This is a genomic window from Corynebacterium sp. HMSC036D03 (assembly GCF_001836185.1).
GTDB classification, from domain to species: domain Bacteria; phylum Actinomycetota; class Actinomycetes; order Mycobacteriales; family Mycobacteriaceae; genus Corynebacterium; species Corynebacterium simulans.
Window position 1 is genome coordinate 1 of record NZ_KV827729.1, and the last position, 56,074, is coordinate 56,074.

General features: G+C 58.9%; 55 protein-coding genes, 1 tRNA gene, 1 pseudogene and 1 riboswitch (1 of these 58 cut by a window edge). Of the genes and pseudogenes, 34 read left to right on the forward strand and 23 right to left on the reverse strand.

All coding sequences use genetic code 11. From position 1 onward, the window contains the following. Positions 1-612: 612 nt before the first annotated feature. From HMPREF2692_RS12560 to HMPREF2692_RS03300, 18 genes are all read left to right on the forward strand, one after another. Positions 613-1,632: a tetratricopeptide repeat protein gene (locus HMPREF2692_RS12560; protein ID WP_061926108.1), complete on the forward strand. Its 1,020-nt coding sequence runs from the start codon at positions 613-615 to the stop codon at positions 1,630-1,632. Positions 1,633-1,634: 2 nt separating this feature from the next. Further along, complete coding sequence (locus tag HMPREF2692_RS03225; protein ID WP_061926111.1) at positions 1,635-2,618, forward strand: HAD-IIA family hydrolase; 984 nt, start codon at positions 1,635-1,637, stop codon at positions 2,616-2,618. Next, positions 2,609-2,770, forward strand: coding sequence for a hypothetical protein (locus HMPREF2692_RS13095; protein WP_162839580.1), 162 nt, complete (start codon positions 2,609-2,611; stop codon positions 2,768-2,770). The genes HMPREF2692_RS03225 and HMPREF2692_RS13095 overlap by 10 nt, the downstream gene beginning before the upstream one ends. Continuing rightward, on the forward strand, positions 2,770-3,579 hold the full coding sequence (locus tag HMPREF2692_RS03230) for a TlyA family RNA methyltransferase (protein ID WP_061926114.1): 810 nt from the start codon (positions 2,770-2,772) through the stop codon (positions 3,577-3,579). The genes HMPREF2692_RS13095 and HMPREF2692_RS03230 overlap by 1 nt, the downstream gene beginning before the upstream one ends. Next, a complete protein-coding gene (locus HMPREF2692_RS03235) occupies positions 3,576-4,457 on the forward strand; it encodes an NAD kinase (RefSeq protein WP_061926116.1) in 882 nt (293 codons plus the stop codon). The genes HMPREF2692_RS03230 and HMPREF2692_RS03235 overlap by 4 nt, the downstream gene beginning before the upstream one ends. A 33-nt stretch (positions 4,458-4,490) precedes the next feature. Then, positions 4,491-6,167 (forward strand): DNA repair protein RecN, encoded by a 1,677-nt coding sequence (recN, locus tag HMPREF2692_RS03240; RefSeq protein WP_062040681.1) that lies wholly within the window; start codon positions 4,491-4,493, stop codon positions 6,165-6,167. Positions 6,168-6,193: 26 nt separating this feature from the next. After that, complete coding sequence (steA, locus tag HMPREF2692_RS03245) at positions 6,194-7,378, forward strand: putative cytokinetic ring protein SteA (RefSeq protein WP_062034945.1); 1,185 nt, start codon at positions 6,194-6,196, stop codon at positions 7,376-7,378. Then, a complete protein-coding gene (locus tag HMPREF2692_RS03250) occupies positions 7,378-8,298 on the forward strand; it encodes a copper transporter (RefSeq protein ID WP_070455591.1) in 921 nt (306 codons plus the stop codon). Before steA ends, HMPREF2692_RS03250 begins: the two co-directional genes overlap by 1 nt. After that, complete coding sequence (locus HMPREF2692_RS03255) at positions 8,299-8,937, forward strand: NUDIX domain-containing protein (RefSeq protein WP_070432945.1); 639 nt, start codon at positions 8,299-8,301, stop codon at positions 8,935-8,937. Next, a complete protein-coding gene (xerD, locus tag HMPREF2692_RS03260; protein ID WP_070432944.1) occupies positions 8,934-9,830 on the forward strand; it encodes a site-specific tyrosine recombinase XerD in 897 nt (298 codons plus the stop codon). The genes HMPREF2692_RS03255 and xerD overlap by 4 nt, the downstream gene beginning before the upstream one ends. Before the next feature lie 41 nt (positions 9,831-9,871). Then, a complete protein-coding gene (locus tag HMPREF2692_RS03265; RefSeq protein ID WP_070497061.1) occupies positions 9,872-10,951 on the forward strand; it encodes a hypothetical protein in 1,080 nt (359 codons plus the stop codon). 113 nt (positions 10,952-11,064) lie between these two features. Continuing rightward, positions 11,065-11,943: a ParA family protein gene (locus tag HMPREF2692_RS03270; RefSeq protein WP_201040812.1), complete on the forward strand. Its 879-nt coding sequence runs from the start codon at positions 11,065-11,067 to the stop codon at positions 11,941-11,943. Between the two features lie 11 nt (positions 11,944-11,954). Beyond that, positions 11,955-12,752, forward strand: a complete 798-nt coding sequence (locus tag HMPREF2692_RS03275; protein WP_062034955.1) for a segregation and condensation protein A — start codon at positions 11,955-11,957, stop codon at positions 12,750-12,752. A 79-nt stretch (positions 12,753-12,831) separates the two neighbouring features. After that, positions 12,832-13,377 (forward strand): SMC-Scp complex subunit ScpB, encoded by a 546-nt coding sequence (gene scpB, locus HMPREF2692_RS03280; protein WP_061926143.1) that lies wholly within the window; start codon positions 12,832-12,834, stop codon positions 13,375-13,377. Between the two features lie 76 nt (positions 13,378-13,453). Continuing rightward, positions 13,454-14,386: a pseudouridine synthase gene (locus tag HMPREF2692_RS03285; RefSeq protein ID WP_062040699.1), complete on the forward strand. Its 933-nt coding sequence runs from the start codon at positions 13,454-13,456 to the stop codon at positions 14,384-14,386. An 11-nt stretch (positions 14,387-14,397) separates the two neighbouring features. Further along, complete coding sequence (cmk, locus tag HMPREF2692_RS03290; RefSeq protein ID WP_070455594.1) at positions 14,398-15,093, forward strand: (d)CMP kinase; 696 nt, start codon at positions 14,398-14,400, stop codon at positions 15,091-15,093. Beyond that, positions 15,086-16,729 carry a ribosome biogenesis GTPase Der gene (gene der, locus HMPREF2692_RS03295; protein WP_070822732.1) on the forward strand — a complete coding sequence of 548 codons (1,644 nt, stop codon included), beginning with the start codon at positions 15,086-15,088 and terminating at the stop codon, positions 16,727-16,729. The genes cmk and der overlap by 8 nt, the downstream gene beginning before the upstream one ends. Positions 16,730-16,862: 133 nt before the next feature. Then, on the forward strand, positions 16,863-18,248 hold the full coding sequence (locus HMPREF2692_RS03300; RefSeq protein ID WP_070455586.1) for an anaerobic C4-dicarboxylate transporter: 1,386 nt from the start codon (positions 16,863-16,865) through the stop codon (positions 18,246-18,248). A gap of 18 nt (positions 18,249-18,266) precedes the next feature. Here HMPREF2692_RS03300 and HMPREF2692_RS03305 read toward each other — a convergent pair whose 3' ends face one another. After that, positions 18,267-19,070, reverse strand: a complete 804-nt coding sequence (locus HMPREF2692_RS03305; RefSeq protein ID WP_070822734.1) for a class I SAM-dependent methyltransferase — start codon at positions 19,068-19,070, stop codon at positions 18,267-18,269. 68 nt (positions 19,071-19,138) lie between these two features. Here HMPREF2692_RS03305 and HMPREF2692_RS03310 point away from each other — a divergent pair, with 68 nt between their 5' ends. From HMPREF2692_RS03310 to HMPREF2692_RS03320, 3 genes are all read left to right on the forward strand, one after another. Beyond that, positions 19,139-20,614, forward strand: coding sequence for an ABC transporter transmembrane domain-containing protein (locus HMPREF2692_RS03310; RefSeq protein ID WP_070587950.1), 1,476 nt, complete (start codon positions 19,139-19,141; stop codon positions 20,612-20,614). Continuing rightward, complete coding sequence (locus HMPREF2692_RS03315; RefSeq protein ID WP_070587952.1) at positions 20,614-22,365, forward strand: ABC transporter ATP-binding protein; 1,752 nt, start codon at positions 20,614-20,616, stop codon at positions 22,363-22,365. The genes HMPREF2692_RS03310 and HMPREF2692_RS03315 overlap by 1 nt, the downstream gene beginning before the upstream one ends. Positions 22,366-22,468: 103 nt before the next feature. Next, the gene (locus tag HMPREF2692_RS03320) at positions 22,469-23,404 is read left to right on the forward strand and encodes a CE1 family esterase (RefSeq protein WP_246816163.1); all 936 of its coding nucleotides are present in this window, start codon (positions 22,469-22,471) and stop codon (positions 23,402-23,404) included. A 5-nt stretch (positions 23,405-23,409) separates the two neighbouring features. Here HMPREF2692_RS03320 and HMPREF2692_RS03325 read toward each other — a convergent pair whose 3' ends face one another. Further along, positions 23,410-24,675 carry a site-specific DNA-methyltransferase gene (locus HMPREF2692_RS03325; protein ID WP_070588181.1) on the reverse strand — a complete coding sequence of 422 codons (1,266 nt, stop codon included), beginning with the start codon at positions 24,673-24,675 and terminating at the stop codon, positions 23,410-23,412. A 463-nt stretch (positions 24,676-25,138) separates the two neighbouring features. Between HMPREF2692_RS03325 and HMPREF2692_RS03330 the strand changes: the two genes are divergently transcribed. Together HMPREF2692_RS03330 and HMPREF2692_RS03335 are read left to right on the forward strand one after the other, a co-directional pair. Then, complete coding sequence (locus tag HMPREF2692_RS03330; RefSeq protein WP_061926171.1) at positions 25,139-25,318, forward strand: antitoxin; 180 nt, start codon at positions 25,139-25,141, stop codon at positions 25,316-25,318. A 223-nt stretch (positions 25,319-25,541) separates the two neighbouring features. Further along, positions 25,542-26,933 (forward strand): TetR-like C-terminal domain-containing protein, encoded by a 1,392-nt coding sequence (locus HMPREF2692_RS03335; RefSeq protein ID WP_141761300.1) that lies wholly within the window; start codon positions 25,542-25,544, stop codon positions 26,931-26,933. A 69-nt stretch (positions 26,934-27,002) separates the two neighbouring features. Here HMPREF2692_RS03335 and HMPREF2692_RS03340 read toward each other — a convergent pair. The 3 genes from HMPREF2692_RS03340 to HMPREF2692_RS03350 all read right to left on the reverse strand — a co-directional run bounded on the left by HMPREF2692_RS03340 (position 27,003) and on the right by HMPREF2692_RS03350 (position 28,713). Next, positions 27,003-27,079: transfer RNA gene (locus HMPREF2692_RS03340), tRNA-Pro, on the reverse strand. An 84-nt stretch (positions 27,080-27,163) separates the two neighbouring features. Beyond that, positions 27,164-27,562, reverse strand: a complete 399-nt coding sequence (locus tag HMPREF2692_RS03345) for a YchJ family protein (protein WP_062034979.1) — start codon at positions 27,560-27,562, stop codon at positions 27,164-27,166. After that, positions 27,559-28,713 carry a bifunctional alpha/beta hydrolase/OsmC family protein gene (locus HMPREF2692_RS03350; RefSeq protein WP_070822738.1) on the reverse strand — a complete coding sequence of 385 codons (1,155 nt, stop codon included), beginning with the start codon at positions 28,711-28,713 and terminating at the stop codon, positions 27,559-27,561. The genes HMPREF2692_RS03345 and HMPREF2692_RS03350 overlap by 4 nt, the downstream gene beginning before the upstream one ends. 106 nt (positions 28,714-28,819) lie before the next feature. Between HMPREF2692_RS03350 and secA2 the strand changes: the two genes are divergently transcribed. From secA2 to HMPREF2692_RS03375, 5 genes are all read left to right on the forward strand, one after another. Then, positions 28,820-31,111, forward strand: a complete 2,292-nt coding sequence (gene secA2 / locus HMPREF2692_RS03355; protein WP_070822740.1) for an accessory Sec system translocase SecA2 — start codon at positions 28,820-28,822, stop codon at positions 31,109-31,111. Between the two features lie 98 nt (positions 31,112-31,209). Beyond that, the gene (gene odhI, locus HMPREF2692_RS03360) at positions 31,210-31,641 is read left to right on the forward strand and encodes an oxoglutarate dehydrogenase inhibitor Odhl (RefSeq protein ID WP_062034986.1); all 432 of its coding nucleotides are present in this window, start codon (positions 31,210-31,212) and stop codon (positions 31,639-31,641) included. A gap of 39 nt (positions 31,642-31,680) precedes the next feature. Then, entirely contained in the window at positions 31,681-32,427 is a 747-nt protein-coding gene (locus HMPREF2692_RS03365) for a transcriptional regulator FtsR (protein WP_070455644.1), read from the forward strand. A 91-nt stretch (positions 32,428-32,518) separates the two neighbouring features. Further along, entirely contained in the window at positions 32,519-33,157 is a 639-nt protein-coding gene (locus HMPREF2692_RS03370; RefSeq protein WP_070822742.1) for a bifunctional nuclease family protein, read from the forward strand. Between the two features lie 117 nt (positions 33,158-33,274). Next, positions 33,275-33,853, forward strand: a complete 579-nt coding sequence (locus HMPREF2692_RS03375; protein ID WP_141748361.1) for a MerR family transcriptional regulator — start codon at positions 33,275-33,277, stop codon at positions 33,851-33,853. A 349-nt stretch (positions 33,854-34,202) separates the two neighbouring features. Here HMPREF2692_RS03375 and HMPREF2692_RS03380 read toward each other — a convergent pair whose 3' ends face one another. From HMPREF2692_RS03380 to gndA, 4 genes are all read right to left on the reverse strand, one after another. Next, positions 34,203-35,060: a VWA domain-containing protein gene (locus HMPREF2692_RS03380; RefSeq protein ID WP_070822744.1), complete on the reverse strand. Its 858-nt coding sequence runs from the start codon at positions 35,058-35,060 to the stop codon at positions 34,203-34,205. A gap of 71 nt (positions 35,061-35,131) precedes the next feature. Beyond that, complete coding sequence (locus HMPREF2692_RS03385; protein ID WP_070455640.1) at positions 35,132-35,995, reverse strand: 3-methyladenine DNA glycosylase; 864 nt, start codon at positions 35,993-35,995, stop codon at positions 35,132-35,134. After that, a complete protein-coding gene (locus HMPREF2692_RS03390) occupies positions 35,995-37,395 on the reverse strand; it encodes a DEAD/DEAH box helicase (protein WP_070587963.1) in 1,401 nt (466 codons plus the stop codon). The genes HMPREF2692_RS03385 and HMPREF2692_RS03390 overlap by 1 nt, the downstream gene beginning before the upstream one ends. 116 nt (positions 37,396-37,511) lie before the next feature. Beyond that, positions 37,512-38,960, reverse strand: coding sequence for an NADP-dependent phosphogluconate dehydrogenase (gene gndA, locus HMPREF2692_RS03395; RefSeq protein WP_070455638.1), 1,449 nt, complete (start codon positions 38,958-38,960; stop codon positions 37,512-37,514). A gap of 43 nt (positions 38,961-39,003) precedes the next feature. On the opposite strand from gndA, the gene HMPREF2692_RS03400 reads away from it, so the two are divergent. Further along, complete coding sequence (locus tag HMPREF2692_RS03400) at positions 39,004-39,465, forward strand: PaaI family thioesterase (RefSeq protein ID WP_070822746.1); 462 nt, start codon at positions 39,004-39,006, stop codon at positions 39,463-39,465. A gap of 6 nt (positions 39,466-39,471) precedes the next feature. Here the strand turns inward: HMPREF2692_RS03400 and corA are convergent, their stop codons facing one another. After that, a complete protein-coding gene (gene corA, locus HMPREF2692_RS03405; RefSeq protein WP_062040751.1) occupies positions 39,472-40,545 on the reverse strand; it encodes a magnesium/cobalt transporter CorA in 1,074 nt (357 codons plus the stop codon). A gap of 108 nt (positions 40,546-40,653) precedes the next feature. On the opposite strand from corA, the gene HMPREF2692_RS03410 reads away from it, so the two are divergent. After that, entirely contained in the window at positions 40,654-41,253 is a 600-nt protein-coding gene (locus HMPREF2692_RS03410; RefSeq protein ID WP_061922544.1) for a class I SAM-dependent DNA methyltransferase, read from the forward strand. A 27-nt stretch (positions 41,254-41,280) separates the two neighbouring features. Here the strand turns inward: HMPREF2692_RS03410 and thiD are convergent, their stop codons facing one another. The 3 genes from thiD to HMPREF2692_RS03425 form a co-directional block, all read right to left on the reverse strand. Then, positions 41,281-42,123 (reverse strand): bifunctional hydroxymethylpyrimidine kinase/phosphomethylpyrimidine kinase, encoded by an 843-nt coding sequence (gene thiD, locus HMPREF2692_RS03415; protein WP_061922540.1) that lies wholly within the window; start codon positions 42,121-42,123, stop codon positions 41,281-41,283. After that, positions 42,111-42,208: riboswitch (TPP riboswitch) on the reverse strand. (Overlaps the previous gene by 13 nt.) 178 nt (positions 42,209-42,386) lie before the next feature. Continuing rightward, the gene (locus HMPREF2692_RS03420; protein WP_061922537.1) at positions 42,387-42,929 is read right to left on the reverse strand and encodes a CAP domain-containing protein; all 543 of its coding nucleotides are present in this window, start codon (positions 42,927-42,929) and stop codon (positions 42,387-42,389) included. 181 nt (positions 42,930-43,110) lie between these two features. Further along, positions 43,111-44,451: an NAD(P)/FAD-dependent oxidoreductase gene (locus HMPREF2692_RS03425; RefSeq protein ID WP_061922534.1), complete on the reverse strand. Its 1,341-nt coding sequence runs from the start codon at positions 44,449-44,451 to the stop codon at positions 43,111-43,113. 198 nt (positions 44,452-44,649) lie between these two features. On the opposite strand from HMPREF2692_RS03425, the gene HMPREF2692_RS03430 reads away from it, so the two are divergent. Beyond that, positions 44,650-45,963 carry a class I SAM-dependent methyltransferase gene (locus HMPREF2692_RS03430; protein WP_070822748.1) on the forward strand — a complete coding sequence of 438 codons (1,314 nt, stop codon included), beginning with the start codon at positions 44,650-44,652 and terminating at the stop codon, positions 45,961-45,963. Here HMPREF2692_RS03430 and HMPREF2692_RS13220 read toward each other — a convergent pair. Further along, positions 45,960-46,490: a heterodisulfide reductase-related iron-sulfur binding cluster gene (locus HMPREF2692_RS13220; RefSeq protein WP_061922528.1), complete on the reverse strand. Its 531-nt coding sequence runs from the start codon at positions 46,488-46,490 to the stop codon at positions 45,960-45,962. The genes HMPREF2692_RS03430 and HMPREF2692_RS13220 overlap by 4 nt on opposite strands. A 54-nt stretch (positions 46,491-46,544) precedes the next feature. Between HMPREF2692_RS13220 and HMPREF2692_RS13295 the strand changes: the two are divergent. Continuing rightward, a pseudogene (locus tag HMPREF2692_RS13295) lies at positions 46,545-46,769 on the forward strand (hypothetical protein); the annotation flags it as partial. Positions 46,770-46,926: 157 nt separating this feature from the next. Here HMPREF2692_RS13295 and HMPREF2692_RS13100 read toward each other — a convergent pair. The 3 genes from HMPREF2692_RS13100 to HMPREF2692_RS12570 are packed head-to-tail and all read right to left on the reverse strand — an operon-like array spanning position 46,927 to position 48,152. Beyond that, the gene (locus HMPREF2692_RS13100) at positions 46,927-47,094 is read right to left on the reverse strand and encodes a hypothetical protein (protein ID WP_168162310.1); all 168 of its coding nucleotides are present in this window, start codon (positions 47,092-47,094) and stop codon (positions 46,927-46,929) included. 11 nt (positions 47,095-47,105) lie between these two features. After that, entirely contained in the window at positions 47,106-47,804 is a 699-nt protein-coding gene (locus HMPREF2692_RS03440) for a YceI family protein (protein WP_070432935.1), read from the reverse strand. Positions 47,805-47,810: 6 nt separating this feature from the next. Next, entirely contained in the window at positions 47,811-48,152 is a 342-nt protein-coding gene (locus tag HMPREF2692_RS12570) for a hypothetical protein (protein WP_235591038.1), read from the reverse strand. A 127-nt stretch (positions 48,153-48,279) separates the two neighbouring features. On the opposite strand from HMPREF2692_RS12570, the gene HMPREF2692_RS03445 reads away from it, so the two are divergent. Beyond that, on the forward strand, positions 48,280-48,660 hold the full coding sequence (locus HMPREF2692_RS03445; protein WP_070432934.1) for an RNA polymerase-binding protein RbpA: 381 nt from the start codon (positions 48,280-48,282) through the stop codon (positions 48,658-48,660). A gap of 142 nt (positions 48,661-48,802) precedes the next feature. Here HMPREF2692_RS03445 and HMPREF2692_RS03450 read toward each other — a convergent pair whose 3' ends face one another. From HMPREF2692_RS03450 to HMPREF2692_RS03460, 3 genes are read right to left on the reverse strand one after another with little or no spacing between them, the layout of a single operon-like run. Then, positions 48,803-49,693 (reverse strand): polyprenol monophosphomannose synthase, encoded by an 891-nt coding sequence (locus tag HMPREF2692_RS03450; protein WP_070822750.1) that lies wholly within the window; start codon positions 49,691-49,693, stop codon positions 48,803-48,805. A 4-nt stretch (positions 49,694-49,697) separates the two neighbouring features. Next, on the reverse strand, positions 49,698-51,245 hold the full coding sequence (gene lnt, locus HMPREF2692_RS03455) for an apolipoprotein N-acyltransferase (RefSeq protein ID WP_070822752.1): 1,548 nt from the start codon (positions 51,243-51,245) through the stop codon (positions 49,698-49,700). Then, positions 51,245-51,853 carry an FxsA family protein gene (locus HMPREF2692_RS03460; protein WP_061922513.1) on the reverse strand — a complete coding sequence of 203 codons (609 nt, stop codon included), beginning with the start codon at positions 51,851-51,853 and terminating at the stop codon, positions 51,245-51,247. Before HMPREF2692_RS03460 ends, lnt begins: the two co-directional genes overlap by 1 nt. A gap of 100 nt (positions 51,854-51,953) precedes the next feature. Here HMPREF2692_RS03460 and HMPREF2692_RS03465 point away from each other — a divergent pair, with 100 nt between their 5' ends. Continuing rightward, positions 51,954-52,835, forward strand: a complete 882-nt coding sequence (locus HMPREF2692_RS03465) for a hypothetical protein (RefSeq protein WP_061922509.1) — start codon at positions 51,954-51,956, stop codon at positions 52,833-52,835. A 70-nt stretch (positions 52,836-52,905) separates the two neighbouring features. Here HMPREF2692_RS03465 and HMPREF2692_RS03470 read toward each other — a convergent pair whose 3' ends face one another. The 3 genes in view from HMPREF2692_RS03470 to HMPREF2692_RS03480 are tightly spaced (at most 23 nt apart) and all read right to left on the reverse strand, a layout consistent with a single transcriptional unit that may run on beyond the window. After that, on the reverse strand, positions 52,906-53,658 hold the full coding sequence (locus HMPREF2692_RS03470; protein WP_061922505.1) for an SDR family oxidoreductase: 753 nt from the start codon (positions 53,656-53,658) through the stop codon (positions 52,906-52,908). After that, positions 53,659-54,843 (reverse strand): M24 family metallopeptidase, encoded by a 1,185-nt coding sequence (locus HMPREF2692_RS03475; protein ID WP_070518058.1) that lies wholly within the window; start codon positions 54,841-54,843, stop codon positions 53,659-53,661. It abuts the gene before it with no gap. A gap of 23 nt (positions 54,844-54,866) precedes the next feature. Further along, on the reverse strand, positions 54,867-56,074 hold the 3' end of the coding sequence (locus HMPREF2692_RS03480; protein WP_070518059.1) for a DEAD/DEAH box helicase. It continues 1,606 nt past the right edge of the window; 1,208 of the gene's 2,814 nt are visible here — the last part of the coding sequence; its start codon lies off the right edge, out of view — the gene reads right to left on this strand; its stop codon occupies positions 54,867-54,869.

A 56,074-nucleotide genomic window follows, 5' to 3' on the forward strand; every position in this document is an offset into this window, starting at 1 on the left:
AAACAATAAACACACAACTCAATACACAAAAAAGAAGGGAAGGGAAGCAACCAAACATGCTGGTTGCTTCCCTTCCTTCTTTTTCGTTTTCCACCATTGAACCACCACCACCCGGCCACGACTATCGGCACGACATTCCCACGCCTATCGTTGGCCAGCCTGCATTCGAACCATCCAACAGGTCTATAACAACATGTTTCGGCGGCTTCGATGGGTCGAATGCAGCTTTGTTCACCATATGAACTATCCCAGGTAACTGCGGTGTTCATTGTCGCGTGGTTTAAGTACTATACGGATCAGCCTTCTAAATTGTCACTGTGCCTAAAAACAGAGTGAATTAGAGATTGGTTCCGCGCGGATGAAGAGTTGGGACCTGCATTCAAACCATCGAGAAGCGTTGCGGCCGCTAGATTTCATGGCGTCGATGGTTCGAATGCAGGTTCTGTCCGCTTCTGAGTTTAAATGCGGCTTTCGATGGTTGATTAGGATAGGGCCCCGCTTGGTTCTAGCGCTTGTGGTGCGTAGCGTAGAGGTTTCTGTCTTGTCCTTTATGGCCTGTAAACTAGGCCGGTAGTAACGGACGAGTTTTAATCAAGAAGAGAGTAAGGCTAGATGTCTGAGCGCAGTTTCAACGATCGTAAGGGCGGCTCCGGCCGTGGGAACTACGGTGACCGCAAGAACGGTGGCCGTGACAACCGCCGTGGTGGTGGCCGTGGCTACGGTCGTGGTGAGGACCGCGATAGCCGTGATAACCGTCGCGGCGGCCGCGACGGTTGGGATGGGGAGCGCCGTAATGGCTCTCGTGACCGCAACGATCGCGGTGGCCGTGGAAATCGCGACGAGCGTCGAGGCAACGACCGTCGCAATGACGCACGCGGTAATGATCGCCGCGGTCGCGGTAATGGCGGTAAGCGCTTCGATAGGGCACATCCGCAGCGTTCCGGTTACCGCGAAGAGCGCATTAACCGTCGTATGACTGACCCAGACCTGCCTTCCGATATCAACATCGAGGACTTGGATCCGTCGGTGCTGCAGGACCTGCGCTCTTTGTCCAAGGAGAACATGGAGGCCGTCGCTAAGCACCTGATTATGGCCGGCACCTGGATGGATGATGATCCAAAGCTGGCACTGCGTCATGCGCGAGCCGCCAAGGACCGTGCCGGTCGTGTAGCCGTCGCCCGCGAGGCCAATGGTGTCGCGGCGTACCACGCGGGCGAATGGAAGGAAGCCCTGTCGGAGTTGCGCGCAGCCCGTCGAATCTCCGGTGGTCCAGGTCTGCTGGCCGTAATGGCTGACTGTGAGCGCGGCCTGGGGCGTCCGGAAAAAGCGGTCGAGCTTGGTCGCAGCGAGGAAGCACGCGAGTTGGATGGCGATTCCGCAATCGAGCTTGCCATCGTCGTCGCCGGCGCACGCATCGATATGGGTCAGGCAGAGTCTGCTGTTGTGACCATGCAGCGCGCTAACCCCAACAAGGAAGACCGCGGTGTTTCCGCATGCCGCTTGTCCTATGCCTACGCCAATGCGCTGCTGGAAGCAGGCCGCAAGGACGAGGCCAAGGAGTGGTTCAAGCATGCAGTCAAAATTGATGAAGGAGACTGGACCGACGCCGCCGAACGCCTAGCAGAGATCTAGTCATGAATATTCTCAAAGCCCACGATTCGCTTTTGCTCGACCTCGATGGCACCGTTTGGGAAGGCGGCCAGCCGCTGCGCTGCGTCGTGGATGTTATTAACTCCTGTGGCGTTCCCGCCGTTTACGTCACCAACAATGCCTCCCGGAGCCCGGAGGCTGTGGCTTCGATGCTTTCTGAGATCGGTCTGCTAGCCGATCCGGAACACATCGTGACTTCCGCTCAGGCTTCTTTGGTGCTCATGGCCTCGGAAATCCCGGCTGGCTCCAAGGTTCTCGTTATCGGTGCAGAGTCCTTCCGCACGCTCACGCGTGAAGCTGGATACCAGGTGGTAGACAGCGCCGAGGATAAGCCCGCAGCAGTGGTCCAGGGAATGGATAAGGCGATTGGTTGGAAGGAGCTATCCGAAGCTGCTTACGCCATCAACAACGGCGCTAAGTTCTTCGCCACCAATCTGGATACCTCGTTGCCCACCGAGCGTGGCTTCGCCGTGGGCAATGGTGCCCTCGTGGGGGCAGTCGCGGCGTCGACTGGCGTGGAGCCCATCTCCGCCGGCAAACCGGAGCCTGCAATGTTTACCTACGCGGCGAAAAAGGTCGGGTCGAAGAAACCTCTTGCCGTGGGCGACCGCCTAGACACCGATATTGCCGGTGGCAATGCAGCGGCGATGGACACCTTCCACGTGCTCACCGGTGTATCGGGAGAGCTGGAGCTCATCGAGGCTCCGGTAGCCCAGCGCCCGAACTTCATCGGTGCGGGCTTCCACGAGCTCTCGCTGCCCGTCGCGGTGGCAAAGCCCGGCGCACAGGGCGATTTCCGCGCCCGCTGCGACGGATATGACATTGTGCTGCAGGGCGGAAACGAAAAATCCACCTCCATCCAGGCGCTGCGCACCGTTCTTGAGGTTGCCTGGGCCATGCCTGAGCCGCCACGCTATATCCAGCCGCGCAGCGAGTTTGCTGAGAAGGCAGTAGCTGCATGGCGATAAAGCCACACGATCCGCGCGCCGTCATGGCGACCGAGGAAGTCGACGCCGCGATGTCTGAAGTCCTGGGCCAGCCCGCGACGTCGCTCAGCGAAGAAGTAGCCCAACTAGATAACGCCCACGCCGTGCTGCGTGAGGCCTTGCAGGAGAACTAATGCCACCACAACGGCGTCGTTTGGATGCAGAACTCGTCCGCAGGAAGATCGCTCGTTCTAGGGAACAGGCCGTCGAGATGATCAAGGCCGGCCGCGTTACCGTGGGCGGATTCAAGGCCAGCAAACCCGCGACCGTCGTAGAGCCGGAAGTCTCCATCAAGGTTGAGGCGGCTGACAATGATGACTGGGCTTCCCGCGGAGCACATAAACTGCTCGGGGCGCTTGAGGCCTTCGACGTCGACTTGAAAGATAAGCGTGTTCTCGACGCCGGCGCCTCCACCGGTGGTTTCACCGACGTGTGCCTGCGAAAAGGGGCTCGCGAGGTGCTCTCCGTCGACGTGGGCTACGGACAGCTGCTGTGGCGCCTGCAGAACGACGAGCGCGTAAAGGTACTCGACCGTACCAACATCCGCAATCTTGATCTAGACATCACCGAGGGGCCTTGTGATGCCATGGTGGGTGATCTTTCCTTCATCTCTTTGAAGCTGGTCTTGCCCGCCATCGTCGATGTGATGGCAGAGGGCGCATGGCTGCTGCCCATGGTCAAGCCGCAGTTTGAGGTCGGCAAAGACCGTATCGGCGCTGGCGGCGTCGTTCGTTCGTCGGAGCTGCGTCAGGAGGTCACTGAGGAGGTGGCGCGCTTTGCGCAGACCTTGGGGGTTAGCGTCAAAGGCGTGGCAGCCTCACCGCTCCCGGGACCTAGCGGAAACGTGGAGTATTTCCTGTGGCTGGTCAAAGACGGCCAGGTAACCAAAGATGAAGATATCGCTGAGATGGTGCGCACCGCCATTGAGGAAGGGCCACAGTGAAGCGCGAAATTCTGCTTGTCCCGCACGCCAGCCGTGCAGACAACCTCGAGTCCACTATCCGCGCTGCTGAGATTCTCCAGGAGGCCGGCATCACGGTCCGCGTCAGCGCGCCGGAACACGTGCTGCCAGAGTTGCAGCACGTTGAGCACACCCCGGCTGCGGCCGCAGGCTGCGAGCTCGTCCTCGTCCTAGGCGGCGATGGCACCTTCCTGCGTGCTGCCGACATGGCTCGCGCAGTCGATGTCCCGGTGTTGGGCATCAACCTGGGCCACGTGGGCTTCCTCGCGCAATGGGAAGCGGAATCCTTGGAGCGCGCGCTCGTGCGCGTTATCGATTGCGACTACGAGGTAGAGGACCGCCTTACTCTCGACGTCGAGGTCACTGACCGCTCAGGCAAGCTCATCGAGCGCGGTTGGGCACTCAACGAGGCCTCCATTGAAAACCTCAACCGTTCCGGTGTGCTGGACGCCATCTTGGAAATCGATGGCCGCCCGGTATCTTCCTTTGGCTGCGACGGCGTGCTAATTTCCACGCCGACTGGTTCCACCGCCTATGCCTTCTCCGCCGGCGGCCCGGTTCTCTGGCCATCCCTGGACGCACTCCTCGTGGTTCCCAACAACGCCCACGCGCTGTTTACCAAGCCGATGGTGGTCTCTCCACTGTCCAAGGTCGCGGTAGAGTCGGCCTCGGCTACCTCTCCGGCAATCGTCATCTTGGATGGTTTCCGCGAAATCGCGATGCCGCCTGGTTCGCGTGTGGAGGCGGTCCGCGGTGCGCATCCGGTCAAGTGGGTGCGCCTGGATGACCAACCCTTTACGGATAGGTTGGTATCTAAGCTCCGATTGCCAGTGCACGGCTGGCGCGGCCCGCAAAGCTAGGCTTTTTAAAAGAAAGGCAGGTGTGGCACAGACATGCTCGTTGATATCACTATCGAGGACTTAGGCGTCATTGAGCGCTCTGCGGCGGAGTTCGCGGAAGGTCTTACCGTCTTAACCGGCGAGACCGGCGCTGGTAAGACCATGGTTGTCACCGGCCTGCGCCTTCTGGCTGGCGGGCGTGCCGACGCCTCCCGCGTGCGTGATGGTGCACAGAAAGCAGCAGTGGAGGGGCGCTTTGCCACAGGTCGCGCGGCAGCCGCCGAGGTTGTGGAGTCCGTCGGTGGCGTCGCAGACGAGAATGGCGAATATATTGCCTCCCGCACGGTGTCGGCGGCTGGCCGCTCCCGCGCCTACCTGGGCGGACGCGCGGTGCCTGCTGCAACGTTGGGTGATTTTTCTTCCCACGTTTTAACGGTGCACGGCCAAAACGATCAGCTGCGTCTTCTTGCCCCCGAACAGCAATTGGCCGCGGTTGATCGCTCGCAGCCTTCCATCGCAAAGGTCCGCGATACCTACACCGAAGCTTTCCGCACTTGGCGCGAGCTCGCCAAGGACTATAAGCGCCGCACGGAATCGCGCCGCGAGCTGGCGCAAGAGGTAGATCGCCTGCAATTCGCAATCAATGAAATTGGCGAGGTCGCCCCAGAACCGGGCGAGGACACCGAGCTTGTTACCCTCATCCAGCGCTTGCAGGACGTTGATACCTTACGCGAGGCGGCAGCGACCGCGCTTTCGGCCGTAGACGGCGATGATTCTTTTGGCGAGGCCGAGGCTGCCTCCGCATTGTTGGGTCGTGCCAGCACCGCGTTGGTGGGCTCTAGCGATAAGGAGCTCGCGGCATTGGGCGAACGATTGAGCGATATCACCAGCCAGGTCTCCGATATCGCCGCCGAGCTGGGCACGTACTTAGAATCGCTTCCTGCCGACCCAAACCTGCTCGAAGAATCACTGCGCCGTCAGCAAGATCTGAAGCAGCTGACCCGCAAGTATGCCGCAGACATCGACGGCGTTTTGACTTGGCGTGACGCCGCGGCAGAAAAACTCGACTCCATGGACACCTCCGCCGAGGTTTTGGAAGAGCTCAAGGCTAAGGTCATGGAGGCCGAGAAACAAATGGTAGCTAAGGCCAGCGCGCTGACCAAGGCCCGCAAGAAGGCCGCGAAGAACCTAAGTAAGCAGGTCACCGAGGAAATCCACGGACTTGCCATGCCGAATTCCGCGCTCAACGTGGAAATCCGGGAAGCGAAGTACTCCAAGACCGGTGCCGACGAGGTGGAGTTTCAACTCAACGGCAAGCCGCTGGCAGGCGCGGCCTCTGGCGGCGAGCTTTCCCGCGTCATGCTGGCGCTGGAGGTCGTGCTGGCGGATGGAGATGGTGCGACCATGGTCTTCGACGAGGTCGACGCCGGCGTGGGCGGCCGCGCCGCGGTAGAAATCGGGCGTCGCCTAGCGCGTCTAGCTACCTCCAACCAGGTCATCGTGGTCACCCACCTGCCACAGGTTGCCGCCTATGCAGATAGTCACCTGCATGTCTCGAAGGAGAAATTCACCTCCGGTGTCAGCGATCTCAGCGCTAGCGAGCGGGTAGAAGAACTTGCCCGCATGCTCGCGGGTCTGGATGATACGGAGACCGGCCGCGCGCATGCACAGGAATTGTTCGATCGCGCTCAGGCAGAAGTGGCAGCGTTCCGCGCGCCTTCCACAATTTAAGTTTGTGACGGGGGACAATGGCAGACATGAGTCTGTTTTCCCGTAACTCCGATCTGCCTGGTGAACACGGTGCGCTGCGTGACTGCACCCCGGGCGGAAAGGGCATGAAGAAGTTCGTCGAAGGTGACTTTGCCGTCATCAATGCCGCCAATATTTCCCGTCAGGAAGCGCAGATGCTGGTCGATATCAAGCCTGCAGCTGTCCTGAACGTCGCAGAATTTACCACCGGGTCCATCCCGAACTACGGCCCGCACATGCTGTTGGACGCTGGTGTGACCCTGATCGAGGGCGTGGGCGAGGAATTCGTCTCCAGCTTTAAGGACGGCAAGAAGGCGCGGATTAATGAGGAAGGCGCCGTCTTCATTGGCGATACCGAGGTGGCCACGGGCAAGGTTGTGAGCCGCGAGAAGGCCGAGAAGAATTTTTCCTCCGCACAACGCGAGCTGATTGACCATATGGAGGCTTTCTTCGGCAACTCCATCGAGTTCATCCATTCCGAGGGTCCGCTGCTTATCGACGGCCTGGGCGTTCCGGATTCCGGCACTGAGATGGCAGGCCGCAAGGTGTTGGTTGTCTCGCCGTCCACGGACCATCGCAACAAGGTGAAGCTGCTGCGCAACTTCATCCGCGAATACGAACCGATCATCATTGGTGTGGATTCTGCAGCAGATACCGTGGTGGATTTGGGCTATAAGCCGGATTTTATTGTCGGTGATCCTTCCGAGATTAGCTCCGAGACTCTGCGCTGCGGTGCGCGCGTTATCTTGCCTGCAGATCCAGACGGCACCGCGGAGGGCCTTGAGCGCATCCAAGACCTAGGCATCGGTGCGATGACCTTCCCGGCGGCAACAGACTCCGCCACCGATCTTGCGTTGCTGCTGGCTGATTATCACGGCGCCCAGATGATTGTGCAGGTCGGGCGCTCCCTGGACCTGGACGATATCTTTGCTAAGCAAGAGCACGCTACTCCGGCTGCGATGCTTTCCCGTATGAAGGCGGGCACGCGCCTGGTGGATGCCGATTCCGTCATCAACCTTTACACCAACCCGAGCTCCGGCGGCATCGGATGGCTCTGGGCTCTGCTTGGCATCCTGGTTGCGCTGGCCGTGATAGTCATCATCGTGGGCTTGGGCGGCGACGCTTCCTTCGGTCAGAACCTCATCGATACCTGGAATAACTTTGCTTTGAGCGTGCAAGGATGGTTTAAGTAATGGCGGGTAAGTCACTTCTTGTTGCTGGTCTTGGTTTCGGCACCGCCGTGGGCGTGGCCTTGGGGGCGCTGGCGATTGCTCCGAATATGCCGTCGGGCGGCGCCGGAGGCGATTCATCGCTACGCGAGGAGTTCCAGAAGAAGGCTCAGAATGAGGAAGTGCTTAAGGCACAGGCAGACTCTAGCGACTCCGTCCTTGACAAACTGGCTCCCGTCGTAGTTGATGGCAGCTTGGCGCAGCGTCCCGTGCTGGTTATCTCTACTGGGGAAGCCAGCGAGGGCGACGTGCGCGCAATCCGTAGCTTGCTCAAGTCTGCGGATGCCGAAGACGCTGGCGAGATTAAGCTAACGGACGAGTTCTACCGCCAGGAGGGCGCGGATAAGCTGCTTTCTTTGGTTACTAGCGCATTGCCGGCGGGTGCCAAGCTTGATCCCAAGAAGGTAGATGCAGGCACGCACTCCGGTCAGGCGCTGGCCGCGGCCTTGCTGATGGACCCGAAGACCACCGAGCCACTATCTTCTACCAAGGACCGTGCGAACCTGCTGCAGGCGCTGCGCGATGCTGGCTATATCGACTATGAAGACGGGACTATTTTGCCTGCACAGGCCGTGGTTTACGTCGGTGGTAAGGGCTTTCCTGGTTACTACACCGATCAGACGGTCAATTTCCTAGAGGCCCTAGACGCGGCCGGCGGAAACACTGTGGTGGCAACACGCGTAGAGCAGGCTGCCGAAGATCGCGTCATTGGCAAGCTGCGTGAGGCCAAATCCGATATCTCGACGGTGGACTCCATCGACCGCACCACCTCGCGCATGGCTGCGGTTATGGCGGCAAAGGAGCAGCTCGACGGAGGCAAGGGTGCCTATGGTGCTGCTTCCTCAGCCGATGCGGCGGCGCCGAGCCTGCCGGAGGATCTCTAAATGGCTCATGACTTCGAGGTACGCAGCAGTGAGCTGCTTCTCGACGCCCCGATTATCGCAGTGCGCCGGGACGAAGTAGTGATGCCGGGCGGGACCACCGCCTACCGTGAGGTAGTAGAGCACTTTGGCGCTGTGGCTATCGTCGCGGTGGATGATGAAGAGCGCATCGCCATGGTCAATCAATATCGCCGTAGTGCGGATAGGCGCCTGTGGGAGCTTCCTGCTGGCTTGCTCGACATCAAGGGGGAGGACGAACTCACCGGAGCGAAGAGGGAACTGCAGGAAGAAGCCGGGTTGGCCGCTGAAGACTGGTCCGTGCTTGCGGATATAATCACCTCGCCGGGCTTCTGCGAGGAAGCCGTGCGCGTGTTTTTATCCCGTGGGTTAAGTGCTGTCCCGCGAATGGATGCTGAAGGCGATGAGGAAGCCGACATGGACTTCGCGTGGGTGCCGCTTGATGAGGCGGTCGATCGAGTGATTTCTGGTGACATCGTCAATTCGATAGCGGCCACCGGCATCTTGGCGGCCTATGTTGTTTATCGCGGCGGCCGCAAGACGCGTAGCGTGGACGAGCCTTTCGAGCTGCGCCCGACCGCGATGGCTGCGCGTCGCCCTGGCCCTGACTTGAAGAAGCTGTGAAGGCGGAGGGACTAGCTGCGACGTGGCTCAACCACCTAGCGGTGGAAAGAGGCGCTTCGGCCAATACCTTGAGCAACTATCGCAGGGATGTGCGTCGCTATTTGGGCTGGCTGGCTGACAATGGGGTGGATGATTTAGCGGCAGTCGACCGTGGCATGGTTGAAAACTACCTGAAGTTTTTGCGCGGCTCGATGGCCGCGTCGTCGGCAAGCAGGGCTCTCATCGTCGCCCGTGGGCTGCACAAGTTCGCCGTGGCTGAGGGCATCCTCGATGTGGATGTGGCTAGTGAAGTGACTCCTCCGAAGAATGCGCAGCACCTGCCGGAAACCCTGCAGATTGAGGAGGTAGAAAAGCTACTCGATTCGGTGCCTACGGGGGAAGTGGCCACTCCGATTGATATTCGCGACCGTGCGCTGCTGGAATTGCTCTACGGCACGGGTGCACGCATCACGGAGGTCACCTCTTTAACTGTTGATGATGTAACCGAAAACGATGGCATGTTGATGTTAACCGGTAAGGGCGATAAGCAGCGCTTGGTTCCGGTGGGATCACAGGCGCAAAAGGCCGTGGAGGAGTACTTGGTGCGGGGCCGGCCGGTTCTGTCGAAGGGCAAGTCCCATGCACTATTTCTCAATACGCGCGGTGGGTCTCTGTCTCGCCAAAGCGCATGGGCGGTGTTGAAACAGGCCGCCGCGCGGGCCGGGATTAAAAAGTCAATCTCACCGCACACGCTGCGCCACTCCTTTGCCACGCACCTATTAGAAGGCGGTGCGGACGTGCGTACCGTGCAGGAGCTGCTGGGGCATTCCTCGGTGACAACGACTCAGATCTATACCCACGTCACTGCGGATTCTCTGCGCGAAGTCTGGCGCACGGCGCATCCCAGGGCTTAGGCTTAAACGAATTTAAAAATAGACAGGAAAGTAAGTAGAACATGCTGAAAAATCTTGCCGGTGTAACGCGCGGGGCAAAGCTGGCTGCCGCAACAGCGGTAGTGGCGATGGTGCTGGCGGTAGCGCCTGCGCAGGCACAGGACGCCTCAGTCTCTGTCCCAGCGGGCCAAACTTCGACCGTGTCTTTACCGGTCCCTGTGGACGTAAGTTATGCCGGTGAGGGCTGGAACATCAATGCCTCCGGCGGATCAGCCACGATTACCGCACCGCCCGAAGGCGGCCAAGTCACGGTGCCGGTAACCTACGAAGGCACGACCATTAGCCTGACGCTCGTGGCCGATGGTTCGGTCACCCAGGAAGACCTGAATAATGCAGGCGAGGACATCGCCAATGGCGGAGACGGCGGGGCAGTGCTGCATGGCGGCGGTGGTGCTGCCGGTGGCCCGCCTGGTGGCGGTGCCACTGGTGAAGGCGCTGGCGGCGGTGATAACGGCGACGGTGGTTCTGCTGGTGAAGATTCTGGTTCCGGGACTGGCGCTGATGGTGGCGCTGCTAGTGGCAATGGCACCCAGGGCGGTGTGCCAGGCGGTGACCCTGCGAATAATCCGGCGGCAGCAGGTGGAGTCGATGTGTCGCAGGCGGAGTACATCAACCTGGATGCAACGATTGAAGGCCAGACCATCACGGCGCAAATGGGTGTGATGCAGGCGCTGGATCTGTATAACCGCTTCAAGGACACCGACGAGGCTGGCGTTACGTTGCGCTATCTCAATGCGAAGGGCGAGTTCATCAAGGGCGTTAAGCGCAAGGTGGATAAGTCCTCGCGCACGCTTGAACTGACCTATCCGGAAGGCCAAACCCCGGATAACCCGTTCATCATGGAGCTGGTCCGCGATTCCGATAACGCGGCGGTGCTCGTAGTGACGCTGACGGACCCAAATAAGGAAACTGCCGGGGAAGTGCCCAACCCTGACAATGGCTCCGGTGAAGGTGCCAATGCGGATTCGAAGAATGGTTCTTCGATTCTTCCGTGGGCTATTGGTGCCGGCGGCGTTCTGCTCTTAATTGTGCTGGGATGGCTGCTTTCGCGTCGCCGTAAATCAAGCCAAGAGGCTGGATAGGTACGCTTTATCGCGACAAAAGGGTCAAAGCGGGTACTCTATAATCACAACGTTGTAATCAGCCACTCGCATCGGGTGGCATTGGTGATCGATTTGTGGTCAAGGAAGCAGGTGTGACTGTGGGCGAAGAGGGACTGTTTGCAGCCTCTGAAGCGCAGGTGGGGCTGACTGGGCGTCCAATCCGTGAGCTGCCAGATCCAGCTCCGTTGGAAAAGCACGGGCCAGCAACCATCATCTCGATGTGTAATCAAAAAGGTGGCGTTGGCAAGACCACCTCGACCATCAACATGGGCGCGTGCCTTGCAGAGCTGGGCCGTAGAGTCTTGCTCGTTGACTTGGACCCGCAGGGTGCACTGTCCGCAGGCTTGGGCCTGACCCATGACCAAATCGAGGACACCATCTATGACGTGATGTTGGATAGCCAGACTTCTATCCATTCCGCCATCCAGCACACTGGTGTACCGAACCTCGACCTTGTGCCGGCCAACATTGACTTGTCGGCCGCCGAGATTCAGATGGTCAACGAGGTTGGCCGTGAGCACACCTTGGCCCGTGCGCTGCGCCCGATTCGCCGTGATTACGACTTCATCATCATTGATTGCCAGCCTTCTTTGGGCCTGCTTACGGTCAATGCTTTGGCGTGTTCCCAGGGCGTCATTATTCCGATGGAGTGCGAGTTCTTCTCCTTGCGCGGTCTGGCTCTTTTGACCGATACCGTGGACAAAGTTTCCGAGCGCATTAACTTCGACCTTGAGGTCATGGGCATCCTGGTCACCATGTTTGACCGCCGCACCAAGCATGCCCGCGAGGTCATGGACCGTGTTGTCGAGTACTTCGGTGACAAGGTCTTCGACACCGTCATCACGCGTACGGTCCGTTTCCCGGAGACTTCCGTGGCCGGTGAGCCGATTACCAGCTGGGCACCGAGCTCCCAGGCGGCGCAGCAATACCGCAACCTCGCTAAAGAGGTTATTGAGCGCTCCACCGTCTAGGAAGTTTATCCGTGACCCAACCGGAGATTACGGGCTTTCGAATTGCACTGCGCAACTTCGAGGGCCCTTTCGATCTGCTGCTCCAGCTGATCCAGTCGAAAAAGTTGGACGTAACCGAAGTGGCGCTTTCTGAGGTCACCGATGAGTTCGTCGAGTACACCCGCCAGCTGGGGGCTACCGCAGATTTGGATGAAACCACCGAGTTTCTTCTCGTGGCTGCCACGTTGCTGGATTTGAAGGCGGCCCGCCTCTTGCCGCGCGGCGATGTCGACGATCTGGAAGACCTTGAGCTGCTCGAAACGCGCGACCTTCTCTTCGCCCGGCTTCTGCAGTACAAGGCTTATAAGCAAGTCGCCGACCAATTCGCCCAATGGCAGCGACAGGCGCGGCGTCGCTATCCGCGTGCTGTCTCCATGGAGAAGGCTTTCGTGGAACTTCTCCCACCCGTGCGCCTAGGGCATACGCCAGCCTCCTTTGCCGAGCTGGCTGCCAGCGTCTTCCGCCCCAAGCCACCGGATGAGGTGGCCACGGGCCATATTCACCAGGTTGCTGTCTCTGTCCCAGAGCAGGCCGGCAAGATCCTCAGCACACTGAAGTTGCTGGGCGAGGGCCAGTGGATGAGTTTTGCTGCTCTCACGCGTGATTGCACCGTCTCGATGGAGGTTGTCGGCCGTTTCCTGGCATTGCTGGAGCTCTACAAGGCCAAGGCTGTCGACGCCGAGCAGCCAGAGTCCCTCGGGCCACTGGAACTTAGCTGGACCGGTCTCGACGTGGACCCTGCCGTGGTGGCGGCTTCCAACTGGGATTAGACCGGTGGAGTAATTCCCGGCCTGGGATTAATGCCGGCTCGCAGTAGGCCAGCTGTGTCGGTGCAGTACAGTATCCGGCATGGAACTTCCGCTAATCTCGCAGCAACGTTCGCGCCTTGAATCGATTCTTCTGGTGATTGATTCGCCGGCCTCCGTTGAGTCTTTGGCTCGCGCGCTCGACCTAGAGGAGTCCGTGGTCAGTGATCACTTGCGGGCGATTCAGCGCGAGTTTGATTCCCGGGGCTCAGGCATTGATCTGCGCGAGACAGCGGAGGGCTGGCGCTTTTATACCCGCCAGGAGAATGCCGATGCAGTAGAAGAGTTTCTGCTTGATGGCTCGCAGACCAAGCTCTCCCGTGCGGCGCTGGAAACCCTTGCTGTGGTTGCCTATCGCCAGCCGGTCACCCGCGCCCAGGTTGCTGCGGTGCGTGGCGTCAACGTCGATGGTGTAATGCGCACGCTCACCGTGCGTGGTCTCGTACGCGAGCTGCCGCAGGAAGGCCTAGCACACCGCTACGAAACCACCGAGCTTTTCTTGGAGCTGCTGGGCATTGACTCGCTGGAGCGCCTGCCGGATCTTGCACCGCTTTTGCCGGATATGGAACAGATCGATTCCGAATATTAGGTATTCGCACGGTGCGCGGCAGTGGGGTAGCATTGCGCAGGTAACTTCATAACTTCTACTGATAAGGACACTTATTGTGACCCCACCCGCTCGCCGAGACGGCACACCGGAAAAGAAGCAGCGAGACAGCGAGATGCTTGTCTCCAATGCGAAGCCGGCCCGCCATCAACACGTCGACAAGCGTGAACGCGCAAATAGGAAAAAGAAGGCCACCGCAGATTCCGTCGCCCGCGAACTGGGCGCAGATTGGCTGACCGAAGGCAAGTCGAATAACTCCAAGGGCGAACGCCTCCAGAAGGTCTTGGCCAAGGCAGGTGTTGCCTCCCGCCGTCACGCCGAAATCATGATCGATGCCGGCCGCGTTGAGGTTAACGGCAAGATCATCATGCAGCAGGGCGTACGCGTCGACCCAAACGTGGACATCATCCGCGTCGACGGCGTGCGCATCAACGTCAATGAGGAAACCCAGTACTTCATCCTCAACAAGCCGCGCGGTCTGCAGTCCACCATGAGCGATGAACTGGGCCGCCCCTGCATCGGCGACCTCATCGGTGAACGCGTGGCCGCAGGCCAGCGTCTGTTCCACGTCGGCCGTCTGGACGCCGATACCGAGGGCCTTATCCTCATCACCAATGATGGTGAGCTGGCCAACCGCCTGATGCACCCGAAGTACGAGGTGCGCAAGACCTACCTCGCTACCGTTTTAGGCGAGGCTGGCAATGGCTTGGTACGAACCCTGAAGGAAGGGGTGGAGCTCGAGGACGGCTTGGCAAAGGCCGACTATGTCCAGGTCGTGGACAAGAACCAAGGCTATTCCTTGGTTCGCGTTGAACTGCACGAGGGCCGCAAGCACATCGTCCGCCGCATGCTCAAGGAAGCTGGCTTCCCAGTCCAGCGTCTGGTTCGCACCAAGCTGCACACCCTGCAGCTGGGCGAGATGAAGCCAGGTATCTTGCGTGCGCTCAACTCCAGCGAGTTGGCCAGCCTTTACAAGGCGGTGGGGATGTAATGGAAGGAAACATGATTTCAAACATGCCTGAAGGCGGCCTCATCCTGGCCGTCGACGGTCCCTCCGGCACCGGCAAGTCCACCACCTGCCGTGCTTTGGCTAAGCGCCTCGACGCAAAGTACGTCGACACTGGCGCCATGTACCGCGTTGCCACGCTCGCAGTTCTGCGCGCTGGCATCGACCCAGCTGACACGGATGCGGTCATCAAGACCACTACAGACTTGCCGCTGGAGGTCTCCGATGATCCGGATTCCAAGCAGGTCCTCTTCGACGGAGAGGACGTCTCCCGCGTCATCCGTGAGGACGAAGTCACCCGCAACGTTTCCGCAGTTTCGGCGGTCCCCGAGGTTCGCCAGAACTTGGTGGAGCTGCAGCGCAAGCTAGCCCGGGATGCGCACCGCGCCATCGTTGAAGGCCGCGACATCGGAACTGTGGTGCTTGCCGACGCCCCGGCGAAGGCATTCATGACCGCCTCCGCTGAGGTACGCGCCCAGCGCCGCCACGATCAGAACCTCGCCGCAGGCTTGGAATCTGATTTCGCCACCGTCTTGGCAGACGTTGAGCGCCGTGATGCCGCGGATTCTTCCCGCGCCACCTCGCCGCTGCGTCCAGCTGAAGACGCCACCCTCGTCGATACCTCTTTCATGAGCCTGGAAGAGGTCCTCGACGCTCTCACCGAAATTGTGAAGGAGTCTGCACATGTCTAAGGGTTTTGCAGGTCAAGAAGACAATAACGCCGCAGGCGACTTCGATACCCAGTTCCACTATCCAGTGGGAAAGCTCGAAGAAGAAGTAGCCCGTGACCCGCACGGCGGCTGGGCCCCGAGCGATTTCGATGCCGAAGAATTCGACTACGAATTCGACGAGTCGGAGCTCGAGAACGGTGAGTTTGATGATTCCGAGTTCGGCGACGCCGACTTCGGTGAAGACTATGAGTCTGACGGCGAAGAGCCAATGAGCGAGGAGGAATGGGAAGAACTTTCCCGTGCCTTCGGCGTGCAGGATTCGCATACGGAGGAAAACCTCTGCACCGTGGCTGTCGTCGGCCGCCCAAACGTGGGCAAGTCCTCCCTCGTAAACCGTTTCTTGGGTCGCCGTGAGGCAGTGGTGGAGGACCACCCAGGCGTTACCCGTGACCGCGTTTCCTATATCGCGGATTGGAACGGCCAGCGCTTCCTCGTCCAGGACACTGGCGGCTGGGACCCGAACGTCAAGGGCATCCACGCTGCTATTGCCCGCCAGGCAGAGCAGGCCATGGCAACTGCAGATGTCATCGTCTTCGTGGTCGACACGAAGGTTGGCATCACCGAGACCGACTCTGTTATGGCACGCAAGCTGCAAAAGTCCGAGGTTCCGGTCATCTTGGTCTCCAACAAGTTCGATTCTGAGACCATGTACGCCGATATGGCCGAGTTCTACGCTTTGGGCTTGGGCGATCCTTGGCCGGTTTCTGCGCAGCATGGCCGCGGTGGCGCGGACGTTCTGGATGAGATCCTGCGTCTTTTCCCCGAGGAGCCGCGCCATTCTTCGATTACTTCCGGCCCGCGTCGCGTGGCGCTGGTGGGTAGGCCGAACGTTGGTAAGTCCTCGCTGCTGAATAAGCTGACCTCCGAGGAACGCTCCGTCGTGGACAATGTGGCGGGTACTACGGTCGACCCAGTTGACTCACTGGTGCAGCTTGATCAGCGTCTCTGGAAGTTCATCGATACTGCTGGCCTGCGCAAGAAAGTCAAGAACGCGCAAGGGCACGAGTATTACGCTTCGCTGCGTACCCGCGGCGTCATCGACGCTGCTGAGGTGTGCATCATGCTTATCGACGCCTCCGAGGAGGTCTCTGAACAGGACCAGCGTGTGCTTAACATGGTTCTCGAATCCGGCAAGGCTCTAGTCATCGCGTTCAACAAGTGGGACCTGATGGACGAGGACCGCCGCTACTACCTGGATCGTGAGATCGACGAGCAGCTGCGCCACCTGCCATGGGTTACCCGCGTCAACATCTCCGCGCAGACTGGCCGCGCGCTGCAGCGCCTGGAGCCGGCGATGATTGAGGCTCTGGAGAGCTGGGATCAGCGTGTATCCACCGGCCAGCTCAATAACTGGCTGCGTGAGGCCATCGCTGCGAACCCGCCGCCGATGAAGAACAACCGCCTACCGCGCGTTCTGTTTGCCACCCAGGCATCGACGCAGCCGCCGACAATCGTGCTGTTTACTACCGGCTTCTTGGACGCTGGTTATCGTCGCTATCTGGAGCGCAAGTTCCGCGAGCGTTTCGGCTTCCACGGTTCTCCGGTGCGCATCGCGGTGCGCGTGCGCGAGCGTCGCGGTAAGAACTCTAAGCGCTAACGCGATCAAAAGGCGAGCTATTTTCCACCCCCGCAAGGTGTGACGAATAGCTCGCCTTTTTGGTTCTGTGATGTTATGCCCGTTCGAATAATCTAAATATGTGTAATTGATTTGGTTTTCCGAAAGGCACGACATGTTAGCCTCAGTTCTCGATCCCGCCTCAGTAGTGGCGATCGTTCTTCAAGTCATCGTCATTCTCTCCGCGCTGTTGCTCGGCACCCGCTACGGCGGCCTCGGCTTGGGCCTTATCTCCGGCATCGGCCTTATCGTCATGGTCTTCGTCTTCGGCCTAGCTCCGGGCGAGCCACCGGTGGACGTGATGCTGACCATCATCGCCGTCATTGGCTGTGCGGCTACGCTGCAGCAGGCGAGGGGCCTCGAAGTGATGATGCAGTTCGCGGAGAAATTCCTGCGTGCGCATCCAGAACGCATCACCATCTTGGCTCCGCTTACCACCTGGTTCCTGACCGTTCTATGCGGTACCGGCCACGTGGTCTACACGATGTTTCCCATCATCGAGGACATCGCCCTGAAGAAGGGCATTCGCCCGGAGCGCCCAATGGCGGTTGCTTCGACCTCTGCGCAAATGGGTATCACCGCCTCGCCAGTTTCCGTTGCTACGGTGTCCCTTGCCTCCATTATTGCTGAGAACGCTGGTATCACCGGCACGTCTTATTCCATCCCGCAGATCCTCATGGTCGCCATTCCGGCATCGCTTTCCGGCGTCTTCCTGGCTGCCCTTTGGTCGCTGCGTCGCGGTAAAGACCTTGATAAGGACCCGGTCTTCCAAGAGAAGATGAAGGATCCAGAGTTTGCCAAGACCATCTCCGCCTCCAGCCACTCCCTGCTGGACGAGGTATTCCCGGCGTCGGCAAAGCGCTCCGTTGCGGTCTTCCTATCCGCCATTGCCATCGTGGTCATCTTGGGCGCATTCGACGTCCTGCGTCCTTCCTTCCCGAATGAGGACGGTGAGTTGAAGGCCCTGTCGATGAACCTGGTCATTCAAATGGTCATGCTGGTCGCCGGTGCAATCATCCTGATTTTCTGCGACGTCGACAACAAGAAGATCGCCTCCACGCCAGTGTTCAAGGCGGGCATGACCGCAGTGTTCTCGGTCTTCGGCGTGGCCTGGATGGCCGATACCTTCTTCGAAGCCCACATCGACTCTCTGGAATCTAATCTGGGCGGAATTGTGGAGTCCGCTCCGTGGGCTTATGCCATCGTCCTGATCGTCGTGTCCAAGCTGGTCAACTCCCAGGCCGCCGCTCTGGTAGCCATTGCGCCGATCGGACTGTCCCTGGGCATTGACCCAGCCATCATTGTTGGCTTCTACGGTGCCGCCTATGGCTACTTCATCCTGCCGACCTACCCTTCGGACCTTGCCTGCATCGGGTTCGACCGCACCGGCACCACGCACATCGGCAAGTTCGTGGTAAACCATTCCTTCATCATCCCCGGCGCGATCTCGGTGTTTACCTCCTGCGTCGTGGGCTCCCTGCTGGCGACAGTACTTCTCTAGTTCTAGACTCTTCTGGTTCTAGTGCGCTCGGCGCAGCAAAAAGGCATCCGTGCGATACGGGATGTCGATTAGCTGGCCGGGTGCAAAGCCCATGTGCTCGAAGAGGTACCAATTAAGGTTATAGGTCATGCGCTCATGGATCTTTTCTCCGTTGCGCAGCCAATAAGAGCGGGTGTGCATCAATTGATGTAGCTGTTCCGGGGAGAGCGTATGCGCCCAGTTAAGCCGCAGTTCGCGCTCGATTTCCCAGGGAGGGGCAAGCTCGGGGAGAAAGCCGGGGCGCTGGATATCGCCGGAGTGCATGATGCGGGCCAGGCGCAGGATCCACGGGTCGGCGCCGACGTCGAGGGTGTTCCACACTAGAAGCACCTTGCCGCCTGGCCGCACGATGCGATCGAATTCTCTACAGGCTTTTTCCACATCGACCCAGTGCCAGGTCTGGGCGCAGGCAATGGCGTCCACGGAGGCGTCGGCAAGCGCAGTGCTCTCCGCCACCGCCCGCCAGGCTGGAATACCAAGCTGGGTGCGCAGCACGCGCGTCATGTCGGGGGAAGGGTCGCAGGCCAGAACGACGGGATTGTGCAGGGTCTGCGTGAGCTTGCCGGTGCCAGCGCCGATATCGACCACTGTGTGGGCATCCGCTATTAGTGCGGCTACTTCGGCAGGGTAGCTGGGGCGCACGTCATGGTAGTTATCGGCGCCCTGCACGAAAGCACGTGCGGAGGCTGTACGATGTTCCGCCCCCTTGAAGGTAGGGGTTTGCTTCTCCGAGGCCTTGCGGTAACTCGGATAGTGCGCGGGGTTGGGCAGTTGAGAAGTCATATGGACTTATAACCTACCGTGTTAGACGGTTCCGGAAAATTATCCAAGCTGAAATAGAATGGGTCACCATGTCGAGACTTCCCGTACCTCAGGATTCACGGTGGCTTTTAAAGACCGTGTTTTCTCGGCGCGAAAAGACGATCCCTGCGGCCGTATTGATGTCCGTTTCATTCTTGTGCAACGGCATGACCCCAGTTGTTGTAGGAAACGCTATCGATGGAGCGATTGCTTATCAGTCCTTTTCCTCTTTGCTGCGCTGGTTGGGGATTTTGCTTGCTATTTTTTGCGTTAATGCGTCGGCGGCATGGTGCGCGCGCGGAATGTTTTCCCGAGCCATGCTGGAGGTTGGCCATGACTTGCGCATGGCGGTGACGGATCGCATTCAGGATCCCCGTGGGATTGGCGGTGCTAAACATACGGCGGGCGAGTTATTGTCCATCGCGTCCTCAGATACCAAGCGCGTGTCTGATGCGGTCATCATGACTGTCTTTCCCGTGGCGGAAGTTAGCGCCATTGTCTACGTCGCGGTGATGACTTCGCGCGTTAATTGGGCGCTGGGAATTGCGATCTTGCTCGGGGGACCGCTGGTGGTTTGGTTTTCTCTGCGTGCGGCGAAGCCTTTGCGGCGGCGCTCGGGCGCGCGTCAGGCTGCCCTGGCACAAGCTTCCGCGATGGCCACCGATGTGGTTGACGGCCTGCGCATTCTGAAAGGCCTAGGCGCTATCGCGACGGTGCGGCGCCGTTATTCGTTGGTATCGGACACGGCCTATACAAAGACGGTTTCTGCCAACGGTGCCCGCGCGCGGCTGAATGCCACGACGGAAGCGGTCGGTTCCATTTACGTCATCGTGGTGGCTTTGGCCGCCGCGGCGATGGCGGTAAAGGGCGCGATGAGCGTTGGGCAACTCATTACAGTGGTCGGCCTAACGCAGTTCGTCATCACGCCGATGACGATGATGGGCAAAAACATTGCCTCGCGGTGGGCGGCTGCGCAAGCCAGTGGTCGCCGCATTACGGCTTTGCTCAACGCGCCTTTCCGTGAGGCGGCGGATGCTAGGGATCCTGGCTGGCAGCCTGGCCTGCACGTCATCAAGGGGGCGGCGCCTGAGGAACTTGTTGACCTGCCGCGGAATCGTTACCTAGTTGCTCCGCATGCGGCGGATCTTTTTGCAGGTTCCGTTGCGTCCAACATTGCTGCGGATAAGGCTGCGGCGCAACGAGCGCTGCATGTCGCGGCGGCGGAGGATATTCCCGGCGGTCTGGAAAAGGAGGTCGGCGAAAACGGCGGTGCGCTGTCTGGTGGTCAGCGTCAGCGCGTTGCGTTGGCGCGCGCCATAGCGGCTGATGCCCAGATACTCGTTCTGCAGGACCCGACCACTGCGCTGGACTCGGTGACAGAACAGGTCGTCGCTGAGCGCGTGCGTGACGCCCGCCGCGGGATGATCACCGTGGTATATACCAATGCTCCTGCATGGACCGCAGTGGCCGATAGTGTGAGCGAGCCTGCTGCAGCCGCGCATGCGAGCGAAGGGGAGGACATCTAATGCGTTTTCCTACTGCAACCTGGCCACAGGTCCGCCGCAGGGTGGGCGAACACGTGAAGGCGTTACCGAATGCGGGCAAGGTCTGTTTCCTGGCGCTGGCATTGCTTACCGGTGGCGCGGTGGCCAATGTCTATATCCCGGTGCTGCTGGGCAAGATTGTCGATGCGGTAGTTGAGGAGAGCGGGCAGCTGCGCAGTCTCAGCGGCATTGGCATTGGGCTCATCGTGGTTGCGATTGCCTCGGCGGGGCTTTCCGCAGTCGGTTTCTACCTACTATCGCGCGTTACTGAGCGAGTAATTGCGAACCTGCGCGAGGAGACTGTCGGCACGGCCTTGGGCCTGCCGGTCCACCGCGTGGAGGAGGCTGGCTCAGGCGATTTAGTCTCACGTTCAACGGATGACGTCGCCGAGCTTTCCTCCGCCGTGACAGAGACAGTGCCGGTTCTTACGAGCTCGCTGTTTGCCATCTGTACTACCGCCATCGCCCTGGTAACCCTGGACTGGCAGTTCTTGCTGGTGGTGGTTTGTGCCGCGCCGATTTATTTCTTTGCCGCGCGCAACTACTTGCGCCATGCGCCGCAGCGCTATGCAGACGAGCGCGCCTCCATGGCGGAGCGTGCGCGACGCATCCTGGAGACAATCCGCGGCCGTGCCACTGTGCGGGCCTATCAGATGGAGCCACAGATGCGTGATCGCATCAATAGCGCGTCCCGTGAAGTAGTTGAGCATGGCTTCGCCGCAAGGCGCACGATGATGGTCTTGCAGCTATGGATCACCACCGTGGAGCTGGTGATGTTGAGCGTCGGCCTTTTGGTGGGCTTTTGGGTCACAACGCAGGGCGCGATGACGGTGGGTTCAGTAACGGCGGCGATGCTGATGCTTATCCGTCTGCGTGGCCCGCTGCTCGGGCTTATGCGCGTGCTGGATACGGTTCAGTCGGGCTATGCCTCTCTCGCACGCATCGTTGGCGTTACCACGGATCCGCCCGCGGCAATTCCGCCCGCGGGTGCTCCGGCTCCGCGCGGTGAGGTCGCGATGGAGGACGTTAGCTTTAGCTATGGCGATAACGCGTGGGCGGTGCGTGATGTCAACGTCAGCATCGCGCCAGGCCAGTCCATCGCACTGGTGGGTGCTTCCGGCGCGGGAAAGACTACAGTTGCGGCGCTGCTGGCTGGCCTGCGCGTGCCGAGTGCTGGCAGCGTCAAGGTTGATGGGGTAGAGGTCTCGCGGCTTTCCGACGCCGAGCGAGTTACCCGCCTGGCCATGGTCTCCCAGGAAGTCCACGTCTTTTCCGGCACGCTGCGCGATGACTTGTCCCTGGGAAAACCCGATGCCAGTGATGAGGAAATCTGGCAGGCACTGCGTGCCGTGCAGGCGCACTGGGTTGAGGACTTGGCCGATGGCCTTGATACAGTCGTGGGCGCTTGGGGCATTCAGCTGGACCCCGTTGCAGCGCAACAACTGGCGCTGGCTCGTATCATGTTGCTGGATCCGGCAATCGTGGTGCTAGATGAGGCAACTGCGGAGGCCGGTTCGCGTGGTGCGGGCGCACTCGACGCGGCTGCCGATGCCGTCACAAAAGGACGCACGTCACTTATGGTTGCCCACCGTCTTGACCAAGCCGCCAAGGCTGATTGTGTGCTGGTTATGGAAGATGGCCGTGTGATTGAACAGGGCACTCATGCGCAGCTGCTAGATTCTAAAGGCCGATATCAACAATTGTGGAACGCGTGGCAGAAAGGACGTGACTAAGAAGGTGTCCCTTAATGCTCGTTGTTCCAACTTGTGGTGGGCTTTTGCCAGCTCTACTCGGAGCAGCCTAAAGAAATCACTGCTTGTGCTGTTTTGTCTAAATTTGGCTTTTGCCACAGCTTGTTCGGCAACGCCAACGCAGGAGCCTGCGCCAGAGTCCGGAACGCTCTGGGATAAGGACTCTGACCTCGGCATCCCTGTCTCAGCGCCTTTGGATGGCCCGGAGCCAGGTCAAACCAAGCAGATTAATATGCCGAATGGCCGCAACTTCCTGCTGCATGTGCCGGAAGACTATGACGCGGATAAGCGCTGGCCAGTGGTGATGGTCTTCCACGGTTGGGGCGAGAAACCCAAGACCATTGAGGGCTATACGGAGTTCAACTCCGCGAAGGCCATTCTGGTTTATCCAGAAGGTGAGGATAATGCTTGGACGCCGGCGCCTTATGCGAAAACGAGCGAGGAAGAAGACCTTAAATTCGTTGCAGACATGGTTGATAGCTTGCGTGCTACCTATGCGGTAGATGATGACCGTATCTTTGCCGCGGGCCTATCCAACGGCGGTGGATTTGCTGCCTTTTTGGCGTGCCGTATGCCGGAGACTTTCCGCTCTATCGCAACGGTGTCTGCGGCCTATTATGAGGGCATTCACCAGGGCTGTTCGGAAGCCCCAGTCGGCCGCCTCGATATGCACGGCACCGATGACCCCGTGGTGGAGTACTACGGCGGAACCCGTCATGCCACTAAGTACGATTCGGTAGCGGAAGTCATGGAGCAAAACCGGCGCCGGAATGAATGCACCACGCAGATCTCAACGACGCAGCTGGTTAACAACGCTCTGCAGCAAACGTGGATTGGTTGTAAGGCTCCGCTGCAGCACATCCGTATCGGCGGCGGCTCGCATATCTGGCCGGGCGGGCTTGCCGACGATCGCGCGGAGGTAGGCAAGGGCTTTGCCACAGACCGCGTTCTCGATTTCTTCGGTATTCCAGGTCGCCCCGCAGGCACCATTGACCCAGAATCTGGCAAGAAAACGAAGTAGTCTTGCTAATCCTGCAGGACGTAGTGTGCAAACTTAGCGTTTGGTACGGCGGCGACGCGGCTGACGCAAATGTCTGCGACCGTCTTGTACCCCGCGGCAAAAGCCGGGCCTTTGCTATCGGTAGGTTGCGGCATCTGGACCAAGTGAAAGCTGCGGGAGCCGCCGTCGCTGCTGTTGAGTTCCAGGACCGCCTGAGCGGTAGTGCCGGATCCGGCGAAGAAATCAAGCACTACGGCGTCGGGACCGCCGGCGATGGCGATGAGGTGCTTGATAAGGCGCACTGGCTTCGGGAAATCGAACACGCCCTGAACTCCCATGACGTCCTCCGCATCGCGGCGTCCAGCGCGTGTGACGCCAAAGCGTTCACCGTCCAGGATGGAACGTGGCCGCGCGCCCTTTTTCTGATAGTTCTTCGTGTAGACAAAGCCGCGTCGAAAGACCAATTGCTCATAGTTGGCCTCGACCTTATCTTTGCCCCAGCGCCAGCGTGCGACCTTGTCTTTGCCGGCTGGCTGGTCGGGCCAGTATTCGCGGCCTTGGGGATCAGCGATGGGAAAGTCTAGGGAAGGAAGATAACCCAGTGTCTTGGAGTCCAGGCGGACCAGCGAATAGTTTCCCTTCTCGTCGCTGAAGTTGTACTTGGTCGTGGTATGCCCTTCAGAATCGGCGTTGAAACCGGGGTTAGCTGGGGACTTGGCATAAACCAAAATGTACTCGTGCTCGACCACCGCGTATTTGGAGTCGTTCTTTCCAGTCCCGCCCTTTTTCCAGATCAATTGTCCGGCAAAACAGTTCTCACCGAATATTTCATCCAGCACTTTGCGTACGTTGGCACTTTCATCTTCACCGATGGAGACAAAGATAAAACCGGTGTCTTTGAGGACCTGTCGCGCGAGGATGAGCCGGGGGAGCATCATAGACAGCCACTGCGCATGCCAGCCGCTATAGCTGCCGGAGTTCATTTTGCGGCGGTTGCGGTAATTGTCCTTGTAAACAAAGTCTTTGCCGGTGTTATACGGAGGGTCGATGTAGATGACATCGGCAGCAAAGCCATCTGCCACCATCAGCTTGAGCGCGTCGAGGTTGTCGCCTTCGACAATGGAATTGGAACAAGCTGCCGGCGTTGACACTGCAATCTTTTGCTTGGTGGTCGCAATTTTGGCTTGTTCTGCTGCTTGCGCCTTGCCTGGCCAGACAAGCCCAAAGAATTCCTCTTGGGCTTGGAAATCGGCAGTTGGAGAGCTCGCGGAGTCGCTGTGGGTTGAAGTCATGACTGAAAAGCGGATGAGTTTTGGTGGTGGGGGAAATGATGGGGGCTGGGTCATCCTCCCATGCCGCGGCTTTCATTTTTGCAAGTTTGCGCGCGTTCCGATGGAAAACGCCAGAAAACGACCGCCAGGAGCATTTGCGTGATGTTCTGCTACGCTAGCATCCCCTAATTTTACTTAATTTGTTGACTCTTATATTGCTGGAATAAATACTTAAAACCGGGGGTGGACTCGGGGGTGTTATTGCAGGTGAATCCTGAGAAATCTGAAAATTTTAAGGAAAGGTGGATGGACTGCGATTGTCCGAAAATGGCGGGCCTATTCCCGTCTTTAAATAATTCTTTATGGCATGAACTGGCAAACGTATGTAGCGTGGAAAAAGCATTCGCGATGAAGGGGTTTAGCCTTCATCGGGGAGTGCGGTGAAAGATATATCGAAAGTATTTTAGAAAGGTTGGGATGCTAAATGGGTATCTTCGACAAGGCAAAGGACGCACTGAACTCCGACAAGGGCGAGCAGATCTCCGATAAGGGCCTCGACAAGGCTGCTGAGGTGGCAGAGCAGAAGTTCGGCGAGGACAAGGCTGACAAGATTCAGCAGGGTCGCGACAAGCTCGATGACCAGATCGGCAACGCTGGCGCCTAAAGCTTATTGTTTGATTGGGGCCTAGCCAGTGTCCCAATCTCGGTGAATTAATCCAAAGCTCTCGGCAACTTGGTTTGCTGGGAGCTTTGTGGGTTTTAGGCCGGCACCTCCATCGGAGGGCAAAGCTCGGACATGTTGGCTATGTCATATGTGTTTGCTTAATTGATGCTGAGCGCATCAATTTTCCCGGAACGGATACCTAGACCACAGTAGGGTGGAGTGCGTGAATACACCTGTAGATGCTCGCTTGGCCTCGGGTTCGCCACGACAGTGCATGCTAGATCTGGCAGTTCGCGTCATTGCGCGCGCCGGACGCGATGCCGTTGCAGTGTGTACCGTCGCCGAACAGACCGATGTTGAGGTCAAAAAGGCGAAGAAGCTTTTTGCATCTGATGAGCAATTGGCTGATGAGGCTAAAGCTTACCTCGACAAACTGGTCATCCACTATCTAGATGAGCAAGAAAAGTACTTAAGCCCTGATGCCACGGCGCTCGATCGTATGCGAGCCATGGCTACTGGCTTTTTCGAGTTCGCGCAGAAGCATCCGGTCTATTTCGACGCCTTCACGTTTACGCAAGCAGCTCCGAGCCTGCACTCTTATGAGCTGAGCTTCGATGATTATCTCCAGCGCTCCGGCAAGCGCCCCACGCTGGATGTTCTGCTCAACATCGCACGCGATTGCATAGAGGAAGCTGGCGGACCGCGCGATGCAGACTTGGTCCGTATCCAAGCCGTGAGCCTTTTGGTTGGTGTCCACGGTATCTCCCATCTGTGTACCACGGGCGTGCTTCGACATCTTTCGCCAACCGCGAAGAAGCAGACTTTCAATGCCTGTTTGGACTACCTAAGCGCCGGGTTGGCAGTAGGTTTCGCGCACGGTGCTATCCCTCCGCAGGATCCAGTTGCGATGGGAGGTGGCCTCCCAGCTGATAAAAGAATTCGCGCCAAAGATTTGCCACGCGGCAACGATGGGGAAGTAGTTAGGGCTCTACTGCGCGGCGCGGTGGAGGACATCGTCGCCTCCGGCCTTAGCAATATGCATCTCGGCACTGCCGCCGAACGTGCTGGTATCGATTTCGACCGGGCGACGCATTTTATAGAGGGAGATCAAAAGCTCCTTTCCTTATTGGAAAGTCATATCGATGCCATCGCACACGAGCATCTCCGCGAACAGATGCGTTACGCAGGCGGGAAGAGTCTCGGTTTTAGTACGATGAAGGCGTGTGCTTTCGGATATTTAGGCTTCGCGCACCATGACCCAGTAGGCTTCTTAGGCCTGACGATGATTACCTCAGGTTCCATCGTGCCAGCGTCTTTTGAACGCAAGGACCTAATCAATTCGCGTTTCGAGATGGGCGAGACCTTCGGCTATTTCATGACGATTGCGCGCGATGCCCTCGACGAGGCCGGTGGCCCTCGTACTCCATGGGCGCTGTACACGATGGTCATGTCGATGTGGTCCACCATCCACGGTTTCGCGCACCTGACAACCTTTGGCGCGCTGCGCGACCAACCCCGTGAATTCCTCTTTGACCTAGCCTCACGCATCTTCGACATCGAGCTCGTGGGCATCGCGGAGCACTTGGGAATCAAGGGCCAGATTCAAGGATTTTAGTGGTCGAAAAGAAGAAACCGGCTTTAAGCGGTAGATGACTACTGCCCAAAGCCGGTTTCTTTTCCGGTTTGGTCGGACTAACAGGATTTGAACCTGCGACCCCTACACCCCCAGTGTAGTGCGCTACCAAACTGCGCCATAGTCCGCCGTCACATCTCGAGGATGCGACCTGAATAGATTACATCAGTAGTATTCACTGATTCCAATCGCCTGTGTGAGCTGGGTATTGCTTAAAAATCGCCGGTGCTATATACCCACTGCCCTTGCGTGCGCCGGAACTGGGAGCGCTCACGCTGGGAGCCTGCGGCCGCGCCTTTGTAGAAAGCTTCGAACTCCACGATTCCCGTATCATCGAGCGGGCCGCCATCGACGGTATCGATGATGTCCAGGCGATAAAAGCGGATACCGTTGTCTTCCAGGTGTAGGCGCTCTGGCCGGGTTTCCGGGTCCCAGGTGCGCAGTAAGTAATCCTCATCGCCGGTCACGAAGGCCGAAAAGCGTGAGCGCATGAGGGCCTCTGCGGTCGGGGCGGGCTTGCCGCCGTGGAACTTGCCGCAGCATTCGCCGAAGCAAAGCCCGAGCCCACAAGGGCAGCGGGCTTCGGGGCTCAAGGGGTTGAGCACGATCATGCTTCGACGTCCACGATTTGGGCGGCGCCCAGCAACTGCTCAACAGGAGAGGACTTCGCGGCCTCGAGCAAGGTCGACTTCTGCTGCGCGGAAAGATCGCCCACAAGCTTTATGCGGCGCTCAAACGTCGTGTCCCCCACATGGGTGACGTTGACCTGGACGTCGTCGAGCGGCATGCCTTTGGAGGCTTCCTTAATTGTCTGCGTGGTCGATGCAGCTAGCGCGGACATCAGCAGGCCCTCCGCGGTAAAACCTTGGCCCTTTCCGCCCTGCTTCTTGGGGCGGTCAGCCGTGACGCTGCGCTCATTGTGGCGAACCACCACGCCGAACTTAGTGCCGACTGCCGGCTGCGCTTCAGCTGCGGTTTCATCGATGTGGGCTGGTACATTCTCCGGCACGATGAACTGCTCGAACCAAGCACCAATGAGGTCTGCGGCGCGGGCAGCGGCACCCTGCTTGGTGATGAGGTGGTCTGCCTTGTCCAAGGCCACCAAGGACTTGGGGTAGCGCGTCTTTAAGAAGATGTTCTGGGCATTGTCGATGCCAACGGTTTGGTCGATCGGGGAGTGCAAGATCATCAGCGGCTTGCGCAGCCGGCGCAGGTATTCCTCTGGGTTGGTATCCGCCAAGTCTTCGAGGAAGTGGCGGGAGATGGTCAGCGCGCGACCGCCGAGGATGACCTCGACCTCGCCGTTTGCGTCGACCTCACCAATCTTGTCGGCGTAGTGCAAAACAGAGTGGGCAGGATCAAATGGTGCGCCAATGGTTGCTACTGCCTTGAGCGAGCGAATACCGCTTGCCGCTGCCAGGGAGGCGGCGCCGCCCAAGGAGTGGCCCATCAGAAGCTGCGGAGCGGAGTAGTTTTCAGCCAGCCAGTTTGCTGCAGCCTGAATATCAGCAACATTTTGGCTGAAGTTGGTCTCACCGAAGTTGCCCTCGGACTGGCCGAGGCCCGGGAAATCGAAGCGCAGGGTGGCTACGCCGAAATTGGTGAGCTGCTTAGATACGCGAGCTGCACCGGGAGTGTGGCGCGATCCAGCAAAGCAGTGCGCGAAGACCGCAAAGGCTTGTGGCGCGGAGTCAGGAAAGTCAATGGTACCCGCCATCATGGTTCCAGTGGAGGACGGGAGCTTCACGTTCACAGATTGCATAAAGACTAGGATATAGAGCCGTCTCTACATAGGCCACAGAGGGTTAGCTAGAGTCGGTAGAGTTAAAGATTTACTTAAGAAGCATTCAACAGTAACGGAGACGAACATGGGTGCATTTGGCTGGTTTTGGAAGGCCATGGGTGCGCAGAGCGAGCGGAACGATAAAAAGTCGAAAGCCATCGTGGATAGCTCCGGTGCTGCGACCCAGGAGCTATCCGCGCTTGACGACGCCGCCGTGGCACAAGCCGCCCGCGACTCTGTGCGTGAGGGTGAAATCGCAGATAAAGCGCGATTTTTGGCAGCCCTTGCCGTGGCCAGCGAGCGTACGCTTGGCATGCAACCTTTCCACGTTCAGTCCCAAGCGGTGTTGCGCCTGCTTTCCGGAGACGTCATCCAGATGGCCACTGGTGAGGGCAAGACCCTCGTCGGAGCCATGGCCGCAACCGGCTTCGCATTGACCGGTAAGCGCGTCCACCTTGTGACGGTAAACAATTACTTGGCCGATCGGGATGCTGAATGGATGCGCCCGCTAGTCGAATTTTTTGGCCTCACCGTAGACTCCGTGACGGAGAAGAAGGACGCCGCGCAGCGTCGCAAAGCGTATTCCTGCGACATTATTTATGCCCCAGTCAATGAGCTCGGCTTCGACGTGCTGCGCGATAACCAGATCACTAGTCGCGAGCAGACCGTGCAGGCGCGAGCCGACGTCGCTTTGGTAGACGAGGCTGACTCTGTTTTGGTCGACGAGGCTCTGGTTCCGTTGGTACTGGCAGGAAACCGTCCAGGGGAGGCTCCCACGGGTCACATCACCAATGTGGTTTCGCGACTTCGTGAGGACTTGGACTACGTCATCGCCGAAGATGGCCGTACCGTTGCTTTGACCGATGATGGCGCGGCACGCGTCGAGCGCGAGTTGGGCATTGACTCGCTGTATTCCGAGGACAACATCGGAACGATTCTGGTCAAGGTGAATCTGGCTTTGCACGCCAAGGCCTTGCTGATTCGCGATATCCACTACATCGTTGTAGATGGCAAGTTGCAGCTAATCGACGCCTCCCGCGGCCGCGTTGCTGACTTGCAGCGCTGGCCGGACGGCCTGCAGGCTGCGGTGGAAGCTAAGGAAGGCCTTGAAGTCTCCGAGGGTGGCCGCATCCTCGACACGATCACTCTGCAGGAGCTGATGCGCCGTTACCCGACGGTGTGCGGAATGACCGGCACCGCGGTTGAGGCGACTGACCAGTTGCGTCAGTTCTATGATCTGCGCGTTTCTGTAATCGAGCGCAATAAACAATTGCAGCGTTTCGACGAGGCCGATCGCATTTATGCCACGGTCGAGGAGAAGTCGAAGGCTATTGTCGACGAAATCGTGGCCCTTAACGCTACTGGCCAGCCGGTTCTCGTGGGCACGCACGATGTCGCGGAGTCGGAGGATTTAGCCGAGGCACTTCGCGAACGCGGCGTCGAAGTCAGCGTGCTCAATGCCAAGAACGATGCTGAGGAAGCCCGCATCGTCGCCGAAGCCGGCGATATCGCACGCGTGACCGTCTCGACACAGATGGCCGGCCGCGGTACAGACATCAAGCTGGGCGGCGCAACTGAGGCCGACCGCGAGCAGGTTGCGCAGCTGGGTGGTCTCGCCGTCATCGGTACTTCGCGCCATCGCACCTCCCGCCTGGACAATCAGCTGCGCGGGCGTGCTGGACGCCAGGGAGACCCGGGCCTGTCGTTGTTCTTCGTGTCTTTGGAAGACGACGTCGTCAAGCAAGGCGGGGAGGACGAAGCCCTCTCGGCGCAGCCGGACGAAACTGGCCGTATTGAATCTAAACGCGTGGCAGACTTCGTGGCGCATTGTCAGCGCGTAACCGAAGGCCAGCTGCTGGAAATTCACGCACAGACATGGAAGTACAACCAGCTGTTGGCGGATCAACGCGTCATCATCGATGAACGCCGAGCGAAGCTGCTCGACACCGCACAGGCCTGGGAGGAATTAGCTGAGCGCGCTCCCGAACGTGCCGCGGAGCTTGCCGAACTTCCCGCAGAGGTAAAGGAAAAAGCCGCCCGCGAAATCATGCTCTACCATCTCGACCTGGCGTGGGCCGACCACCTAGAGCTGATGGACGATGTCCGTGAGTCGATTCACCTGCGCGCGATCGCCCGTGAGACGCCGATCGACGAATATCACCGCATTGCGGTCCGCGAGTTCAAGGAATTGGCGCAACGCGCCGTGGAGGAGTCAGTGGCTACCTTTAAGTCGGTGGACATTGATGAAAAAGGTGCTCACATGGAAGATTCGGGGCTTGCGCGGCCGAGTGCCACTTGGACCTATATGGTCTCTGATAACCCCTTGTCTGGCGGAGGAAATTCCGTACTTAAAGGAATCGGTAATATCTTCCGTTAACGTAATTTATGAAACAAATCTGGTGAGGATGCTCGCGGAAGCGGGCGAGTCGCTAGTATGGAATAAGTCCACATTAATCCGACACTTCGGAGGTAAAAATGAGCGAGCATACCGGTACGCCGGAACCGCAGGTAGAAACCACTTCTGTATTCCGTGCAGACCTTCTCAAGGAGATGGAAAACGGCGCTGCCGCCGGTAATGACACCTCCGTTGCAGGTGCGGAAAACCTTTCCGAGGGCCAGGCCCTCCTCGTTGTAAAGCGTGGTCCGAATGCAGGTGCCCGCTTCTTGTTGGACCGCCCAACCACCACCGCGGGTCGTCATCCAGAGGCAGACATCTTCTTGGATGATGTCACCGTTTCCCGTCGCCACGCTGAGTTCCGCGTGAACGAGGGCGAGTTTGAGGTCGTCGATGTCGGATCCCTGAACGGCACATACGTCAACCGCGAGCCGCGTAACTCCCAGGTTCTTCACGTGGGTGACGAGATCCAGATCGGCAAGTTCCGTCTGGTCTTCATCGCCAATCAATAAACACGTTTCGAGTCTTTAGAGAAATTCAAGAGAAGTATAGTGAGCGCAGCACAGTCTAAGGCCGCGGCCCTGTGGAAAGGGACCGCTAAGGCCAAAAAAGCCAAGACCATGTCGATCGGCGTCGTCCTGGAGCAACTGAATCAGCAGTTCCCAGACGTCACCGTGTCGAAGATTCGATTCCTTGAATCTGAAGGTCTAATCACGCCGCAGCGTACTGCCTCTGGTTATCGTCGTTTCACTCAGGAAGACGTTGACCGACTTCTCTACATTCTCACCACTCAGCGTGACAACTACACCCCGCTGAAGGTCATCCGTGAGCAGCTGGAAGCTATGGATTCCGGCCAGGTCACTGCAATCGTTTCTGCTGGCAAGGCAGAAACGTTGCTGAGCCCGGACCAGTTCCGTGCTCCGGTTATTACGCGTCTTACTGACGTAGAGGTTGCTGAGCAAGCAGGCTCCACTGAGGCGGAGGTTGCTGGCCTCGTCAAGATTGGCCTGATTAGCCCGGATGCATCGGGATTCTTTGATGCGGATGACGTCTCCGTAGTATCTGCCGCAGTGGCTCTTAAGGCATTCGGTTTTGAAGAGCGTCAGCTGAAGTCGCTGCGCAACAACGCCCGCCGCCAGGCAGATCTCATCGCGCAGGTTGCCTCCCCGGTGGCCAACTCCAACTCGGATACTGCCGTGCAGAAGGCCGAGGAATTGTCACAGCAGATGACCGCTCTGGTTGTTTCGCTGCACGCGACCATGGTCAAGACTGACCTGCGTCACGAATACAACTCCTAGATTTCCCGATTTCGCCGCTAGGCCTAGTGCTAGCGGCCCACATTAAGCTCTCTGTCACCACGCGGCGGGCAAATGTGGGAGAGTGGAGAGCATGGGAAAAATTAGTCTTGAGTTCCACGGCATCCACGTTATGGAGCCGGAAAGCGAACTATGCGCTCTTATGCGCTGGGTAGAAGGAAACCGCATCCTTCCCGTTTGGCTCTCGCAACTAGAAGGCGCGCGCGTCATGCAGCGCCTCGACGGTTATAGCGAAACCCGCCCCACCACACACGACCTTCTAATCGAGCTCATTGAGCAACTCGGTGGCGTGGGCTCCATTGAGGTTGTTAACTATTACGAAGGCACCTTTATGGTCGACATCGTCGATGCGGCGGGTGAGGCGCACGACGCAAAGCTTAGCGATGCTCTGGTGGTTTCGGAACACTTCAATGTGCCAATCACTGTAGAAAAAGAGCTGTTGTCTAAAGTTGCCGTCTTTGTCTCGGATGACGATATGGATGCCTACTTTGATTTCCATTTCGATCCGCCCGCCGACGATGCTGGTGAGGAAGTGGTGAAAACGTCCAGCTCAGATAGCTCCGCTTCGGGTAATCCGCAGGCAGATGCTGATTTCGAGGCGATGATGCGCTCGCTGGGTGTCTCTGAAGAGGACTTTTTTGAAACGGAAGATAAAAAAGATTCTAATGACACGCGTGTGACTAATGATGACAATGGGGACGAAGAAGTCTAAAGTAAAGCTAGAGAGTTTGGCCAAGCCTTGGCCTCTAGCCTTGACGGGGTTAGGGCCGTGGCCTTTAATTAAGCCTTAGAGGCTTCCAACAAACCCCATTGGAGTAATTACGTGAGCATCAACGAGAACCTAGACGAGTACAACGCCTCCCACGGCGCAGGCAAGGGCTACGTGCAAGAGTCGCTCTTCGACGTCGGACCGGACGAAGAGCTCGGCTACCGTGTGCCGATCGCCTGCCAGGTAGCCGGCATTACTTATCGTCAGTTGGACTACTGGGCACGCACCAATCTGGTCAACCCGTCCATTCGCAACGCTCGTGGCTCAGGCTCCCAGCGTCTGTACTCCTTCAAGGACGTTCTGGTTCTCAAGATTGTCAAGCGTCTGCTCGATACCGGTATTTCCTTGCAGAACATTCGCCTGGCAGTTGAGTCCCTGCGTGACCGCGGCGTTAACGACCTTGCAGAGCTGACCCTCGTCTCCGACGGAACCACCGTTTACGAGTGCCGTTCCAACGATGAAGTCATTGACCTCCTGGCAGGCGGCCAGGGCGTTTTCGGCATCGCGGTCCCGGGCATCCTGAAGGAGCTTTCCGGCACTATCTCTTCCTTCCCGGCAGAGCGCCTGGACGAATTCAAGGACGAGACCGTCATTGGCATCGACGAGCTGGCTGCACGCCGCAACCGCAAGTCCTCCTAGGTTCTAGGCCGCGTAAAGCGGCCTTGCTACCGCGGGAACCCGCGGGGCAGATTTAAAACGCTTACAGTCCCCAACTCGAGCTCACGTGAGTTGGGGACTGTAAGCGTTTTAGCGTTTTCACTTATCTGGAGAACGGGCTAGTAAAGCATTAGCTCTAGGCGCACCGCAGCCGGATTTCTAAATGGTGAGGACGCGACGTAAAAGCTGTGCTTGATGTATAGCGCTGATGCTGGTGTTGCGCGACCTCACCATCTGATCCTCACCATTTGGACCTCACCATTTGCAGCGAAAGACAGAGGCGCTACGGGGGGAGAGAGGCCCCGAGGCGGCGTAAGGCCAGCAGTGGCGATTAAACGCCTGCGGCTTGATTTAGGGCTTCCTCGAGGGCAGCCTGGTCGGCAGCATCGGTGACTTCGGTGAAGGAATCGGCGGCGTCGTCAAGCACTGCGTCTTTTTCCCCAGGGCCAATATGCACGACGGAAAGCGAGACGTTGTCGCTCTTGGCATCGGCGAGAGCTTGCTGGAAAGTTGGATCATCCATGTCTTGGGCCGTACCGGTGGTAACGAGCAGAACCTTGGCCTTTTGCTCGGTGCCTGCGGCTTGGTCGGCTGCGTTTGCCACCGCTGCGGTCACGGCGCTGCGGGTCTGCGGAACGCCGCCGGTTCCAAACTGCTGCAGGGCAAAGGCCACTGGGCCAGCCTCCCCATAGCCGATGTTCTGGCGGTAGCCCACCGTCGCGGTCTCAGACAGTGGGGAAGAGTAGTTCCACAGGCCTACCAAACCAGACTTTTCGCCCAGTGCGTTCGCGGTGTTGCCCAAGGCCTGCGTTACCTGGTTGAAATACGGTGCCAGGCCCTCGGAGGTATCGAGGAGAACCAGGGTATTTTCGGCGAACGCGGCAGGCTTATTTTCCTCTGGTTGCTTCTCCTCGGAAGAAGGAGCGCTTTCTGAAGACTCAGGCGCAGAGCTTTCGGCGGCGCTGCTTTCTGCTTGCTCATCGCGCGCGGCAGCATCAGAAATTGCTGCTTCTGATTCCTCGGCTGGCTCTACTGCGGAAGACGCTGCTGCAGTGGTGGTCGAGGCGTCATCGTTGCCGCGGAAAAGGAAATAGGCGCCGACGGCGAGTGTGAGGATCAACGCTGCCAGGAGGGCCAATACCCAGCCTGCCACTGCGAATGTGTTTTTGCCGTTGGAATGTCTTGCCACGAAAGTTCCTTCCACACTGGGGCGGTAATAGCCGTTCTCACAACCGGATATCGAGCCTTAAGGAGGCCACATTAATGGTTGCTAATTGTAGCCGCCATGGCTTCGTCAACGATGGCGACAAGCCGTTGGCGCAATGGTTTGGCTTTCTGGGCCAGCCCGCGCTGGCGCTCCACATATTCCGCCTTGCCTACCGCGGTTTCGATTGGGACCACGCCGAAGCCCCACCCACGGCAATCATAAGGTGAGGCTTCCATGTCGAGAGTTCTGGCTTCGATGGCAAGTTCCAGCGTTTCGATGAACAGTTCGCCTGGAACCAGCGGGCCGAGTTTCCACGCCCACTTATAGAGGTCCATTGTGGCGTGGACGCAGCCGGCCTGGTCACTGTCTGGCTGGCCCTCACGGGTCAAGACCGTGAGGTTGAGCGGGCGCGCAGGCTCCGTGAAAAAGCGGAAAGCATCATAATGCGTGCAGCGAATGCGATGGGATTCCACCACCTCGTTGGTGCGTTGGGCACCAAGGCGTAGCGGCAGGTCATGGCGCGGTGAGTCCGTCTTGTAGACCATGGCCCACTCATGCAGCCCGAAGCAATCGAACTGAGCCGGATTGGTGGTTGTTTTAGCCATCAGGTTGCGGATATAGGTGATGGAATCGCCCCGCCGTGCCCAGAAGGTTTCCAGGTCAAGGGTTACACCTTGCTCTGTGCGATGGTAGTCCCGCCATTCCTCATGCGGGATCGTGCCCGGCGTGCCGGCGAGCGTGACGTTAAAGCCAGGGTGCCAACGGCGCAAATGCGAGGGACGCACCGGATAGTACTCGAAGAGGAAGTCATAAACCGGGTGATAGTCACCGGGATGGCGGAACTGGGATAGCAGCGCGTCGGCGCGGGCGACGTGGGCGTCATGGCGTGGACACCACTCCTGCTCAGTCAGCAGCATCAGCGCTGACCACCACCTCGGCGGCGAGAGCCACCTGGCTTTCCGTTGCGGGAGCGGTAGCCCTTGCCGTTGCCGGATGCTCTGCGGTTTGTGGAGTTGCGGCCCGAGCCCTTCTTCGGCTGATTAGGCGTACCCTGCGAGCCATTCCGGGATCCGGCCGGCTTTTTCTTCCCGCCTTGCTGGGAAGATACATTCTGATTCGGTGGAGGAAGGGGAGTACCGCTTGGCTTACGCGCGCCGGTGATCTTGGCTAGCTCTGGGGCACCGGCGGGGTTGGGGCGATCGCTGAGATCGAGTTCTGCTGCCGCAACGCCGGCCTTCTTGATGAGCTTGGCAACTTCCTCACGCTGTTGGTCCATAACTAGTGTTACCACGGCACCTGATGCGCCGCCGCGCGCGGTACGACCAGCACGGTGCAGATAAGCCTTGTGCTCAGCTGGTGGGTCAACGTGGACGACTAGGGAAACGTTCGCGATGTCGATGCCGCGGGCAGCAATATCGGTAGCCACGAGAACCGGCACGGATCCGTCGGCGAAGCCCTCAATCGCCTTGGTGCGTGCGCCTTGGCCCTTATCGCCGTGCAGTGGCAATGCATTGATGCCCACACGGCGCAGCTTCTTGGCTTGGCGGTCGACGCCATGCTTGGTGCGCATGAACATGATCGTCTTGCCCTCACGTGCGGCGATTCGCACGACGACGTCGTTTCGCGCGTCGCGGTCGCCCACGAATACGAGGTGGTGTTCCATCGTGTCCACGGCAGCCTCGACAGGCGCGGTGGAGTGTGTTACTGGGGAGTGCATGAACTGGCGCACCAGCTTGTCCACATCACCGTCGAGGGTGGCAGAAAACAGCAAGCGCTGGCCGTCGGCAGGCGTGAGCTTTAAGAGCTTGCGTACCTGCGGCAGGAAGCCCATGTCCGCCATGTGGTCAGCCTCATCGAGCGCTGCGACAGAGACATCCTCCAAGGAGAGCTTGCCCTGGTTGATGAGGTCCTGTGCACGGCCCGGCGTGGCAACCAAAAGGTCGACGGGACGTGCCAGCGAACGGATGTGATGATTGATGTTCACGCCGCCGACCACGGAAAGCACGCGCAGGCCCAAGGCATTAGCTGGGTCGTTGAGGCGCTCGTGGATCTGGGTGGCAAGCTCGCGGGTGGGCGCGAGCACTAGGCCGCGTGGCCGGCCAGGCTTAGAGGCGCCGGATTTAGCCAGGCGCGCGAGCATCGGCAGGCCAAAGGTAAAGGTCTTGCCGGAGCCTGTCGGGCCGCGGCCAAGCACGTCCTTGCCAGCGAGCGCATCGGGGATAGCCGCCTGCTGGATGGGAAAAGGTTCGGTGATGCCCTGCTTGTTGAGGACACGCACGATTTCTTGAGGTAAGCCGAGTTCGGCGAAAGTAGTCATTGCCTTAAAGCTTAGTGGCCAACGCTTCTTAGACCGCAATCCAGGCAAAGCAAAAGCGCTAGGCACCCTCCACAGAAGAGAACCTAGCGCCTTGGAAGAAGGCTGAAAAAGCCTTTTTACATCTCAGTCAGGCTGCGGTCGCCGGACCACTCGATGTGGAAGGTGCCTTCCTTGTCCACGCGCTTGAAGGTGTGCGCACCGAAGAAGTCACGCTGACCCTGAATCAGCGCAGCCGGCAGACGCTCAGCGCGTAGGCTGTCGTAGTAGGACAGGGAGGAAGCGAATACCGGCACCGGCAGGCCCATCTGGGTTGCGGCAACGACAACGCGACGCCACGGAGCGATGAGTTCGGCGAGCTCGCCCTTGAAGTATGGGTCGAGGATGAGAGCAGGCAGCTGCGGGTTGGTGTCATAAGCCTCGCGGATGCGATCCAGGAACTTCGCGCGGATGATGCAGCCGCCGCGCCAGATGGTGGCAAGATCGCGCGGGTCAACGTCCCAGCCGAACTGCTCGGAGCCAGCCTTGATCTCATCGAAGCCCTGCGAGTACGCGATGAGCTTGGAAGCATAGAGAGCGCGGCGTACGTCCTCAATGAACTCGTCTGGGTCGACTCCGCCGAAGTCGATGATGCCCGCGGGTAGGCCGCCTTCTTGAGCGGCGGCGCGCTGTGCGGTGGCGGAGGAGAGGCCACGGGCGAAGACGGCCTCTGCGATGGCGGTGACTGGTACGCCCAGCTCCAGACCGTTGATGGCGGTCCAGCGGCCGGTGCCCTTCTGGCCGGCGGCATCTAGGATGACGTCGACAAGCGGTTTGCCCGTTTCTGGTTCGTTCTGTGCGAGCACCTCAGCGGTGATCTCAATCAGGTAGGAATCGAGGTCGCCGGAGTTCCATTCCTTGAAGACCTCTGCGATTTCTGCCGGTTCCAGGCCCGCGCCGTAGCGCAGCAGCTGGTATGCCTCGCCGATGACCTGCATGTCGGCGTACTCGATGCCGTTGTGGACCATCTTGACGAAGTGGCCAGCGCCATCCGGGCCGATGTGGGTAACGCACGGGGTGCCGTCGACTTCAGCGGCGATGGACTCGAGAATTGGGCCCAGAGTCTCCCAAGATTCAGCCGGACCGCCCGGCATAATGGAAGGACCGTTGAGAGCGCCCTCTTCGCCGCCGGAGATGCCCGCGCCGACGAAGTGCTTGCCCTTGGCAGCTACTTCCTTCTCACGGCGCATTGTGTCCGTGTAGAGGGCGTTGCCGCCGTCGATGATGATGTCGCCCTCATCCATCGCTTCTGCGAGCTGGTCGATGACTGCATCGGTAGCCTTGCCCGCCTGAACCATGATGATGGCCTTGCGTGGGCGCTCGAGAGAAGCGACGAAGTCCTCGATGGTCTCGGAAGGGATAAAGTTACCTTCGGAGCCGTGCTCTTCGATGAGCTTGTGGGTCTTTTCCGGGCTGCGGTTGTAGACGGCTACGGTGTTGCCGTTGTGGGCAAAGTTGCGGGCCAGGTTGGAGCCCATAACAGCCAAGCCGACAACGCCGATGTGGGCGAGTTCAGTCTTTTCAGTCATGGGCTCTATCCTACGTCAGAGTTTGCAGCTACTCTGTCATGGCATGAGCGAAGAAAACTTAAACATCTACGAACTGATGAACAAGCTGGCACAGACTGCGCAGGAGCGTGTTTTAACTGCAGAAGAAGTCGCGCTTTTTAATAGCCATAACAGTGGCTTGGGCGCGCTGCTCGGTATCGAATTTACCGCGGTATCCAAGGACGAGGTGCGCGCGCAGCTTGAGGTAAAGCCTCAGCACCACCAGCCGTGGGGCGTGGCCAACGGCGGGCTGTATTGCTCTATCGGTGAGTCCGTAGGCTCTATCGCGTCATTCATCAACGCCGCTGCACCGGTCGTGGGCGTTAACAACAGCACGGATTTTCTCCGCCCAGTCTCAGAGGGGCTGATTGAGGCCGTGGCCACGCCGGTCCATGTCGGCCGGCGTACCCACGTGTGGTGCATTGAAATGCACCACGCCGGAAAACTTGTCGCGCGAACTAACCTGCGCACGATGATTACCGGCTAACCAGGTTTAGAGCCAGTGGTTGCGGCGGAACCACCACCACATGACCGCGACCACGAGTACCATCAGGCCTAGCGCTATGAAGTAGCCACCGGCCCAGTGCAGTTCCGGCATGACATCGAAGTTCATGCCGTAGATGCCGGCGACCAGGGTAGGAGCAGCCCACATGCCGACCACCGCGGAGATGGTGCGCATGTCGCTGTTTTGCTGCATGGTCACCTTGGCAACGGAGGCGTCGATAAGCGAGGTTAAGCGCTCGTCGAAGCCCGCAACCTGGTCCTTGACCACGAGCTCGTGGTCGTTGACGTCGCGCAGGTAGGAACGGATCTGCTTGGAGATGAGATCCTTGTGGTCATTGGTCATGGCCTTTAGCGCTACCGAAAGCGGGTCAATGGCGTGCTTCATCTCCAAGATCTCACGCTTAAACATGTAGATCCTGTCGATGTTGAACTTGGTCTGTGGGGTAAAGACCTCTTCCTCGATCTCATCGATCTCTATTGCGATGAGGCGAACGATCTCGGAGTAGCGGTCCACCAACATATCCAGAATCTTCCAGGCCATGGCTACCGGGCCGAGCTCAACCAAGTCCTGCTCGTCCTGCACGGTGTAGGCGAGATTGGGCAGCTTAGCCGAGTGGCGCACCGTAATGATGAAGTTGTTGCCCAAAATCATCTGGACCTCACCAGTGGAGATGATCTGGCGCTTATCGGCAACCTCATCGTGGTCGCGGTAGTTAACCGAGCGTGCGACGACGAAGAGCTGGTCATCATAGCGCTCCAGCTTGGGACGCTGGTGCGCCTGAACGGCGTCTTCCACAATCAGCTCGTGAATACCGAACTCGGAAGCGACCTTCGTCATCTGGGATTCATAAGGCTCATGCAGACCCACCCAAACGAATCCGCGGCCATATTCCTCGACGGTCCGGAGTGCGGAGTGAGGGGTGAACTCGCCCGGTAGTGCCTCGCCGTCGACGAAGACACGGCAGTGTTCTATCGCGCGCTCAGCTGGAACGGAGAAGGTGCGGGAGGAACTGGGAGGATCGTTTCTCTTGCGTGGCCTAAAGGGCGACGGGACAGACGGCATCGTTTCAGCCTCCTTCACTTCTATAACGTTTGCGCGCCAAAACAGGTTCGGCAGGCAGTTTTACTTAGCGGCTAAATCCTACACTGCTTAGGGCATATACTAGTTTTCATGCCTACCTGGAAAGAAGTAACCGCAGCTAACCCCGCGCACTCGGAGAATTTCGCACGCAAATGGAAGATGCTTGCTGCGCAGGGCAAAGACATCCATGGTGAAGCACGGCTTGCCGACGCCATGGTGGAACGTGGCTCTCGCATCCTCGACGCCGGCTGTGGCACGGGCCGCCTAGGCGGCGAGTTGGTGGGCCGCGGCCACACGGTGGTGGGCGTCGACGTGGACCCGATCCTGATTTCGCATGCCGAGCATGACTTTCCGGATGGCCAGTGGGTAGTCGGCGACTTGTCTGAAGACGAGATTCCCGAAGGCGATTTCGACCTAGCGGTATCTGCAGGTAACGTCATGACCTTCCTGGCAGTAGATGGCCGTGAGGCAGCCCTGCGCAATATCTACAACTCGCTGCATTCCGACGGCCGTTTTGTCGTCGGTTTTGGTGAGGGCCGCGGCTGGGCATTCGATGACTTCCTGACCTTAGCTAAGGAGGTGGGCTTCCGCGTTGATTTCCTTTTCTCCTCGTGGGATATGAAGGTCTTCAAGGAAAGCTCCACCTTCCTGGTGGCGGTTCTCACGCGCCCGGGCGCTGACCTTCTCTAAACGCGCTTGAGTAGCTGATACGAGCTGCTATGAAAGCCCTGCGAGGCGTCGCAGCATATGGCCATGGTCCACCGGGCCGTGGCCTTTTCCTACGTTTAGGGCATCCGCATTGGCAATCGCCTCGTGCAGCCAGGTGGTGGACCATTCCAGAGCCTCTGCTAGATCTTCGCCGGCGCCCAATCGTGCTGCCAGTGCCGAAGACAGTGAGCAGCCGGTGCCGTGGGTGTTCTTGGTCTCTACGCGCGGGCTCGATACCTGCACTAAGACGCCGTCCGCGCTTACAGCAGCGTTTCCTGCATCGCCGGATGGCAGGTGGCCGCCTTTGACGATGACGGCAGTGCCGGTATCAGCAGCCCAGCGCTGGGCGATGACCGTAGCCTCCTCGAAGGTCTGGGCCTGCGGAGTATCTGTGAGCACCGCGAGCTCCTTCAAGTTCGGCGTAATCACGGTGGCCTTGCTGCACAGCTGCCGCACTGCGGCCTCAGCTTGCTCGTCCAAGAGGCGATCGCCACTCGTTGCGACCATGACTGGGTCGAGAACAACCGGCGTGGAAGGTGCTAGCTGGTCTAGAAACTTTTCCACGGAGGCGGTGATATCTGCATTGCCGAGCATGCCGATCTTGACGGCGTCAACCGTGACGTCGTCAAGCACTGCGTCCAACTGGGCCTGTAGGAACTCCAGCGGCGGCGTGTGCACCGAGCGCACGCCCTGCGTATTTTGCGCCACCAGCGCCGTTACCACGGACATGCCATAAGCACCCGCAGCCATAAACGCCTTCAAGTCCGCTTGGACGCCGGCGCCGCCTGTCGGATCGGTGCCCGCAATGGTCAATACGCGCGGCAAACTACCCCGTGGATGAGAATTCTTCACAACTATCCCTTCGCTAGTGCTAACTAAGTGCAGGTTCTAAGGGTCTAATCTCAGCCGCAGGCCTGCGGCACCCCTTGTTGTAGAAGTGAGATTAACAAAGACTGGGAGTGCACGAAGGCGGTTTGCCTAGTTTATCGGCAGGTAGTGCGTTGGAGGCCCCGTCTATTATCACGCAATGTTGCGGAGTTCAGATGCATCGACAAAAGAAGAGTCCAGCTCCCACGGCGTTGTGGGAGCTGGACAATGCATCAACCTAATGCGGACTATGCCCTAGTATTCGGTACTGCAACGTCAGAGATCTTTTGAACAATGACTTTCTGGCCCTTGAATTTGCCGCTCTTCATGATAGCTACGCCATGGCCTGCGTACTTGGCATCGTCAGCGCGCATGTTGGCGCGGTGGCCGCTGGAATTGTGCCAGCTGTTCCAGACGGCTTCGGACACATCATTGGTCATGATGATCGCAATGTTTTCGCGTTCATTGAACTTGGGGTCGTGGTAGAACTGGCCGGTCTCAGCAAGATAGTTTGCCCAATCCTGAGCGCGCTGATCCATCGTGGTGGAGCGCTTTACCGCCGTCAAACCATACTGTGCGCGGTACTTGTTGAGTTCGTTGAAGACGCGGGTTTGATCCGCTGCCACGTCGAAGTTTCCGTTGCTAGGGCTCGTAACCGAGGTATCGCCTGGCTGCGGTGCATTGGAGCTGGAGCCCACTGAACCGCCGGTGAAAATGCCGACGAGAGTCAGGATGAGAGTGAGAAGGCCGGCCAGAATCTGCGGGACCATGTTGAGCAAGGAAGTAGGCATAGAGAACCGTCCTTGTAAGGAGAGAAGGGGTAGATACATTTCTTATACAACCACCCGTCACGCGTCTTCGGGTGTGGTTGCGCAGAAACGAGATCAAGGACACAAAATCCCCCGCACACCAGGTGGTTTGGTGGTTGTGCGGGGGATAGCTGCAACTGCTAGAACAGTGGCTTATTTGGGCTTACTTGTTCTTGTTGATGAAGTTGCGAGCGATGCGCTGCTGCTCGGTGATTTCGAGGTTGCCGCGGTCGCGGGAGATCATGTTCTGGATCCAGTTCACCGCGACGGTGGTGCGGTTGCGGAAGCCAAGGACGTACATGATGTGCAGTCCCATCCAGGAAACCCAAGCCGGGAAGCCGTCGAACTCGGTCTTGCCCATCTTCACAACCGCGTTGAAGCGGGAGATGACGGCCATGGAGCCCTTGTCGAAGTACTCGAATGCCTCGCGCTCGTTGGCGGTGGACTCCTCGTCGACCTTTGCCTTGATGAGCTTGGCCACGTGTGCGCCACCCTGGATCGCAACCTGCGCCACGCCAGGCAGGCGGTTCAGGGAGATCATGTCGCCGACCATGTAGACGTTGGAGTGCTGGCCCACGGTCAGATCATCGTTGACGGAGACACGGCCAGCGCGGTCTGCTTCGACGCCTGCCTGGTCAGCAACCATCTTGCCCAGTGGGGAAGCGGCCACACCAGCGGACCAAATCTTGGTTGCGCCCTCAATGGTGACGACTTCGTCGTTTTTCATGTTCTTGTAAGTGACGGCGTCCTCGGTGACGTCGGTGACCATGGCGTTCAGACGCACATCGACGCCGAGACGTTCCAGGGTGCGCTGCGCCTTGCGGCCCAAGCGCTTGCCGAATGGCGGAAGAACCTGCGGTGCGCCATCAAGCAGGTAGATCTTGGCGCTGGTGGTGCCGTAGTTGGAGTACTGGTCACGCAGAGTGCGGTTAGCCAGCTCGGCGATCTGGCCGGTCAACTCAACACCAGTTGGGCCGGCGCCGACGATGACGAAGGTCAGGAGACGCTCGCGCTCAGCTGGGTCGTCAACGAACTCGGCCTTTTCGAAGGCGGAGACGATTCGGGAACGCAGCTCCAGTGCGTCATCCAGGGTCTTCATACCCGGAGCGAACTCAGCGAAGTGATCGTTGCCGAAGTAGGACTGCCCAGCGCCAGCGGCGACGACGAGGGAATCGTAGGCGAAGGTACGCTGGAAGCCCTCAAGCTCAGCGGTAACGGTCTGGCCTTCCAGATTGATGTCGGTGACTTCGCCGTTGACGAAGTGAGCGTTGGCCTGGTTGCGCAGAAGCTGACGGGTGGAAGGAGCAATCTCGCCGGCGGAAATCATGCCGGTGGCTACCTGGTACAGCATCGGCTGGAAAAGGTGATGGTTCTTCTTATCAATCAGGGTGATCTCAACGTCAGCGTTCTTCAGCTGCTGAACTGCATTGAGGCCGCCGAAGCCGGCGCCGATGACGACTACATGGTGGCGTCCGCCTGCAGGGCGGTAAGGGGTTTCAGCCATAGTGGGGAGATACCTTCCTAAGAAAGCGAAAAATTTTGTACCGAATCAGTCTAAACCCTAGTCACCGTACATGCATACTTTATGTAGGTTAAACAGCTTCTTCTTCGGCATGGCGGCGCATCTAGGTGGGCTTTTCACACTAGGGTTAATTGGAAGCCTTTGTGCACGTAGACGTTTGCCAAGGAGATAACCGGACCAATGGGTGATTTTCCACATCTAGCCACCATCGATGCCAATCAGTGGCCGAGCGTAGCGACGCTTCCGGCGGTGAGCTTTGCACGTTTTAAAGCCCGGCGTGCGGAGGCGGAATTCGCCAAGGCCTGTGATCTCGCGGAGTTGGATCTGGACCCTGAATCTAAGGCAGAGGGCGGACCAGACCTTTCCGTGTTGCACGACGCCCTCTTCATTCGCATCGCAGCCACCGGCTGGCTTGGATTCGCGGAGTCTTATCTGGCGGGCGAGTGGACCACCGCTGACTCTGACAAGCTGGTCAAGGTTTTGCGTGGACTGCTGCGTGCGAATTATCGCCCGAAGGCGCGCGAGCTCGAGGTCGAGCATTCCACCCCGGGTGAGCTACCCGTGGAATTGGTGCGTCTTTATGCCGGTGATGGCTATACCCATTCGGGCGGCATCTTTGCCAGCGGCGTTCCGACGACGGTCCGGGAGGCTGTGCCTAGCTTTAGTCCACAGGCTGGCCGCAAGGAACCTAAGGAGCACTTCGTTGATGTCACTCACGTTAGTGAGCCGACTGCGGTGGACCGCACCGACCTGAAGGATGGCCAAAAGCGTGCTGCGCAATGGCTTCTCGACGCCACGCGCACCGGCGCCGGCACTCATCTGCTGGTTTATCCCGCAGCCGGAATGAGTGTGGCTGTCGAAGCAGTCAACAGGCGGGCGACGGTGGACGTGCTGACTGCCGACGCCGAGCAAGTCGAGGACTTCAACGAAACCCTAGTGCTCGAGGGCGCGGCAGATTCGGTACAGATTCAGCAGATCGATGACACCGTGCCGCATCCGAAACAATGGCGTGGTCGCTACGACGCGATCGTCAGCGTGGAAAAGCTAGAGCTGCTTACGCCCGCAGAGCGTAAGCGCTTCGTGGGGATGCTGGATCGCTCTCTGATCCCAGAGGGTAGGGTCGCGCTCACCTCGACTTTCGCTACCGAGACGATGACCCCGGCTGCCCGTTCGGCGATACAGGTTCTGCGCGCCTATGTCTGGCCCGGACTGGATTACCCAACGCTCGAGGAAACGCACAAGCTCTTCGACCGCAACTCGAATCTGCGCATCATCGCGCAGACGCACGTGGGCGGTCACTACGTGGAATCGCTACGCGAGCAGCGCAGCTACTTCGATGGTCATCTACGCGAAGCCGCGGCGGCAGGTTTCGATCCTGTGTTCCGCCGCCTGTGGACTTTCCAGTTTGCGCTGCGCCAGGCTTTGCTGGAGCTTGGCCAGGTGGATGCCGTGCAACTCACGGCCACCCACCGCCACCGTGGTGGCCGCCGTTAAGGCGTGACCACTGGGCGCGAAGCCCGTTCGAGCAGTACCGCGATTGAGTCGTAGGCCTTGCCGGAGATCATCTCTAGGCCCATCTCACAGGTGCGGTTGTCGGAGACGAAGGCATCGAAGTCTTCCGCCTCCAGGCTGGTTCGCTCCTCGCGGGTGGCAGATTCCACCAGCTCCGGGTGCAGCATGACGCGGTCACCAGCGGAGCCGCAACACATGGCGCCCTCTGGCACCTTGGCTTCGCCGCAGAGTCCGGCCAGAGCAACGAGGTCATCGCTGATACCCATGTGGTGGGTAGAACACGTCGGATGGACTGCGATCTTGCCCATAGAGTGCACGATCGGCAGGTGAGGGGCCACTTCATCACGCAGCCATTCCACAACATCCATGATGCGCAGCTGATCCCACAGTTTTAGCTCGGCGTCGGCAAGCGCCTCTGGCACGTTGTCGAGCAAGCCATGAGTGCAGCTGGCGGCATCGACAATGATCGGCAGCGCGCCTTCGTCGGACCACTGCCATAGATCGCGCACGATCTTGGTGGCTTGGTAGGCAAAACCCTCTTTATAGCCCTTGGATGACCACGGGGTCTGGCGTCAGCATTAGCGCTTCAGTTCTTTACGCCGGAGGCTGCGTTGCCTGGCGTCGTTGCTGCGGTGTGGGCGAACATTACTGGCGCCGTGTTCGCGGCGCTGGTTCGCCGCAAGCCTTTGCCGGGAGAAAGCGGACCCGGAGGTGATGCCGAGACTGTCGGTGAGTCTGACTCTAGTGCACGGAGGGAGGCAGACGAGGTTTCTGTGCCTGCCGGTTAGATGGGAGATTGGCCAGCCCTGTCTGAAATGACATAATGTACATTATCGGACATTTATCGATATAGATAAACAGGATCGCCCGCCATTTTCGCGTTTGTCCGGCATGCACTTGCACCACCGTTTAAAGTAACTGTGACTTTAAACGGTGGTGTTTCCGTTACTGGCGTTTGTATGCGTTAAACAATTGGAACCCCGTCAGACATCCCAATAAGACTGCAACGCCGAGCAACAACCACATCTGTTGGATGCCGACGAATATGCCAAAGCCAATCAGCACGACGAGCCTGAACCAGATGATCGGAATCAGATGCTTGGAGTTCATCACTATCTGATTTTCTACTTCTCGAGCGTTACGCGGATATTAACTTCGCCTTCTTCGGCGATCTTTGCGGCGATTAGTTCTGGTGTCTCAATTCCATAATCCAGTCGGTTCACTGGAATGTTGCCGCCCAGGACAATCGTCTTGTCGTCACGGACAACGTCAAAGTCTTCACTAACCTTCTTCGTCTTGTCCTTAATAGTAAGCTCGCCTGTCAGCGTCACCTTGGCCACCGAGCCGTCCTCAGGAACGTTCGACAAGTCAGCGGGCTCCGTCAGCTTGAAGCTGGCCTCCGGGTACTCGCGCGTGATGAAGAGCTTGTCCTTCATATTCTGGTCGCGGACCTTCTTATCCGTGGTCAGGCTGGTCATATCGACAACGATTGTGCCTTCTTCAACCTTTTGGTCCTTGATTACTGCCTGACCTTCAACTTCCTTGGTGGAACCCGAGGTGCGGGTTTTCTCAGCAGGTAGGATTTCGTCGATGCTGAAGCCAACTGAGGTGAAATTATGCGGCGTACCAGCAATAACGTGCCAATTGCCGTCTAGTTCAGTGCTTGCTGGCTTGGTATGTGCGGCGTCGACAGGCTTGGTCTCTACACCACGACCCATGTAGATCGAGTAAAACAGCGGGCCAAGCGCCACCAAGGTTGCAATGAGGATCAGCACCACGAAAATGGAGATGACCAGCTTGCGGTTACGTAGAAGTTTCTGCATTTGTCCTTACCTCAATTCCTCGAGCCGGCGTGCCAGAGTGACAAGCTCCGTGCACAGCTGTTGAAGCTCTTTAGTGTCCGCGCCTTCCTGTGCGGCAATCCCGATGTCCTCTGCGGAGCAACGCAGCTCAAACAGGCCGTCGCGAAGCGCGTCAGCGCGTTCGGGCGTCATGATGACAGCGTCTTTCGGAATCGAGGTTCCAGAGACGTTGTTGCGCTGCTCGTATGCTCGTTGTTTGCAAGATGGGCTGCAGAATTTACGAGGGCGTCCGCGCCCTCCTTGCGGGATCTCCTTGCCGCACCATTGGCATGTGGCTTGGGCGCGGTCGCGGGTAGCTTGACGGATCACCTGATACACCTTAGTCCATTTATCCCGGGGTGGGAACAAACCCGCGGAGTACTTCGTTATACTGTTAGTTTCTTGGGTGATGTATGTCTACCCTTCCAAGCACACTTTATGAAAAGGATGATGTTGCATGGCAGATCGCGTACTCCGTGGTAGCCGCATGGGCGCCGTCAGCTACGAGACGGACCGTGACCACGATCTCGCACCACGCCAGATGGTCAAGTACCGTACCGAAGACGGTGACATCTACGAAGTTCCTTTCGCAGATGATGCGGAAATTCCTGAGGAGTGGATGTGCAAGAACGGTAAGCTTGGCACCCTGATTGAGGGCGAAGGCGTTGAGTCCAAGCCAGCTAAGCCGCCACGCACCCACTGGGATATGCTGCGTGAGCGCCGCTCCATTGAGGAGCTGGATGAGCTTCTCAGCGAGCGCATTGAGAACCTGCGCTCCCGCCGTCGTTCTGCCGCTCGCCTGCTCAAGGAACAGCAGGAGAACCAGAACCAGGGCTAGTGCGGCCTTCTGCAGCGGATGAACGCAACTAAGTAAAAATAAGAAAGCGGCCTGTCAGCTCTCCTAGATATTAAATCTAAGTGTTAAAGGAGAAACTCACAGGCCGATTTTGCGGGCTTAGCCCGACGAAGTACTTGGTGTACTACTTGGAGTTGCCGAACTGGTGCTTAAGCAGAGACTTGATCTCGTCTGCGAAGTCACCGGTCCAGGCAAAGCCTTCCTTGACCTTGGCACCCAAGCCCGGGATGTTGCTGTGGCGGTAGGTGTAGGATGCGATGTTTCCTACCTCACCGGCGAAATCCTTAACCTGCTCAGAGCGATGCGCGACGCCCCACTTGGTTACCTCCATCAGTGAATCCTTAACGAAGGAGCCGTCAAGCTTAGACTCGCCGTACTCGCGCTCGGTGAAGGTGATTGGCACCTCGCGTACATCCCAGCCGTCCTTGACGGCGCGGAAAGCAAGATCTACCTGGAAGATGTAGCCAGCCTTAGACAAGTCTTCGAAGTCGATGGACTCGAGCAGCTCGCGGCTGAATGCGCGGTAGCCTGCAGTCATATCGGACAGGCCTGCACCCAGAGCCACTGAGATGTAGATATTGCCCAGGCGAGACAGGTACTCGCGGGAAGCCGGCCAGTTGACGGTCTCGCCGCCTGGGATGTAGCGGGATCCGATTACCAGATCAGCGCCCTTGTCGATCTCAGAGAGCAGCAGGTGCAGTTGCTCCGGTGCGTGAGAGCCGTCAGCGTCCATCTCACAGAGAACCTGGTAGTCGCGCTCTAGACCCCACTTAAAGCCGGCGATATAGGCACCCAGCAGGCCACCTTTCCCCTCACGGTGTAAGACGTGCAGCTTTTCGTCTTCAGCTGCGAGCTTATCTGCTGCTTCACCGGTGCCGTCGGGAGAATTATCGTCAACGATGAGGATGTTGACCTCTGGCGTTGCCTTGCGGACGCGTCCGGTGATTAGCGGAAGGTTTTCGATCTCGTTATAAGTCGGGATGATAACCAAGGTGGAAGCGTGGGTGTTGCTCACGTTTTTAAAGCTCCTCTTTGTTTGCTGCCGCTAAGACGGCAGAGTTTCTGTGTGGCGCGCTTAAACAAGGTTTCTTCCGCAATGAGCGAAGAGCCCACAACGCGCTGACTGTACCAATGATAACCATCAGCCATTGCAGGAGCGAACCAAACCTTACAGCGATCGTCGTACCCTCGCGCAGCGGAAGCGTCTCAATCAGATACTTGGGTTCAAAAATTTCGCTCTGCTGGCTCACCGTGCCATCTGGGGCGACGATGGCGGAGACGCCGGAGGTCGCCGCCACCACAACCGCGCGGTCGGTCTCCATGGCGCGCAGGCGGCTCATGGCCAACTGCTGATAGGTCATGTCGGAGTATCCGAAGGTGGCGTTATTCGTCGGCGTCGTAAGAATCTGCGCCCCATTGCGAATCGAGCTGCGGAAGGCTTGGTCGAAAGAAACCTCGTAACAGGTAGCCACCCCAACCAACACATTGTTCATGTGGATCACGCCGGGGCCATCGCCGGCTTTGAAATCACCGGCCAAATCCACCAAGTCGGTGATCTTGCGGAAGAAAGAACGCATCGGCATGGTCTCGCCGAAAGGCTGCAGATACTTTTTGTAGTGGTGCTCTCCTACTTCCCCATCCGCCTTAAAAACCTGCATGGTATTGCGTGAACCCACTGCGTCCTCGGTCAGCGTGCCCACGAGAATGGGGGCCTTGATGGCGCGCACCGCGGCGTCGATAAGCGCGCTAGCTTGGGCGTCCTCAAATGGGTTTACGTCGGAAGAATTCTCCGGCCAAACAACCATGTCCACCGGCTTGCCTGCCGCGGCGGCCTCCTTCGTTACCCGCACGTGGTTTTCCAACACCGCACGGCGCTGCGCGGCAAAGTCCAGCCCCATGCGCGGAACGTTGCCCTGGATCGCTGCAACGTTGACCTCACCTACTGTTTTGCTTGGGCGATTAACAAGACTGCCTGCAGCGAACCCAACGATAAGCGGAAGGATGACAGCAGCGGCAGCCCCCGCACGCAACTTACCGCGAGATCGAATCATCCCTACGAGGCCGGACGCCATTAGCACCGTGGCGAAGGTGATAAGCGCAGGCCCGCCTAGCGGTGCGAGGTTCGCAAGCGGCCCGTCGATCTGCCCCCAAGCCAGACGCACCCAGGAAAAACCGCCGAAGGGAACGCTCGAACGCAGCATCTCAACGGCGACGTAGAAGAACGCAAAGAAGATAAACCCCGTTTTATGTCGCGCTAATGCGGTGCCGCCCATGCCCAGCAGCAGGCTGTATAGTGCTAACCAAAACGCCAAGGCGACGTAGGGAAAATTGCCCACCAATTCGCCGATCCATGGCAGCGTGAGCAGGTAGAGCATGAATCCATGTGCAAACGCGAAACCGGCGCCGGCGCGCAAAGTAGGGGCATTACTCCCCCACGGCGTGAGCACGCCATAGAGCAACGCAATGCCTAGGATTCCCATCGGCCACCAGCTGAGTGGCTGGACGGCTAGAAAAGTAAGACCGCCCGACAGGCAGGCTAGCGTCAGGCGGATTAAAAGGTGCTTCATTACTTCGCGGAATCCCCCGCAGAACCAGATCCACCGCCTGTGAAATCATCCGGACTGAGATTCTCGCTCCACTTGCGGATCTCTTCCTCGTCAAGGACCTCTGCCGAGCCCTCCTGGAAAGGATTCCGCGCGTTAGAGCCATTGTTTGTCTTGAAGCCATCGAATCCGCCGAAGCTGCCATAAGAATCGTGGTGCTGTGCCATGGGGCTAGCTTCGAAGATGCGGGTACCCATGTGCTCAATCTTGCGCACCATCGACGCTGCGAGGATAGTGCGCGCCAGGGAACGGGTAGGTGCGAAGATCAGCAACGCCCCCACAATGGTGGACACAAAGCCTGGCATCGATAAGAGCATGCCACCTGCCAGCGTGAGTCCCACGTTGCCTGCGGTCTTTCCCGCCTGCTTGCCGTCCATGTAATAGATGCCATCTTCGCCGCGGACCACCTGACGACGCATGATGCGGCGAACTTCCCATGCGGCAATGGTCATGCCGAAGAACATGGTGATAAAAAGCGCCAGCACCGCGCCCAAGATGCCTAGCCATTTAGCCACGGCCCAAAAGGCGACGGACTCGAGCAAAACATAGGCGATAAACAGAACAAAAGGCATGGCTTCTACCCTACCTATCTGCAAACTTCCCGGGTGCGGCCAACACCCCTTGGCAGACGCGAATATTGGCGGTGGGGCGAGCAAAGTTAAGATCGCAGCCATGACTGATTTGCCCCACACCCCGCCCCAAGAATCACCGCAGGGCGCTCCTCATGGCGCGCCGCTGCTGCTTGACGACGCCACCTTCGGCACCATCGCACGCTTTGTTCCGGTCGCAGGCTCGACCACCGCGGCCGACTGGGTAGAGATTGCAGCCCTGGCTGAAGATTTGGCCGATGGGAATGTGTACTTGGCAGAAGGCGCCGCACTGGAGCTACGCGGCGTGCATGATCAGCAAGAGCTGTTGGCGCGCGTTAGCGCCCCGGGTTTACTGGCAGGTACTCAGCCGGTGCTGGCCTCTCCTCTATCTGCCGCTGCTCGTGCCGTAGCACGCGATATCGCAGCAGTAGTAGAAAGCTTGGATGTTGCGGCAAACCTGCGCCTCGGCGTCGACGGCGGCTACGGCGACATCCTGCATGAGGGGCTGGACTTTGGTGCGATGCTGGAGGGCGATAATCGCGCGCGCCTGATTAAAGGCGGCGCACTAGATAAAGATGTTTTTAGCATCGAGGAGCTAGTGCCAGCCCTAGTCCAGGCGCTGGAAGAAAGCGATACCCTTTCAGCTACCGCGGCACATGGCTCCGGCGAGGCCCAACACGACCGTGGGGCTTTTGAAGGCGAGCGCCCGGCGCTGCCAATCGGTTGGCTGGCTGAGCATACTCGAGAAGGCATCGTGGACCTTGGCGCGGGTCTACACAAAGGAATCATTCCGGCAGAGTTTGCGGATCTGATTGGTCGTCTCGATGTCCCGATTACCGTCACCCCGTGGCAGGGACTTATCTTCCACGACATCGCGGAAGGCGATGCCGAAGTGGTCCTGCGCGTTCTTGCGCCACGCGGGTTCATCTTCGACATCAATTCGCCGCATCTCTACAGCTTTTAAGCGCGCCTATTGGCCACGCAGTGTAGCTTGGCTACAAGCTAAACTCGGCAGCGAATTCTTAACGCTGCGTCTAACGTGGCATATGCCGCCAGATAGGACGTGGTACAAGCCGCATGACCCATGCCAGAGCCTGCAGAGCGCGAGGAATCCAAAGCGTGCGGCTGCGGGGCATGCGGCCTTCATCTGCCGTGATGGAATCCACGACGGCGTCTGCCACGACGTCGGGAGTCACTGATAACGGTGCCTGCTTCATACCAGTGGTCATGGAGCCAATCACGAAGCCGGGGCGAGCAGTGATTAGCGCGAGCGGACCACCGTGCAAGCGATCTGCCAGTCCCTGGCAAAAGGCGTCTAGACCAGCCTTGGTGGAACCATAAACATAGTTTGCGCGGCGCGCGCGCCATCCGGCAATCGAAGAAAAAGCGACGATGTGTCCGGACTTCATCTCATCAGCTAAGACCGTAAGCATGGACACCTGAGCGGCATAGTCCACCAGTGCGATATCGAATGCGTGTGCTTCGTCATGCTCCGCGCGTTCTTGCTCGCCCAAGATGCCGAACGCGACTACCGCCGTTTTGAGTTCTTCGCCCTCGCCAAGGCAGCGCTGCGCCGCGTGTACGAGGTCGCGATGCTTTTCTACCTGGGTGGCGTCGAAATCTAGCGTATGTACTTCGGTGGCACCCGCGGCGCGAAGCGTGGCGACGCGCTCGTCAAGGCCTTGCAGGCCACGGGCGGCCAGCACCAGTTCATTTCCCGGCGCAAGGCGCAGCGCAATCTCGCCGGCGATGTCGCTGCGACCGCCCAAGATCAAAACCCCTGCCATCTAGCGCAGCTCCCGCGGAGCCTTGTTCAGGGACTCGTAACCATCCGCAGTGGTGTAAACGATGTCCTCCAAGCGCATGCCCCATTTGCCCGGAATGTAGATGCCCGGCTCAATGGAAAAGGCCATGCCTTCTTCCAGCACAAGCTCGTTGCCTTCCATGATGAAAGGTTCCTCGTGAGTGGAAAGTCCAATGCCATGACCGGTGCGGTGGGTGTAGTACTCGCCATAGCCCGCCTCTTCGATGATGGAGCGGGTGGCGCGGTCCACATCCTGCGCGGTGGCACCGGGCTTGGCTGCAGCGCGGCCGGCAGCCTGGGCACGCTCTAGTACTGCATAAGCTTTCTGGAAGTCTTGCGGTGCCGCGGTAACGTCGCCGCCGACGACGTACGTGCGGGTGGTGTCGGAGTGGTAACCGGAAGGCAAGGTTCCTCCGATGTCGACGACCACCGGCTCGCCTTCAGTGAGCACGCGGTCGCCGTAGTCATAATGCGGGTTCGCGCCATTCGGGCCAGAACCAACGATGATGAAGTCGATCTCGACATGCTCGCGCAGGATCAGCTCACGCAGATCAGCGGCGACGTCGGCCTCGGTGCGGCCAGGCTTAAGCAGCTCCGGCACGGCGTTATGCACGGCGTCGATAGCCGAGCCCGCCTTAGCCAGTTCCTTGATCTCGGCGTCGTCCTTGCAGGTGAAAAGCTCAGCCAATGCGTAGGTGGCCAGTACGTACTGCGGTTGCGCAGAAGAATTGGCGCGCAGCCCATCCTGCAAGCGCAGCACATGATCGGCGGTCAGGGAGGCACCTAGCGCAACAGTGGGCGCTTTGTTCCCTTCGTCCCCTGTGCCCGCAGCGCCTTCCTGCTGCTGTGCAAAGGAATCGCAGGCCAGCTCATAAGGATTTTCGCCATCTTGCCAGCCGCGCAGTTCGATGCCCAGCTCCGCGACAGGAGAAGCATTCAGCGTCTCAATATCGGTTGCAGGAGCAACGATGAAAGGCGCGGCGTCCGGGCACAAGACCAGTGCGGTCAGGCGTTCGTGGGAAGAAACCCACGAGCCGGTGAGGTAGGCAAAGTCTGCGCCGGTACCGAGAATAAGGAGGTCAATCCCCTTTTCTGCGGCGACTTCTTGCGCATGCTTAAGACGCTGCGCGTAGACCGAAACGGGAAAAGCGATTTGTGAATCAGACATGCCCTCGAGCCTACCTTTTTGGATTAAGCTCCGATTGCCACAACGCCGCGCTGGATCGCATCCATAGCCCTGCGGGCATTGCGGCGAATATCTTCCTCGTAGCCCGTCTTCGCAATCTGCTGGAGCATATCGACCACCTGGCGGCACCAGCGCACGAAATCACCTGGAGTAAGCTCCGCACCGGCCTCGTTGGCCGCTGCCATGCAGTAGCCCAGCGGTGCGCCCGCGGCCCACTGGTGGATGGCGAGCGCAAAACCGGCCTCAGGCTCGCGAGTGCGCGGCAGGTTGTGGCGCGCTTCGTCTGCAATGAGCTCAGTGTAGATGCGATAGGTTGCCTCCATCGCATCGGCCATCGCTTCCGTTGCAGCCTCCGGCTCACCGCGGATCTCCTTGCGGTTTTCGAAGACACACAGCGAAGCCACGCCCGCGAGCTCCGCGGGATCCAACTCGTTCCAAATACCGCGCTTGAGGCACTGCGCGACTAGTAGGTCGGATTCGCTGTGGATTTGTGCAAGGCGCTCGCCCTCGTCGGTGATGACGGGGGTACGTTCCGCGCCAAGGCCTTCGAACTCCACATAGTCCATCTCTGAAAGTAGGTCTACGATGCGGCTGAAGGTCTTGCCCAAGGTGTCGGTGGCGCGCTCGATACGAGCGTTGACCTTCTCGAGGTCACGCTCACGGCGGGCAAGCTTCTGAGCTAGGCCTGCGAGCTGCTCGCGGTCCGTGGCCGGCCACGCATGCGCTGGGTGTTGGCGAATAGCGTCGCGCAACTGGCCGACCTTTTTATTTGGTCGGTTGCGCGGCTCCAAGCGCATCTTCTTCGGGCGGTCATAGTGGTTGCGCTTGAAGGAATCCTGCACGAACTTGGTGTTGCGACGGGGATTCTTCTGCACTGGGCGCGGCAGCTTCATGCGCCCGACCACAATCGGCGGGTTGTTGATCCCGGAGGCGTCGATGCGGCCGGACCAGCCGGTTTCAGTAGTCACCCAAGGGCGCGGATCGGCAGCCTGATTTGCCGGGGTGACCACCACGGCCAAGATTGGGCGCTTTTTGCCTGCGATAGCAATGACTTCACCGACCTGCAGGCGGGCGAGCACCACCGCGACTTCTTGGTTGCGTTGCGCGGTGTTGTTCGCGTGCGCGGCTTTTTCTTCTTCGGTGAGCTTGCGGCGCAAACGGATATAGTCCATGAGCACCTCAGCCGGATCCTCCCCGTCACGCGCCGGCGGTG

What these genes read in the sequence shown, in the direction of transcription:
- HMPREF2692_RS03325 (WP_070588181.1), bottom strand. Translation starts at nt 24,675, where the DNA reads ATGACTTCAACCCACAGCGACTCCGCGAGCTCTCCAACTGCCGATTTC.
- der (WP_070822732.1), top strand. Translation starts at nt 15,086, where the DNA reads ATGTCTAAGGGTTTTGCAGGTCAAGAAGACAATAACGCCGCAGGCGAC.
- recN (WP_062040681.1), top strand. Translation starts at nt 4,491, where the DNA reads ATGCTCGTTGATATCACTATCGAGGACTTAGGCGTCATTGAGCGCTCT.
- corA (WP_062040751.1), bottom strand. Translation starts at nt 40,545, where the DNA reads ATGCCGTCTGTCCCGTCGCCCTTTAGGCCACGCAAGAGAAACGATCCT.
- HMPREF2692_RS03400 (WP_070822746.1), top strand. Translation starts at nt 39,004, where the DNA reads ATGAGCGAAGAAAACTTAAACATCTACGAACTGATGAACAAGCTGGCA.
- HMPREF2692_RS03445 (WP_070432934.1), top strand. Translation starts at nt 48,280, where the DNA reads ATGGCAGATCGCGTACTCCGTGGTAGCCGCATGGGCGCCGTCAGCTAC.
- HMPREF2692_RS03410 (WP_061922544.1), top strand. Translation starts at nt 40,654, where the DNA reads ATGCCTACCTGGAAAGAAGTAACCGCAGCTAACCCCGCGCACTCGGAG.
- HMPREF2692_RS03265 (WP_070497061.1), top strand. Translation starts at nt 9,872, where the DNA reads ATGCTGAAAAATCTTGCCGGTGTAACGCGCGGGGCAAAGCTGGCTGCC.
- HMPREF2692_RS03430 (WP_070822748.1), top strand. Translation starts at nt 44,650, where the DNA reads ATGGGTGATTTTCCACATCTAGCCACCATCGATGCCAATCAGTGGCCG.
- secA2 (WP_070822740.1), top strand. Translation starts at nt 28,820, where the DNA reads ATGGGTGCATTTGGCTGGTTTTGGAAGGCCATGGGTGCGCAGAGCGAG.
- cmk (WP_070455594.1), top strand. Translation starts at nt 14,398, where the DNA reads ATGATTTCAAACATGCCTGAAGGCGGCCTCATCCTGGCCGTCGACGGT.
- HMPREF2692_RS03390 (WP_070587963.1), bottom strand. Translation starts at nt 37,395, where the DNA reads ATGACTACTTTCGCCGAACTCGGCTTACCTCAAGAAATCGTGCGTGTC.
- HMPREF2692_RS03440 (WP_070432935.1), bottom strand. Translation starts at nt 47,804, where the DNA reads ATGCAGAAACTTCTACGTAACCGCAAGCTGGTCATCTCCATTTTCGTG.
- HMPREF2692_RS12560 (WP_061926108.1), top strand. Translation starts at nt 613, where the DNA reads ATGTCTGAGCGCAGTTTCAACGATCGTAAGGGCGGCTCCGGCCGTGGG.
- HMPREF2692_RS03425 (WP_061922534.1), bottom strand. Translation starts at nt 44,451, where the DNA reads ATGGCTGAAACCCCTTACCGCCCTGCAGGCGGACGCCACCATGTAGTC.
- gndA (WP_070455638.1), bottom strand. Translation starts at nt 38,960, where the DNA reads ATGACTGAAAAGACTGAACTCGCCCACATCGGCGTTGTCGGCTTGGCT.
- HMPREF2692_RS03460 (WP_061922513.1), bottom strand. Translation starts at nt 51,853, where the DNA reads ATGCCTTTTGTTCTGTTTATCGCCTATGTTTTGCTCGAGTCCGTCGCC.
- steA (WP_062034945.1), top strand. Translation starts at nt 6,194, where the DNA reads ATGAGTCTGTTTTCCCGTAACTCCGATCTGCCTGGTGAACACGGTGCG.
- lnt (WP_070822752.1), bottom strand. Translation starts at nt 51,245, where the DNA reads ATGAAGCACCTTTTAATCCGCCTGACGCTAGCCTGCCTGTCGGGCGGT.
- HMPREF2692_RS03330 (WP_061926171.1), top strand. Translation starts at nt 25,139, where the DNA reads ATGGGTATCTTCGACAAGGCAAAGGACGCACTGAACTCCGACAAGGGC.
- HMPREF2692_RS03470 (WP_061922505.1), bottom strand. Translation starts at nt 53,658, where the DNA reads ATGGCAGGGGTTTTGATCTTGGGCGGTCGCAGCGACATCGCCGGCGAG.
- HMPREF2692_RS13095 (WP_162839580.1), top strand. Translation starts at nt 2,609, where the DNA reads ATGGCGATAAAGCCACACGATCCGCGCGCCGTCATGGCGACCGAGGAA.
- HMPREF2692_RS03420 (WP_061922537.1), bottom strand. Translation starts at nt 42,929, where the DNA reads ATGCCTACTTCCTTGCTCAACATGGTCCCGCAGATTCTGGCCGGCCTT.
- HMPREF2692_RS03385 (WP_070455640.1), bottom strand. Translation starts at nt 35,995, where the DNA reads ATGCTGCTGACTGAGCAGGAGTGGTGTCCACGCCATGACGCCCACGTC.
- HMPREF2692_RS03300 (WP_070455586.1), top strand. Translation starts at nt 16,863, where the DNA reads ATGTTAGCCTCAGTTCTCGATCCCGCCTCAGTAGTGGCGATCGTTCTT.
- HMPREF2692_RS03255 (WP_070432945.1), top strand. Translation starts at nt 8,299, where the DNA reads ATGGCTCATGACTTCGAGGTACGCAGCAGTGAGCTGCTTCTCGACGCC.
- HMPREF2692_RS03350 (WP_070822738.1), bottom strand. Translation starts at nt 28,713, where the DNA reads ATGCAATCTGTGAACGTGAAGCTCCCGTCCTCCACTGGAACCATGATG.
- HMPREF2692_RS03305 (WP_070822734.1), bottom strand. Translation starts at nt 19,070, where the DNA reads ATGACTTCTCAACTGCCCAACCCCGCGCACTATCCGAGTTACCGCAAG.
- HMPREF2692_RS03250 (WP_070455591.1), top strand. Translation starts at nt 7,378, where the DNA reads ATGGCGGGTAAGTCACTTCTTGTTGCTGGTCTTGGTTTCGGCACCGCC.
- scpB (WP_061926143.1), top strand. Translation starts at nt 12,832, where the DNA reads ATGGAACTTCCGCTAATCTCGCAGCAACGTTCGCGCCTTGAATCGATT.
- HMPREF2692_RS03370 (WP_070822742.1), top strand. Translation starts at nt 32,519, where the DNA reads ATGGGAAAAATTAGTCTTGAGTTCCACGGCATCCACGTTATGGAGCCG.
- HMPREF2692_RS03310 (WP_070587950.1), top strand. Translation starts at nt 19,139, where the DNA reads ATGTCGAGACTTCCCGTACCTCAGGATTCACGGTGGCTTTTAAAGACC.
- odhI (WP_062034986.1), top strand. Translation starts at nt 31,210, where the DNA reads ATGAGCGAGCATACCGGTACGCCGGAACCGCAGGTAGAAACCACTTCT.
- HMPREF2692_RS03225 (WP_061926111.1), top strand. Translation starts at nt 1,635, where the DNA reads ATGAATATTCTCAAAGCCCACGATTCGCTTTTGCTCGACCTCGATGGC.
- HMPREF2692_RS03475 (WP_070518058.1), bottom strand. Translation starts at nt 54,843, where the DNA reads ATGTCTGATTCACAAATCGCTTTTCCCGTTTCGGTCTACGCGCAGCGT.
- HMPREF2692_RS03465 (WP_061922509.1), top strand. Translation starts at nt 51,954, where the DNA reads ATGACTGATTTGCCCCACACCCCGCCCCAAGAATCACCGCAGGGCGCT.
- HMPREF2692_RS03230 (WP_061926114.1), top strand. Translation starts at nt 2,770, where the DNA reads ATGCCACCACAACGGCGTCGTTTGGATGCAGAACTCGTCCGCAGGAAG.
- HMPREF2692_RS03315 (WP_070587952.1), top strand. Translation starts at nt 20,614, where the DNA reads ATGCGTTTTCCTACTGCAACCTGGCCACAGGTCCGCCGCAGGGTGGGC.
- HMPREF2692_RS03345 (WP_062034979.1), bottom strand. Translation starts at nt 27,562, where the DNA reads ATGATCGTGCTCAACCCCTTGAGCCCCGAAGCCCGCTGCCCTTGTGGG.